Consider the following 55,419-nt stretch of genomic DNA (forward strand, 5'->3'; position numbering starts at 1 on the left):
TGCTTGAACGTCTCGGATGCGAACGCGAAGTGGTTCTTCGACCTGGCGCGGCGGGGGGACGTGGTGGATGTGACCGGGACGGGTCGGGCGATGGAGCTGACGAACGGGTTGGGTGACTGGGTGCTGAGCTGGGAGCAGTGGACCGCACCCCAGACCTGATCCCGCGGGCCTGAGCCGTGCCCGCTCGGCTCGGAGGACCGTCACGCCCACGACGTGCCCACCCACCGTGATCATGGACCTCCGGAACACCTGCGGGCCACCTGCCGACCACCGGCGGTGCTGGTCTTGGCGGTGGGTCGGCGTGTGAGTGTCCACGCGGCGGCGGATCGCCGAGGTCGGCGACCTCCCTGCCGCGAGGTATTCCGCAGGTCTGTGATCACGAAGCGGGTGGCAGCCCTCCTCGGCGCCTTCCCGGCGTGACCGGGCGACCACGCGCAAGGGGCCGGTCCTCCGAGCACCACCACGTCGACACGCTGAGGAGCCGTCCCGCTGCGCGGGCTGCGCCTTCCTCCACGCGCATCGACAGCCCGACGGCCTCCGTCAGGGAGCCGGTCGGGGCCCCGGACGGACGTCGAGCAGGTCACCACGACCTGCGCGACGCGCGCAGTCACCGCACTCCACGAACTTCACCGTGGGGGTCGACCGCGTGTCGACGTGCCGCAGGTGCCGCTGACCAGCGGGGACCGGCAGTCTGCAGCGGGCGCAGGTCAGGGGCACCACGCTGACGCGCACCTGCGTGTGGATGCCTCCGCTCACGGCCCCATCATCGGCCATCCCCGCCTCGCCCCCTCCCGCACTTGCCGCGGAAAAGCGCGCCAAGGAGCCCCTCCTCCTCGCACTTGCCGCGGAAAGTGCGAGGAGGAGGGGGCCTGGAGGCGCACTTGCCGCGGCAAATGCGGGAAGGAGAGGGGGGCGGGGAGCTCGCCGTGCGGTCCGCCCGCACATCAGCAGGATGGGACGGGTGCGTGCCGTCGTCTACGAGCGGGCCGGTGGCCCCGAGGTGCTCCAGCTGGTCGAGCGCGAGGTGCCCGAGCCCGGACCCGGCGAGGTCAGGCTGCGCGTCGCCTTCTCCGGGGTGAACCCCACCGACTGGAAGGTCCGCTCCACCACCGACCCCGCCGCTGGCTGGCAGGTGCCCCACCAGGACGGCTCGGGGATCGTCGAGGCCGTCGGCCAGGGCGTCGACGCCGGGCTGCTCGGACGCCGGGTCTGGGTCTGGGAGGCGGCCTACGGGCGGCCCTGGGGCACCGCGGCCGAGCAGGTGCTCGTCCCCGCCACCCACGTGGTCCCGCTGCCCGACCACGCCTCGTTCGAGCTGGGCGCTGCGCTCGGCATCCCCTTCCTCACGGCGCACCGCTGCCTGACGCTGGGGGAGTCCGCACCCTCCCGTCTGGCCCCGGGCACCTTCGAGGGACGCACCGTGCTGGTGCAGGGCGGCGCCGGCGCCGTGGGCGCTGCCAGCGTCCAGCTGGCCGCCTGGGCCGGCGCCCTGGTGCTCGCCACCGTCTCCGGACCCGAGAAGGCGCAGCTCGCCTCTGCCGCCGGCGCGCACGACGTCATCGACTACCGCCGGGAGGACGTCGCCGCGCGCGTGCGGCAGGTGGCGCCGCGCGGCGTCGACGTCGTCGTCGAGGTGTCCGGGGCCAACGCGGCCCTCGACTCCGCGGTCCTCGCCCCGCACGGCGCCGTCGCCCTCTACGCAGGCACGCCGGGGGAGGAGATCACCATCCCGCTGCGCGACCAGATGGCGCTGAACGGCCAGTGGCACTTCGTGCTGGTCTACACCGCTCCGCGCACCGCGAAGGCCGCTGCGGTGGAGGACGTCCAGGCCGCCGTCGCCGCCGGGGCCGTGCGCACGGGCCGGGACGCGGGGACGCCGCTGACCGTCCTCCCGCTGTCCGAGGCCGCTCGGGCGCACGCCGCCGTGGAGGGCGGTGCGGTGGGCAAGGTCCTCCTCGACGCGACCGCGTGACCGTGGAGCTGGCCGTGGAGCTGGGCGCGGCGCCCGCGGGCGATGACGCGCCCCCGCTGCGCGACCGGGTGGTCGCAGGTGGGTCACGATCCCCCCGACGGGTCGACCAGGCGGTTTCACCGGGCGGACGAGGGGTACTCAGCAGAGGGTCGGAGTCGAGACGAGGCCGAGGCGAGGGGTCGATCAGCGTGCCGGTCAGCATCGAAGTGCCCGCCTGCACCGTGCGGTGCGTCCGCGTGCGCCACGAGCCGGCCGAGGTGTCCTCCGTGCGGCGCGCCCTCCACGACGACCTCCTCCGCGACCCGCGCACGTCGCTCGTCGCCGACGACGTCGCCGTGGTCACCAGCGAGCTGGTGGGCAACGCCGTGCGGCACGGCAGCCCCCTCGACGGCGGGCTGCTGGTGCGCTGGCGCGTCACGGGGGACGAGGTCGCCGTCGAGGTCGTCGACGGCGGAGGCGGGGACGGCCCGCCGCGCGAGCTGTCCGCCCACGACGCCGACCCGATGGACGTCTGCGGGAGGGGCCTGTACATCGTCGAGGAGATCGCCCGCCGGTGGGGCACGACGGTCGACACGGCCGGGCACCGCACGGTGTGGGCCCTGGTGCCCTTCGCCGCCTCCGCCGTCCCGGAGCGCCTGGGCGCCTGAGCAGGGTCGGTACCGTGCGGGGGTGACGTCCCTGCGCCTGGTCTACCTGGGTCCGCCCGGCACCTTCACCGAGGTGGCCGCGGGGCGCGCCCCCGGCACCGCAGGCGCTGAGCGCGTGCCCGTCGCCAGCGTCGACGCGGCCCTCAACGCCGTGCGCGAGGGCGAGGCCGACTTCGCCGTCGTGCCGATCGAGAACTCCGTCGAGGGCGGGGTCACCTCGACCCTCGACGCCCTCGGGGCGGGCCGGCCCCTGTCCATCCGCGCCGAGGTGCTGGTCCCGGTGACCTTCGTGCTGGCCGCGCGCCCGGGCACCGCCCTCGCGGACGTCCGCCGGGTGGGCAGCCACCCGCACGCGCTCGCCCAGTGCCGCGGCTGGGTGGCCGAGCACCTCCCGGCCGCCCTCGCCGTGCCCGCGCTGTCCACCGCCGCCGCCGCCCAGGTGCTCGGCGGCGCCGCAGGGGAGGCCCCCTACGACGCCGCGCTGTGCGCCGAGCCCGCCGCGCTCGCCGCCGGCCTGGAGGTCCTCGCGCGCGACGTGGCCGACAACGCCGGGGCCGTCACCCGCTTCGTCGTCGTCGGTCGTCCTGCGGCCCCGCCGCCGCCCACGGGGTCGGACAAGACCACCGTGGTCGCCTCCCTCGCCGAGGACAGGTCGGGCGCGCTCCTGGAGCTGCTGGAGCAGTTCGCCACGCGGGGCATCAACCTCACCCGCATCGAGTCGCGTCCGCAGGGCACCGAGCTGGGCCGCTACACGTTCTCCATCGACTGCGAGGGGCACGTGGCCGACCCGAGGGTGTCCGAGGCGCTCATGGGCCTGCACCGCGTGTGCCCGCGGGTGCGGTACCTGGGGTCCTACCCCCGCGCCGACGGCCTCGCGCCCGTGCCGCCCCCGGGCACCGCTGACGCCGACTTCACGGCGGCTCGTGCGTGGCTCGCCGACCTCCTCAGCGGGCGCCCAGCGACCTGAAGCGGGCGCGCGCGCTGATCGGTCGGCGCGGGGCGCGGTGGGAGACGCGCACGACGAGGGCCTCCTCGTCCACGCGGATGCGCAGGGCCGCGGCCTCACCGATCGGGTCCCCGTCGATCTGCGCCTCCTGGGGCTGCTCGGCCTCCAGGTCGATCCGCTGGCCGCGCCAGTGCGCCAGGCGCTGGTCGCCCCAGGTGCGGCGGGTGATGACGCGGCCCGCGACGTCGAGCCACCCGACCACGCCGCGCGGGCCGATGGCGAGGACGTCGAGGTAGCCGTCGTCCACCTCGGCGTCCGGCATCAGCGCCAGGCCGCCCTGCACGCGTCCGACGTTGCCGACCACCGTGGTCCGCACGCGGCGGCGGTGCTGCACGCCGTCGACCGTGATGTCCATGCGGACGCGGTCGCCGTTGAACCGCTGGAGCCCTGAGACGAAGTACGCCGCCGGTCCCACCTTGGCCTTCAGGGCCTCCGGTGCGTTGGCCATGATCTCCGCGTCGAAGCCCATCCCGGCCATCACCAGGAAGCACTCCTCGGGCTCGGGCTCGGTGGCGCCCGGGCGCTCCACGGAGATCCAGCCGACGTCGATGCGCCGGTCGATGCCCGAGAGCACCACGCGCATGGCCGCCTCGACGTCGTCGGGGGGGATCTCGGCCGCGCGGGAGGTCACCACGTCGAGGTTGCGGGCCAGCAGGTTGCCCGTGCCCGCGGGCACCAGGCCCAGCGGCGTCCCGGTGCCGGCCAGCACGGAGGCGATGCGCCTGACCGTGCCGTCCCCGCCGAAGGCCACCACGACGTCGGCCCCGGCGGCCAGCGCCCGGCGGGCCTGGCTCGTGCCCGGCTCCTCCACGGTGGTCTCCAGCCACAGCGGCTCGCGCCACTCCAGGTCGCGGCAGGCCCGCTCCAGGGCCGTGCGCACCGGACCGGTGTCGCTGACCTTGCTGGGGTTCACGACGACGGCGGCCAGCGGGCGCCGGTCCGGTGCGGTGCGCTCCAGCGCGGCGGTCCGCTGGGCGATCCGCTCGGCGATGCTGCGCCGCAGCTGCACCGCGACCGTCGTCGCGATCACGGACATCACCAGCGCCGCGACGGCGACGACCAGGGAGATCAGCTCGGTGGTCGTCACGACGCGCACGCTATCGGCGGACGCGTCGCGGCGAGACGTGGAACCAGCGCGACTACTCTTGCGGGGGTGATCGACGTGCGCCTCCTGCGCGATGACCCGGAGTCGGTGCGCGCCAGCCAGCGCGCCCGCGGAGCTGACGAGGGCGTCGTCGACGCCGTGCTGGCGGCCGACACGGCCCGCCGGGCGGCGATGACCACCTCCGAGGGGCTGCGCGCCGAGCAGAAGGCGCTCGGCAAGCAGGTCGCCCAGGCGAAGGGCGAGGAGAAGACCGCGCTGCTCGCCCGGGCGAAGGACCTCGCCGAGCAGGCGAAGGCGGCCGCCGCGGAGGCCGACGCGCAGGGCGCGGAGTTCGACAGGCTCATCCGCAGCCTCGCGAACGTGGTCGAGGGCGCCCCTTCCGGTGGCGAGGACGACTACGTGGTGCTGCGCGAGGTGGGCACCCCGCCGTCGCTGGAGGCCCCGAAGGACCACCTCGAGCTGGGCGAGCTGCTCGGCGCCATCGACGTGGAGCGGGGCGCGAAGGTCTCGGGCTCCCGCTTCTACTTCCTCACCGGGGTGGGCGCCCGCCTCGAGCTGGCGCTGCTCAACCTCGCCGTGGACCGGGCGGTCGCCAACGGCTTCAGCCCGATGATCACCCCGACGCTGGTCAAGCCCGAGGTCATGGCCGGCACCGGCTTCCTCGGCGAGCACGCCGACGAGGTCTACCGCCTCGCCGCCGACGACCTCTACCTCGTCGGCACCTCCGAGGTGGCCCTGGCGGGCTACCACGCCGACGAGATCCTCGACCTGTCGGCCGGGCCGAAGCGGTACGCCGGCTGGTCGGCCTGCTACCGCCGCGAGGCCGGCAGCCACGGCCGCGACACCCGCGGCATCATCCGCGTCCACCAGTTCCACAAGGTGGAGATGTTCAGCTTCTGCAGCCTGGACGACGCCGCCGCCGAGCACGAGCGGCTGCTCGGCTGGGAGGAGGAGGTGCTCCAGGCCGTCGAGGTGCCCTACCGCGTCATCGACGTGGCCGCTGGGGACCTCGGCACGAGCGCGGCCCGCAAGTTCGACTGCGAGGGCTGGGTGCCCTCGCAGGGCCGCTATCGCGAGCTCACCTCGACGTCGAACTGCACGACTTTCCAGGCGCGGCGCCTGTCGGTGCGCGAGCGCACCGACGGTGACGGGGGAGCGACGCGCCCGGTGGCCACGCTGAACGGCACGCTCGCGACGACGCGCTGGCTGGTGGCGATCCTCGAGAACCACCAGCAGCCGGACGGCTCCGTGGTGGTGCCGGCGGCGCTGCGACCGTTCATGGGCGGCCTGGAGGTCCTCGAGCCCGTCCGCTGACCCCAGCTCCTCCACGGTCGAGGGCGCTGCGCACACCCGGTGCGCGCAGCGCCCTGAGCCGTCCCGGTGGGCGGCGGGGGAGCGGCGCAGCGGGGAGCCTGAGTGCCGGTGGGCAGGCTGAGTGCCGCTTCCGGCGCCGGACCCGGCACTGAGCCTGCCCACCGGCAATGAGCCTGCCCGGCCGCTGCGCGCGGGTGGACGGTGGAAGCGCTTCCACATACCGTCGTCGCATGCGTCTCGACGTCGAGCTGCGTGACCGCCGGATCCTCGTGGGCGGCACCCCGCAGGTGCTGCGCGCTGGAGAGGTCCACTACTTCCGCCTGGCCCGCGACGGCTGGCGCCGCCGCCTGGAGCTGCTGCTCGAGGCCGGCGGCGACACCGTGGCGACGTACGTCCCGTGGGGCGTCCACGAGCTGGCCGACGGCACGCTCGACCTCACGGGCCGCACCCGCCCCGAGCTGGACCTCGGGGCGTTCCTCGACCTCGCGGCGGAGCTCGGTCTGCTGGTCTTCGCGCGTCCCGGCCCGTTCCAGATGGCCGAGCTGCGCCACGAGGGCCTGCCCGGCCGGATCGGCCGCGACCACCGCGACCTCGTGCCCGTCGGCTGGGACGCCGCGCCCGCGCCCACGCCCGACCTGGACGTCGCCGCTCCGCGCTTCCTGGACCTGACCCGCCCCTGGTACGCGGCCGTCGGAGAGGTGCTGCGCCCGCGTCTCGCGCCGAACGGCGGCCCGGTCGTGGCGGTGCAGCTGGACAACGAGGTCGGGATGCTCTCGTGGGTCTCCAACACCCCGGTGCTCACCGAGCACGCCGTGGCCGAGCTGCGCGAGCGGGTGGTCGCGGCCCCGGACCGCCGCCCCGCGGCCGCGTACCCGGCGCCGGACGCGCCGCTGGAGGAGTGGCTGGCCGCGGTCCGGTCGCCCTCGCCCGAGCTGGCTCCCGACCTGCGCGTCGACCTCGCCGAGCTGCACCGCGACCGCGCCGCCCGCTACCTCGCGTCCCTGGCCGACCTCGCCCGCGAGCACGGCTTCGGCGACGTGCCGCTGCTCGTCAACGTGCACGGCACCGCCGCCGACAGCGCCGCGCCGCTGCCCATCGGCATCAGCCAGCTGCAGCGCTCGTGGCAGGGGGCGGTAGGGGGCGTCGCGGGGATGACCGCGGGAAGCGACCACTACGTGGGCTCCCTCAGCGCCGCCGGGGCGGCCGAGATGCACCTGGCGCACGCCTTCCTCGCGGCCACGCTGGGCCCCGACCAGCCGCTGACGGTGCTGGAGCACGAGTGCGGCACCGGCGACTACGGCGGAGACCTCGGCGCCCACGTCGACCCGGAGGCCGTGGACCTCAAGACCCGGCTGCTGCTGGCGCAGGGCGCGCGGCTGTTCAACTGGTACCTCTTCGCCGGGGGCGCCAACTGGTCCGACCCGCGCCCGGGCGAAGCCCAGCAGCGCATCGGCATCACGGGTGAGCGCCACGGCGCCGCGGCCCCGGTCACGCCGGAGGGAGAGCGTGGTCCCGCGTTCGCCAGCACCGCGGCCTCGATGCGGGCCGTCGCCGACCTGGAGCGCTGGGCCGCGGTCTGGGAGCCCGAGCACGACGCCCTCGCCGTCGGCTACCTCCCCTCCGCGTTCGCCACCGAGCACGTCCACCCCGCCGACGAGGCCGGACGCGCCCTGCGCGCCGACCTCGAGCAGCACCGCTTCGGAGGCCCGCGCGGGATCCTGCCCCGGGTGCTGCTGGCCGAGGGCTACCGCTTCGGCGCCGTCGACCTGGAAGACCACGACGACGACGAGGACGGGCGCTGGCCGCGCGTCGTCGTCGTCGGAGCGGGTCGCGTGCTGGACGGCGGGGTGCAGGAGCGGCTCGTGGAGCACGTGCGTGCCGGCGGTGGGCTCCTGCTGGTGGGGGACCTGCCCGAGCTCGACCTGCGCGGGCGCCCCTGCACCGCGCTCGCCGACGCGCTGGGCCTGCGGCGCACCGGCGAGGTGCGCTCCGGCCCCCGGATGCCGTGCGACGTGCGCCCCGCCGGCGGGACGACGGGCTGGGCCGAGGTGACGTCGAGCCGGGTCAGCGCCCTCGCGCCCCCGAGCGCACCGGGCGCGGAGGTGCTGGCGGTGGAGGCGACCTCCGGGAAGCCCTGCGCGGTGGCGGTCCCGCTGGGCGAGGGGTCCGCCGTCGTGGTGGCGGCCGACGCCCCGCTGCCCAGCGGCTGGTACCGCTCGCTGGTCGAGCGCCTCGGCGCCGCACCGGGCCTGCACGTCGAGGGCGCGGCTCCCGGTCTGGTGGTGGCGACCACGGCGACCCCTGAGGGCGAGCGGTTCCTGCACCTCATGGCCACCTCAGGGCACCCGCAGCGGGTGCGCGTCAGCGAGCGCGACGCCTCTGGCGCGCTCATGCCGCTGCTGGGCGGACGCCCCGTGGAGCTGGCCGGCCGCAGCGGGACCATTCTCCGTCTTGAGCCGGTTCAACCCGATTACGGTACCGGCCACAGGCACCAAACTCTTAGGGGCAATGAATGAGCGCTCTTCAAGATGCTTCGGCCGCCGGAGAGGGCGCAGTTGAAAGCGTCGAGAACCCGGAGGTCATCCTCGCGGAGCACGGCCAACGTGCGCGCAAGAGTTATGAGACCCTTCGTGGGAACTATGTCGATTTCGCGAATGTCATGCACTCAATCTTGCAACACGCCATCAGTGGGCGAGGTGTCTACGTTCACTCGGTTACGGGAAGGGCTAAGGACCTCGACAGTTTTGCAGCCAAGGCCTCGCGGCCCCATGTAGAGGATCCGAGGCGACCAAAGTACACGAATCCCCTGAAAGACATCACCGATCTTGCAGGAGTTCGTGTCACAACCTACTTTCTGGATGACGTTAGATTTATTGAGGAGTTGGTTGCCTCGGAATTTGAAGTGGTGGAGCGAAGTGAGAGGCGTGGCTCCAATCCTACAGTGGTCGGTTATCAAAGTCTTCACTTCCTGCTAAAACTGCGCGATAGTCGGGCGAGTTTGACTGAGTATTCAAGGTTCACTGGACTAGTATGCGAGCTTCAGGTTCGAACAATTCTGCAGCACGCTTGGGCGGAGATTGAGCACGACATCAACTACAAGGCTGTCGGCGTCGTTCCGGATGCAATTAGGCGTAGGTTCAATGCACTCGCCGGCGTGATCGAAATCGCCGACCGGGAGTTCCAGGCCATCAAAGTTGCCCACGATGAGGTTCAGGCGAGGGCACGCGAACGGGTCGGCCTGGGAGACCTGGCGTCTGTAGAGATCACGGCAGATTCGCTCAAGGCATATCTTGATCGCGAGTATGGCAGTGACGGCCGCGTTTCCCAATGGTCGTACCAGTTCACGGCAAGAATTCTTGTCAATGCAGGTTTCAAGAACCTCGCCGAAGTGGAGGAGTGTATTGAAGGTTACGATGCCGACCTAGTAAGTCGGACATTGTGGGGTACGCGCCAGGGGCAGCTCAGTCGATTCGACGACGTATTAATCGCCTCCATGGGACTTGCGTGGGCTAAGGTGCACCCCTGGTCGCTCCGCGAGGACTGGTATGAGACTTCATGCGCGAGGCGTCTACAGGCCCTCAGGAATATAGGAGTGGTTCCTAGTAACTTCAAGCCCTCGGGTTACAAGGCGGCGCAACGACGCTTCGAGATGGAGCGCGAGGGGGAAGATTCCTGAGAATCGGGGATGGGTGGCGGGTAATATCTTCGCTCAGCCTCGATCCGCCGACGATCACACTGCGACCTTCGTCGGCTAGTCCCTTTCGTACCCCTGGCTTTCTGGAACAGTCGGAGGTGAAGTCGGTATCGATCCGCACCGTTGGGTGGGAATCGCTACCGCAGACCTCACGGAGTAGCAATGCATTTCAAGGCCATGATTAGTCGAGAGTGGTCCGCTTAGCAGTCTTGATCAACGGTGGATCCAGGATCAGGCGGAGCGGGCTCCGGTGGGGTCGGCGACGGCGGCCAGCAGCGTCTTCGTGTAGGCGTGCTGGGGCCTGGTGATCACCTGCAGCGCCGGTCCCCGCTCCACCACCTCGCCCTTGTTGAGCACGAGCACCTCGTCGGCGAGCAGGCGAGCGCTCAGCAGGTCGTGGGTGATGTAGAGGATGCCGACGCCGCGCTCGCGCACGAGGGAGTCGAGCAGCTCGAGCACCTCCGCGCGGATCGAGACGTCCAGGCTCGCGATCGGCTCGTCCGCCACCAGCAGGCGCGGGTCGGGCGCCAGCGACCGCGCGATGACCACGCGCTGGCGCTGTCCGCCGGACAGCTGGTGCGGGTACCTGTCGGCGAAGTCGCCCGGCAGCCCGACCTGCTCCAGCAGCTCGCGCGACCGCTCGCGCAGCGCCCGCCCCCTCAGCCGCTCGAAGCTGCGCAGCGGCACCTCGAGCGACTGCCCGATGGTGTGCGCCGGGTTGAGGGCGGCGTACGGGTCCTGGAAGACGTACTGGACGTCGCGGCGGAACGCCTTGGCCGTGGCCCCGCGCAGCGAGGCCAGGTCGGCCGGTGCGCCCTCCTGCGGGTGGTAGGTCAGGGATCCGGACGTCGGTGCCAGGCCGCCGGACACCATCCGCGCCAGCGTGCTCTTGCCGCTGCCGCTCTCACCGACCAGCGCCGTCACCGCACCGCGCCGGAGCACGAACGAAGCGTCCTTGACCGCCGTCAGCGCGGTGCGGCGCCGCCCGTCGCGGCGCACGAAGGTGCGCGTCACACCGCTCACCTCCACCACGGGCTCAGCGGGCTCGCCCTCGCGCGTGCTGCTCGCGGCGCCGGCCTTGGTGAACGCCGGTCCGGCGAACCCGTCGGGCCGCTGCCCGACCGCACCCGCCAGCGGCCCCTGCCCGTGGGCACCGGAGGCGACCAGGCACGCCGCCAGTGACGCGCCCACCGGCTCCAGCGGCGGGTCGAGCTCGCGGCAGGCGCTCACCGCCTCGGGGCACCGCGAGGCGAAGGCGCACCCGGCGGGCCGCTCGGCGAGGTCCGGTGGCCGTCCCGGCAGGTAGGTCACCGACACCTCCTGGGCGCGGGGGTCGCCGTAGGAGCCCAGCAGCGCCCGGCTGTAGGGGTGCTCGGGCCGGCGCACCAGGTCGGCGCTGGGTGCCACCTCCACGAGCCGCCCGGCGTACATGACCGCCACGCGGTCGGAGGTCTCCAGCACCGTGCCCATGTCGTGGCTGATGAACAGCACCGTGAACCTCTGCTCGGCCTGCAGCCGCCGCACGCCGTCGAGGATGGTGCGCTGGACGACGACGTCGAGGCCCGTGGTCGGCTCGTCCAGAAGCACGAAGCGCGGCTTCAGCGCCAGGGCGAGCGCCAGGTTGACGCGCTGGCGCATGCCGCCGGACAGCTCGTGGGCGTACCCGTCGAGCACCTTCGGGTCGACCGCCACCATCTCGGCCAGCTCGCGCGCCCGTGCCAGGGCCTCGTCGCGGGAGGCCCCCGTGTGGGTGCGGATGGCGTCGACGAAGGCGGTGCGCACCTTGAGCACCGGGTTCAGGCAGTTCATCGAGCTCTGGAAGACCGTGGAGACGTCGCGCCAGCGCTTCACGCGCAGGTCGTCGTCGTCCATGGCCAGCAGGTCCTCGCCGTCGAGCCGCACCGAGCCCGACAGCACCTGCGCGGGTGGCTGCAGGAGCTGCAGCAGGGCCGTGCCGAGCGTCGACTTGCCGCTGCCGGACTCCCCGACCAGTCCCACGAACTCGCCCTCGCGCAGCGTGAGGGAGACGTGGTCGACGGCGGTCAGCGGCGCGCCGAGCTTGGGCGCGTACCGGACGGTGAGGTCCTCGACCTCGAGCAGCGGGGGCGGCGTCGAGCCGGGCCTCGACGTCGTCGTCGCGGTGGCGGTCATCTCAGTCCTCCCTCAGGTGCGGGTTGCTCAGCAGGTCCACCCCGAAGTTCACGAACGCCAGCGCGGTGATGAGCACCGCCAGCGCCAGGCCGGGCACGAGCAGCCACACCCACAGGCCCTGCACCAGGGCGCCGTTGGCGTTCGCCTGCTCGAGCATCTGGCCCCAGCTGATCTGCGTGGGGTCGGAGAAGCCGAGGAAGCTCAGGCCCGCCTCGGCGACGATGGCGCCGGTGGCGGCGGCGATGAACCCCGCCGCGATGAGCGAGGTCATGTTGGGCATGATCTCACGGAAGACGATCTTCAGCGGTGAGGCACCGGAGAAGCGCGCCGCGGTGACGAAGTCGCGGCTGCGCAGCGAGATGATCTGCGCCCGCTTGGTGCGCGCAGCCCCCGCCCAGCTGGTGATCCCGATGACGAAGACCAGCAGCCACAGCCCGCGCGTCTCGCTGTAGGCGACGATGACGAGCATCAGCGGCAGCACGGGCACCACCAGCGCCAGGTTGGTGACGAACGACAGCACGTGGTCGACCGCGGTGCCCTCGAAGTACCCCGACACCAGACCGATCGCCACGGCGATGGCGCTGGCGAACAGCCCGCCGAACAGGCCGACGAGCAGCGACAGCCGGGTGCCGTAGACGAACTGGCTGAACACGTCGAAGCCCTGCGGGGTGGTCCCCAGCGGGTGCGACCAGCTCACGGGCAGCGTCGGGTCGAAGGCCGAGTCGTACGGGTCGTACGGCGCGATGAGCGGCGCGAACACCGCCACGAGCACGAAGAAGCCCAGGACGACGATGCCGAAGCGCGCCTTGCCGCTGCTCCACAGCACGGAGTACCAGCGGGCGGGACCGCTGCGGCGGCCCGCCCTGCCGCGGGCGCTGGCCCCCTGGCGACCGGCGGTGGCGGGCACGGGCGCCTGGGCGGCGCCGGGCACCCCGGGCAGCGGTGCGGAGGACAGGGGCTGTGACGCGGCCACGTCAGGCCTCCTTCCTGGCGCGCGGGTCGAGCACGCCGTAGAGCAGGTCAGCGATGAGGTTGGCCACCAGCACGGCGAGGATCGAGATGAGCAGCACGCCCTGCATGAGCGGGTAGTCGCGGTTGGCGGTGGCCTCGGCCATGACGCGGCCCAGGCCCGGGTAGTCGAAGAGGGTCTCCACCAGCACCGAGCCGCCGAACAGCGCGCCGAGGGAGAGCGCGAAGCTCGTGATGCTCGGCAGCAGCGCGGTGCGGGCGGCGTAGCCCAGCGCCACGCGGCGCTCCTGCAGGCCCATGGCGGTGGCCAGGCGGATGTGGTCCTCACCGAGGGTCTGCACCATCGTGTTGCGCATCCCGAGGATGAAGCCGATCGGCGCGGTGATGAGCAGCGTCACCGCCGGCAGCACGGCGTGGGAGGCGATGTCGGCCAGGTGGATCCAGGTCCACCCCGGGTCGGTGTACTCGTAGCCGCCGGACGCCGGGAACCACCCCAGGGTGTACGCGAAGAGGAACAGGACCAGCAGCCCGATCCAGAACGACTGCAAGTTGCCGATGAACGTCGAGCCCACCGAGACGACGGAGTCGAAGGCGGAGCCGCGGCGCCAGGCGGCCCAGGCCCCCAGCAGGGTGCCGAGCAGGAAGGCGAGCACCTGCGTGACGCCGAGCAGCCCCACCGTCCACGGCACGGCCTGGCCCATCACCTCGGTGACCTGCGCCGGGTAGTAGGTGAAGGACTGCCCGAAGTCGCCCCGGACCAGCGCCGCCAGGTAGTCGAGGTACTGTCGGAACAGGCTCGTGTCCGGCTGCCCCAGCATCGCCTGGATCGCGGCGACCTGGTTGGGGTCCACCTGGCCGCCGGCTCCGGCCGCCCCCGACAGCTTGCGGACGATCGCCGTCGCCGGGTCTCCGGGCTGCAGCCGCGGGATGAGGAAGTTCAGGGTGACCGCCGCCCAGACCGTGAGCAGGAAGTACCCGACCTTGGTGAGGTAGTAGCGCACGCCTCAGCCCTCCGTCCCGTCGTGGGGTCGCAGCTCGGTCATGAGCCGCAGGAGGCTGTCCGTGGGGTAGCGGTTGCTGTCGCTGGGCCAGCCCGAGGCCGCGTCCTTGCTCCAGATCAGGCGCTGCGGGGCGTAGGTCAGCGCGATGAGCGGCACCTGCTGCACGTAGACGTCGGTGATCTTCGACAGGCCCTCGGCCTGCTCGGCGGGGGTGCTCGCGGCGGCGTACTGGTCGACCAGCTGGTCGACGGCCGGGTCGGAGAAGCGCTCGGTGTTCAGGAGCAGCACGGGGTCGTCGGCGGAGGGGACCTGCGCGCTGTCGAGGCGCGAGCCCAGCTCCTTGGCGCGGGTGCAGCCGCCGCCCACGTAGTCGAGCACCAGGTCGAAGTCGCCGGTCTTCTTGGCGGCGTCGGTGGCGGCGGGGTCGGTCACCACCTGCTTGACGTCGAGGCCGACCCTTCGCAGGTCGGCGGTGATCTGCTGGGCCATGGCCAGGTAGTCGATGTAGCCGGCCTGCACCGTGAACGCCAGGGAGATGCGCTGCCCGTCGGGCGTGGTGCGGAAGCCGTCCGTGCCCTTCCGGTAGCCGGCGGCGTCGAGCGCGGCCTCGGCGGCGGCCGGGTCGTGGGGGATGTAGCCGCCGTCGCTGTACTGCGGGGGCAGCTGGTCGGCCTGGACCGGCAGCTTGAGCATCGTCTGGCTGGCCGCGGCCATCACGCCGAACGTCGACTTGCGGGCCACGGCGTCCTTGTCGATGGCCAGGGCCATCGCCTCCCGGAAGGCGGCGTCACCCAGGGGCCCGCGCTCGGTGTTGGGCGCGAGCACCGTGGTGCCCGCGGGGGAGTAGTCGAAGTCGGTGGTGCCCGCGTCGCGCACGGAGCGGACCGGGTTGGGGATGTCGCCCTGGTAGATGTCGAGCGCCCCGCTGCGCAGCTTCAGCGCCGCCGAGTTCGGGTCGTACTGGCCCTCGAGCGACAGCTGCTGCACCTTGATCGCGTCGGCCTGCCAGTAGTCGGGGTTCTTCACCAGCGTGAGGCGGCGGCCGTTGTACGCGCCCACCACGAAGGGCCCCGTGCCGACGGGGTCGGTGTCGACGTACTGGGTGATGTCCCCGACCGACCCGTACCGGTGGCGCGGCAGCAGCAGCGTGGTGGTGAGGACGTCCTGCAGCTTGGTCGCGAACGGCGCGTCGAAGGTCACCACCACGTCGCTGCCCTGCGCCGTGATCGACGTCGGCACGCCGCCGAACGTCGGCGACCAGAGACCGCCCTTGTCGATGCCCGGGTAGGTCTTGGCGGCCTCCATGGTGAAGACGACGTCGTCCGCCGTCATGGGCGTGCCGTCGCTCCACCGCACGCCGTCGCGGACGTGCATCACGAGCGTGGTGGGGTCCGGGACGTCGAAGCCGGTGACCAGCCACGGCACGTACTCGCACGTGTAGGCGTCCCGCAGCATCAGGGGCTCGTACAGCCAGGTGCGCGTCAGCGGTGAGACGGCGTAGGGGTTGTAGTTCTCGATGCCCTGCACGGCGCCGTCGGACTCGGCGGGCAGCACCAGCTCCCGGATGGTGCCGGGCGGCGCCTCGGGAGCGGGGGTGCGGCCGACGTCGGCGCAGCCGGCGGCCAGCAGCACGAGGGCCAGGGCGCCCGCCAGTGCTCCGGAGGGCCGGCGGGGTGCACGGGTTCTGCGGTTCACGAGGACTCCGTCGTCCGGTGGGTCGGGTGGGTCTGGGTGGAGCGTGCGTACGGGCGGTCAGGGGGACGGTCCCGCGGCGCAGCCGCAGGAGGCCCGGATCATGACGCCGGTGGGCAGGGTCCGCACGACGGGAGCCCCCCGGTCGCGCGCCGGGGCGGCGCGTCCCGGCTCCCCCCCGGCGAGCCGCGCGTCCAGCAGGCGAGCCGCCTCGGCACCCAGCTCCCGCACGGGCTGGCTGACGGTGGTCAGAGCGGGGCGCACCCAGCGCGCGGCGGGGACGTCGTCCCAGCCGGTGAGGGAGGTGTCCCGCCCGACGACGACGCCGGCGTCGTGCAGCGCCGCACCCAGGCCCAGGGCCACCTCGTCGTTGACGCAGACCAGGGCGTCGGGCAGCTCTCCGGCGCCCAGCAGCTCGGCCGCCGCCCGCTCGCCGGCCGCGTCGGTCTGGTCGCAGCGCAGCGGGTCCCCAGGGTCTAGGCCGGCGGCGGCGCACCCGGCCAGGTAGCCGCGGTGGCGCTCGGCGGCGTCCCAGGACGTGCCCGGGTCCCCCACGAACCGGGGGCGCCGGCGCCCGTGGGAGGCCAGGTGCTCCACCAGCGCCACGGCGCTGGGGGCGCTGTCGCTGACCACGGCGTCGCACTGCGGGTGCGGCTCCCGCCCCAGCAGCACCACCGGAGTGCTGCGCGCCAGCGCCGCCAGCGCCTCCGCCGGCAGGGCCGAGGGGGCCACGGCCAGGCCGTCCACGCGCGGCAGCAGCCTGCGCACGACGCCGGCCGGGTCGTCGTCGTCGACCACCGACAGCACCACCCCGCAGCCGGAGGCTGCCGCGGCCGCCTGGAAGCCCAGGGCCAGCAGCGGGTGGTAGGGCCCGGTGGAGTCACCGATCACCAGCCCGTAGGCGGCTTCGCGACGGACCGCCAGGCTGCGGGCGGCGCTCCGCGGGACGTAGTGGAGCTCCGCGGCGGCCGCGATGACGCGCTCGCGGGCGGCGGGCGAGGCCTTCGGGCTCCCGGAGAGCACGCGCGAGACGGTGGCGATGGAGACCCCGGCGCGCTCGGCGACGGCGTAGATCGTCGCTCCAGCGCCGGCGGTCGCACCCGCCTCCGAAGTCGGTCCTCCACGGATGCCCATCAGCCCCACCTCCTCGTGTAAGCGCTTCCACGGTAAGACGGGTCCCCCGCGGCGTCCAGTCGGGCAGGTCAGGGCGGTGCTGGCTAGCCTGCGAGGGGTGGACCGCACGCCGCTCGACGCCGACTCCGCACGGGCCGCCCTGGACCGCCTCCCGGACTGGCGGGCCCGCCTCGGGGCGCTGCGCACGGCGTTCCGCGCGCCGTCGTCAGCGGTCGCCCTGCAGCTCGTGGCGGCGGTCGGGGAGCTGTCCGAGGAGCTCGACCACCACCCCAGCCTCGACTGGCGCTACGACCTAGTGTTCGTCAGCTGGACCACGCACAGCGCCGGCTGGCGCGTGACGGCCTTCGACGTGGCCGCCGCCGAGCGCACCTCCGCGCTCGCGGCCGCGCTGGGGGCCGCCGCCGAGCCGGCGCTGCCCCGCTCCCTCGAGCTGGCGCTCGACACCGCCGACCCGGCGCCGCTGCGCGGCGTGTGGGCGGCGGCGCTGGGCTACGTCCAGCGCCCCGGCGACGAGGACTCCCTGCACGACCCGCACGACCGCGGGCCGTCGGTGTGGTTCCAGCGCACGGACACCCCCGCGCCCAGCCGCTGGCACCTCGACGTCAGCGTCGCCGCGGAGGTCGCCGGCGCCGTCGTCGAGGCCGCAGTCTCCGCGGGTGCCGCGGTGGACGCCTCGGAGGCACCCGCGTTCACGGTGCTGACCGACCCCTGCGGAGACCGGGTGTGCATCTGCACCCCCCTCGGGCGGGCCGACCCCACCTCCTGATCACCGTGAGGGCCGCCAGGTAGCGTCGTCGCCGTGTTCGGCCCAGGAGACCGTGGAGACGACGTCGCCCCCATCAGCCACCGCACCCGCACCTGGGTGAGGCAGGAGCACCTCAACGCCAACGGCACCACCTCCGCCGGCAGCATCGTGCGCTGGGTGGACGAGGAGGCGGCGATCTACGCGATCCTCCAGCTGGGCAGCCACCGCGTGGTCACCAAGCTCATCTCCTCCGCCGTCTTCGAGGCGCCGGCGGAGCTGGGCGACCTGGTGGAGCTGGGCCTGCGGGTGGTCCGCTTCGGGCGCACCTCCATCACCATGCGCGCCGAGGTCCGCAACATGATCACGCGGGAGCCGATCGTCACGATCGACGAGATCGTGTTCGTCAACCTCGGCGAGGATGGGCGCCCGGCCCCCCACGGGTACACCGAGGTCACGTACGCGCGCGACAGGGTGCCGCGGCACCGGATGCCCGCAGCCGGCTTCCCGCGGCCCGACGAGACGCCCTGACGGCCCGCGGTGGCCGGGGACCGTCCACCGGTGGAGCTTCATGACAGAGACGCAAGAACTGCGGAACTTGACGCTCTGAAGGCCTGTCGGCGCCGTTCGTCTTCGTCCCATCCTCGGAGTCCCTTCCCTCCGGACCCGAGGAGACCGCGTGACCGTCCTCGCGCAGCGCCACAGCCCCAGCACCGAGGCCCGTCGGGCCGCCGCGCCCCGCGACCTGCCCGCCTGGGAGGCGCGCGTCCGGCGCATCCTGCGCCCGGCGGCGGTGGAGCTGGTCGACGGCTCGAGGGAGCAGCGGCAGCGGCTGGTCGCCGCGGGCGTGCGCCAGGGGACGCTCCGAGGACCCGCCGAGGCGGCGGCGGACCTGTCGTCCCTCCCGCTCGACGACCTGCTCGTCCCGGAGCTGCGCGACCTGCGCGACTTCGACGCCGCCGCCGGCCCCGGCACCCCCGAGCCGGCGGACGAGGAGCAGCGCGAGGCTGAGGCGCTGCGGCTGCTGAGCGGCGCCGCGCGCGGACGCACCGCCTGGGTGGTGCCCTTCGCCGTCGAGCCCCTCGGCGCCGCCGGGGCGTCCGGTCCTGCGCTGGGAGTCCTCTTCACCGACTCCCGGGTGGCCGTGCTGGCCGTCCAGGACGAGGCGCGCGTGGGAGCGGAGGCCCTGGCGCGCATCGAGGCGGGGGAGCCGTGGACGGCGCTCGTGCACTCGCTGGGCGTTCCCCTGGACGACGAGCACGGCCACGCGCTGCGCGAGGACGAGGCGTGGCCGACCGGCACCCGGCTGCGGGTCCGGCTGCGCGGCGGCACGGAGGTCTGGAGCTGCGGGTCCCCCGTCGCGTGGAGCTGACGGGCGCGGGGCCCGTCGGACCCGCGGCACCCGGCGCGGTGCCGGTGCGGCGCGCGGCGTTCTTCGTCTCGGACAGCACCGGCATCACCGCGCAGACCCTCGGCAGCGCCCTGCTCGCCAACTTCCCCGGCGTGCTGTTCGTCCGCCGCACGCTCCCCTTCGTCGTCGGTGAGCAGGGGGCGGCGCAGGTGGTGCGGGCGCTGGAGCGGGCGCAGGCCGCGGGCCTCGCGCCGGTCGTGTTCACCACGGTCAAGGACCCGGTGGTCCGCGCCGCCCTGGCCAGCGCGCCGGGCGCGCGGATCGACCTGCTCGGCGGGCACCTCACCGAGCTGGAGGAGGTGCTCGGCACCACGGCCTCGGAGCAGCTGGGGCAGTTCCACACCCTCGGCGACACCACGGCGTACTTCGCGCGGATGCGCGCCGTGGAGTTCGCCATCGAGCACGACGACGGGCAGAGCACCCGGGCCCTGGACCAGGCAGAAGTGATCATCATCGCCCCGAGCCGCTGCGGCAAGACGCCCACCACGATGTACCTCGCGCTGCAGCACGGGGTGCTCGTGGCCAACTACCCCCTCACCGACGAGGACTTCCCCACCGACGGGCTGCCACCGCTGGTCGCCCCGTACGCCAGCCGCTGCTTCGGGGTGACCACCACGCCGCTGCGGCTCAGCCAGGTGCGGCACGAGCGCCGCCCGCAGTCCCGCTACGCCAGCCTCGCCCAGTGCACGCTCGAGCTGCGCCGCGCCGAGCAGCTCTACCAGCGCAACCGGGTCCCCTTCGTGAACTCCTCCACCAAGAGCGTGGAGGAGATGTCCGCCGTGATCCTCCAGTCCCTCGAGCTGCGCCGCGAGCGCCTGTCCGGAGATGAGCCGTCATGACCGACGTCCTGTGGTTCGAGCAGATCACCATGACCGACCTGCCCCGGGTGGGCGGGAAGAACGCGTCGCTGGGGGAGATGGTCAGCCACCTGGCCTCCCTCGGCGTGAGGGTGCCCGGCGGCTTCGCCACCACCTCCGACGCCTACCGGCGCTTCCTGGCGCACGAGGGTCTGGACGCCCGCATCGCGGAGGCGGTCGGCGCGGTGGACGTCGAGGACGTCACCCAGCTGGCGCGGGTCGGGGCGCAGGTCCGCGGCTGGGTGGAGGCGCAGCCGTTCCCCGCCGACCTGGAGGCGGAGGTCCGCAGCGCGTACGCCGTCCTCCTGGAGCGCGAGGCGGACCCGGAGTCCGTGACCTGGGCCGTGCGCTCCTCGGCCACCGCCGAGGACCTCCCCGACGCCTCCTTCGCCGGCCAGCAGGAGACCTTCCTCAACGTGGGCGGCGTGGAGAACGTGCTCGCCGCCGTCCGCAGCGTGTACGCCTCCCTCTACAACGACCGCGCCATCGCCTACCGCGCCCACCACGGCTTCGACCACGACGTCGCGCTGTCGGCCGGCGTGCAGCGCATGGTGCGCTCGGACGTGGGCGCCTCCGGGGTGCTCTTCACGGTGGACACCGAGTCGGGCTTCGACGAGGTGGTCTTCGTGACCAGCTCCTACGGGCTCGGGGAGGCCGTGGTGCAGGGGGCGGTGAACCCGGACGAGTTCTACGTCTCCAAGCGGGCCCTGCGCGCCGGGCGGCCCGCGGTGCTGAGCCGCTCGGTGGGGGAGAAGGCCGTCGCGATGCGGTACACCGACTCCCGCGCGGCCGGGGCCAGCACCGCCTTCGAGGACGTCCCGGCGGACCTGCGCCGCAGCTTCTCGCTGACCGATGCCGAGGTCGAGCAGCTCGCCCGCCACGCCCTCGTCATCGAGGAGCACTACGGACGCCCGATGGACGTCGAGTGGGCCAAGGACGGCGTGGACGGCCAGCTCTACGTGCTGCAGGCGCGCCCGGAGACCGTGGTCTCGCGGGCGGACCACGGCGCCCTGCGCCGCTTCGAGCTGCAGGGCAGTGGTGACGTGCTGGTCTCCGGGCGGGCCATCGGCCAGCGCATCGGTGCCGGGGCCGTGCGGGTGCTGCGCAGCGTGGAGCAGATGCACGAGTTCCGCGCGGGCGACGTGCTCGTGGCCGACATGACCGACCCCGACTGGGAGCCGGTCATGAAGCGCGCCAGCGCCATCGTCACCGACCGCGGCGGGCGCACCTGCCACGCCGCGATCATCGCCCGCGAGCTGGGCATCCCCGCCGTCGTCGGCACCGGAGACGCCACCCGCCTGCTCGCCGAGGGCGCCGAGGTGACCGTCTCGTGCGCCGAGGGCGACACCGGGCTGGTCTACGACGGGCTGCTGCCCTTCGAGGAGGTCGTCACCCACCTCGACGCCATGCCCGAGCCTCCGGTCAAGGTCATGATGAACGTCGGGACGCCGGACCAGGCCTTCGCCTTCTCCCGGCTGCCGCACGCCGGCGTGGGCCTGGCGCGCTTGGAGTTCATCATCAACCGGCAGATCGGGGTGCACCCCCGCGCGCTGCTCGAGGTGGACTCCCTGCCCGACGACGTCGCTGCGCAGGTGGAGCGGCGCACCGCCGCGCACCCCTCCCCGCGGGAGTACTTCGTGCGCCGGGTGGCCGAGGGGGTCTCCACCATCGCGGCGGCGTTCTGGCCCGAGCCCGTCATCGTGCGCCTGAGCGACTTCAAGTCCAACGAGTACGCCAACCTGCTGGCCGGAGACCTCTACGAGCCGCACGAGGAGAACCCGATGCTGGGCTACCGCGGTGCCTCGCGGTACCTCTCGCCGGACTTCGCCGCGTGCTTCCAGATGGAGTGCGAGGCGCTGCTCCACGTGCGCGACGCCATGGGCTTCACCAACGTCAAGGTGATGGTGCCGTTCGTGCGCACCCTCGCCGAGGGCGAGGCCGTGGTCGAGCTGCTCGCGCAGAACGGCCTCGTGCGCGGCGAGAACGGCCTCGAGGTGGTGATGATGTGCGAGCTGCCCTCCAACGCGCTGCTGGCGGAGCAGTTCCTCGAGCACTTCGACGGCTTCTCCATCGGCTCCAACGACATGACGCAGCTGACCCTCGGGCTCGACAGGGACAGCGCCCTGGTGGCCGCGGGCTTCGACGAGCGCGACCCCGCCGTCCTCACGCTGCTGTCGATGGCGATCAGCGCCGCGCGCGAGCGCGGCAAGTACGTCGGCATCTGCGGGCAGGGCCCGAGCGACCACCCCGACCTCGCGGAGTGGCTGGTCGACCAGGGGATCTCGTCGGTCTCCCTCAACCCCGACACGGTGGTGGCCACCTGGCTGCGCCTCGCCGAGCGCGCCGCCACCGCGCCTGCGGCGGCGGGGGACGATGACGCGCCCCTGCTCCTCGACCTGGCGCCGGAGAGCGCCGGAGTCCGCTGAGGCCCTGGGCCCGGGACGCGCGAAGCGTCCCGGGCCCGGGGTCAGCGGGTGGCGGCGGCCACGGCGTCGAGGGCGCGCAGCGTGGCCAGCGACTGCGCGAGGGGTCGCAGCGGGGTCTCGGTGAGGCCGGCGGCCACGCAGCGCGCCACCTCGGCCGCCTGCCAGAACAGACCGGCGTGCCCGGTCTCGGGCTCGCGGCGAACGACCGGGTCGGGACGCGCTCCCGACCCGCCCGCAGGGACGACCACGACGTCGCCGGAGGCGTAGAAAGGACCGGGCAGCCGCAGCGTGGCGCGGTCGCCGACCACGTGGGCGGTGGTCGGGGTGTCGCCCAGGAGCGTCGTGTGCACCGCGGACAGCGCCGGACCACCCCCCTCGCGGCCGGTGTGCTGCAGCACCGCGCCGACCTGCCCCAGCACGCCGCTGGGGTGGGGGACGCCGACGGCGGAGGCCGCGGTCACCTCGCCGAGCACCCAGGTGGCCAGCGCCAGGGGGTAGGTGGCGAGGTCGAGCAGGGGCCCGCCGTGCTGCGCCGGGTCGAAGACGCGGTGGTGCGGGTCGAAGTGCTCCCCGAGGTCGGCGTCGACGGCGGAGACGCGCCCGAGGACGCCGTCGTCCAGGAGCTGGCGGACCACGTCCCAGCGCGGCAGGTACGCGCTCCAGAAGGCTTCGGCGCAGAACACGCCCGCGGCGCGGGCAGCGTCGGCGACCCGCTGGCCCTGCGCGGCGTCGAGGGCGAGCGGCTTCTCCACCAGCACGGGCTTGCCCGCCTCGATCGCGGCCAGCGCGCCGGCGAGGTGGTCGGCGTGGCCGGTGGCCACGTAGACGACGTCGACGCCGGGGTCGGCCACCAGATCCGCCCAGCTGCCGTGCGCCCTCTCGACACCCAGGCGCTGCGCGGCGTCGCGGGCGCGGTCGCCGCTGCGGGACCCGAGGGCGCTGACGTCCTGGCGGGTGCCGGCGCGCAGAGCCCCGACGAACCGCTCCACGATCCAGCCGGTACCCATGACGCCCCAGCGCAGCACCGGCGCGTCCCTCGGGTCGGGGGTGCGGGGCTCGGGCAGCGCGCTGGGCAGCGCCGGCCGGCTCACGACGGCACCTCCACGGAGGTCCACGGGCCCGCACCGTCGACGGCGGCGCGCATCGAGCGGACCGCGGCGTCGCACACGGCCGCTGCCACGAGACCGTCCCGCGCGGTGGCGAGGGCGGGTGCCTCCAGGCCGCGCACGCCGTCCACCCACGCCTGCAGCTCGCGCCGGTAGGCCTCGGCGAACCGCGGCCGCCAGTCGGCCGCGAAGGCGCTGGTCCGGGACAGGTCCGAGGTGCGCGTGGTCAGCGAGGTGGTCTGGACGGCCTCCGACAGCGCCAGCGCACCGCTCCGGCCGACCACCTCGCAGCGGATGTCGTAGCCGTAGCGGGCGTTCAGCAGCACCTCGACGGTCGTGAGCACGCCGTCGGCCGTGCGCAGGAGCAGCAGCTGGGGGTCCTGCAGGTCGCTGGTCCCCGTCGTCCGCCCGGGCGCCTGCCAGCACACCGCGGTGACGGGCGAGCCGAGCAGCCACGGCACGGAGTCGGCCTCGTGGACGAAGGAGCCGGTGATGAGGCTCTCGGACGTGGCTCCCGGGCCGGCGGTCACCCCGCGGCTCGTGCCGTGGACGAGCAGGGGCTCTCCGACGGCGCCGCGGTGCAGCGCCTCGCGCAGCTCGACGTGCGCCGGGTCGACCCGGCGCATGAACCCCAGGGCCACCAGGTGGGCGGTGCCGTCAGCGTCCAGGGCGCGCACCACGCGGGCCGCCTCCTCCAGCGACGGCGCCAGCGGCTTCTCGCACAGCACCGGCTTGCCCGCCGCTGCCGCGGCGAGCACCAGCGCGGCGTGGGTGGCGTCGGCCGAGGCGACGACCACGGCGTCGACGTCGTCCTCGGCGACGAGCGCCGGACCGTCCGGGCTGGTCAGCGCCCCCAGCTCCTCGGCGAGCGCGGTCGCCCGGCCGGGGTCGAGGTCGGTGAGGCGGGTCAGCTCCGCGCCCGACACCTGGCGCGCCAGCAGGCGTGCGTGGTCGGTGCCCATGACCCCGCAGCCGACCACCCCGACCCGCAGGGCCGACCTCGTGGTGGCGCTCACGCGACCGGCTCCCAGCTGCCGCTGGTCACCGAGCGGCCCATGGCGTCGAGCGCCCGGGCGCTGGCGACGGCGTCGTCGAGGGTGGCGGGGCCCTGCTCGGGGGGTGACGACGGATCGGCGGCGGTGCGCAGGAAGCGGGCGGCCTCCACCACCTTGAGGTCGTCGTAGCCCATGGCGATGGCGGCACCGGGCTGGAAGGCCGCGTAGTCGCCGTGACCGGGACCGACGAAGAGCGTCTGCGTGGGCGCGTCCTGGTAGAGCACCGACCCGTCGCCGCCGCGGCCCCCGCTGACGCTCAGCTCGCCCGTGCGGCGGAAGTCCCACCGCAGCACGCCGCGGGTGCCCGCCACCTCGAAGCCGTAGGTGTTCTGCTCGCCCACCGCCACGCGGCTGGCCTCCAGGACGCCGCGCGCTCCGGAGGCGAAGCGCAGCAGCGCCGTCACGGCGTCCTCGTTCTCGACGTCGCCCATCGCGGTGCCCTCGCCCAGCGCGACGCGCTGGTGGCCGGCGGTCGCCCCGGACGGCACGGCCCGCTGCGGGATGAAGACGGCGGTGTCGGCGACCACGGCGCTGATGTCGCCCACCAGGTACCGGGCCAGGTCGACCCCGTGGGAGGCCAGGTCCCCCAGCACCCCGGCCCCGCCGCGCTCGCGGGAGTACCGCCAGCTGAGGGCTCCTGTCGGGTCGGCGGCGTAGTCGGACAGCAGCCGCACCCTCACGCTCTCGACGTCACCGACCTCGCCGGCGGCGACCCTCCGGCGCGCCTCCTGCACGGCGGGCGCCCAGCGGTAGTTGAAGCCGACGGCCGCGCGCACGCCGGCGGAGGCCACGGCGTCGCGCACCGCAGCGGCGTCGTCGGCGGACAGGCCCACCGGCTTCTCGATCCAGAGGTGCTTCCCGGCCTCCGCCACCGCCGTGCCGATCTCGCGGTGCAGGAAGTTCGGCGCGGTGACGCTGACCGCCTCCACGCGCGGGTCGGTGAGCACCTCGCGCCAGTCGCGGACCGCCGAGGCGAAGCCGTACTGGGCCGCGGCGGCCTCGGCGCGCCCGGGGACCTCATCGGCCACGGCCACCAGCTCGGGCCGCACGCCCAGCTCGGGGAAGTGGTGGGGCACCCTCGCGTAGGACTGGGCGTGCACCCGCCCCATCCACCCGAAGCCCACCACGGCCACACCCAGCGGGCGCTGCGCTGCGCTCGTCACATCGACTCCTCGGCTCTGTGCTCATTCTCTCTTGGACCGGTCCAAGAAAGATGCCGATCGTGCCTGAGCCCGAGCCGCGGAGTCAACGGCGCGAGGCCAGCGGTGGGGTGTCAGGAGTGCGGCGGCGGGGACGCCGTCGTCCGCCGTACCACCAGCGCCACCGGGGCCAGCACCGTGCGGCGCTCGCGGGAGCGGTCTGCGGTGCGCTCCAGCAGCAGGTCGACGGCGCCTGCGCCCACCGCGGCGCTGCTGGCGTCGACGGTCGTCAGCGCCGTGCCGTCGAGCCGCGCCGGTGCGACGTCGTCGAAGCCGACCACGGACACGTCCTCGGGCACGCGCAGCCCGAGCTGCGCCGCCGCGCGCAGCACGCCCAGCGCGGCCACGTCGGCAGCGGCGAACACCGCGGTCGGGCGCTCGTCCGCCGGCCGTGCCAGGAGCTCCAGCGCGGCCGCGTGGCCGGACTCCTCCGTCATCTCGACGCGCAGCACCTCGCCGGCAGCGCCCACCGCGGCCACCGCCCGGGTGAAGCTCTCCTGGCGCAGGCGCATGACCGCTCCGGCGGCACCGGCGAGGTGCGCCAGCCGTCGGTGGCCCAGCGCCAGCAGGTGCTCCGTGGCGAGGCGGGCACCGGCGGCGTCGTCCTGCACGCTGACGTCGACGTCGGGCAGGTCGACGTCGAGCGCCCCGGCGACCACGGTCGGCAGGCGGCGAGCCGCCTCCAGCACCGCGGGGGTGGGCTCCAGCGAGCCGACCAGCACCAGCCCGTCCAGGCGCAGGTCCACGAAGGTGTGCAGCACGCGCTCGTCGGCGGCGGCGTCCAGACGGGCGTCACCGAGCAGCATCGTGGCCCCGGCGGTGTGCAGCCGGGCGTGGACGGCCTCCAGGGCCTCGGCGTACCAGGGGTTGCGCAGGTCGTGCACGAGCACGCCGACCGCTCCGGTGCGCCGCGAGCTCAGGTGCCGGGCGGTGGCGCTGGGGCGGAAGCCCAGCTCCTCCACGGCCGCCAGCACCGCGGCGCGCTTCTCCTCGCGCACCATCGGTGACCCGTTGATGACCAGCGACACCAGCGACTTCGACACGCCCGCGCGCGCTGCGACGTCGCGGATCGTCGGTGGCCTCGGCACGAGCGCCGAGTGTGCCCGACGCTGCACCGCGGTGGCGCGGCCGGTCGGCGGGGGACCCGGCCGGGCCCCCCGCCGGCTGCTCAGGAGCGGCTGCTCTGGACGGTGTCCTTCGCGTCCGCGGCGCGCTGCTGCGTGGACCGGGCGGCCTCGGCGCCTTCGTCCTTGACCGTCGCCGCGGCGTCGGTGGCGGTCTCCTTGACCGCCTGCGCCGCCTGCGCCGCCGGCTCGCGGAGGTTGTCCGCCGCCTCCTTCGCGGCGTGGACGAGCGGCTCGGTGACCGTGCTCGCGTGCTCCTTCACCGCGGCGGCCGCCTGGGCCTCCTTGGAGCTGGCGGGCAGCAGCGACCCGATGAGCCAGCCCGCGCCCAGGGCGATGAGGCCGGCGGCCAGCGGGTTGCCGCGGGTCTTCTGCGCCGCGGCGGCGGGGGCGCCGTGGACGGCGTCCCCGACGCTGGATGCCGCACCGGAGACAGCTCCGCCGGTGGTGCTGGCCGTGTGCTGCGCGGACCCCATGACGCGGTCCCTCACACCACCGACGGCGCTGCTGACCGCACCCTTGACCTTGTCGGCCTGGCGCTGCGCGACGTTGGACGGGGCGGCGTAGTCGGTGAGGGCGTTGACGTCCTCGCTCATGCGGGCGCGCGTCGCGTCGATCTGCGCCCGGATGACGGCGGGGTCGTCGGAGGACGTGACGCCCGCGGCCGGGGCGATGTCCGGGACGGTGTGCGTGCTGGCGTACGGGTCGCTGGACGGGGTGCTCATCGGTGGTTCTCCTCCTCGTGGCCCTTCAGGGCGCTGGGCACCTTCTGCAGGGTGCTGGTGGTGTCAGGAAGGCCGCGCACGGCGCGCAGCTCGGAGCGGCCGCGCACCGCCAGGACGGCCGCGACGACGGCCCAGACGGCCGCCACGACGAGCGCGGACCAGCCGCGCCCGATGACCTCGCCCAGCCCCCACCACGCCGCGACGGAGAGGAACAGCAGGACGAAGTGGCCGGAGACGCCGGCGCCGGCGAGCAGGCCCGCGCCCTTGCCGGCGCGCTTGCCCGACTGCGTGGCCTCGGCCTTGGCCAGGGCGATCTCCTGGCGGACCAGGGTGGACAGGTCCTCGGTGACGGACGAGAACAGCTCGCCGAGGCCCTCGCGCTGACCGGCGCCGGCGCCAGGAGCGGCTGACGACCCGAGGTCGGGGGCGTGGCTCATCGCAGGGGCTCGTCCCAGCCGGGCACGGCGCCCTGGGGGGTGGCGCCGGTGCGGCCACCGGTGGCGCGGCCGGCGCTGCCGGGGCCGCCGATGAGCGGCTCCTCGGTGACGTCGAAGGTGTCCGTGGCGAGCGCCGGGGCGGGCCTCACCGGGGTGGCGGCCGGCACGGGGGCGGCGTTGGTGGACGCGTAGGTGGTGCCTGCTGCCGGGAGGGTCGTCCCGGTGCTCTGCGAGCCGGTGGCCTGGTCGTGCGCGGCGGCACCGAGGCCACGGGTGAGGCGTCCGGCCACCAGCCCGACGCCCGCCGCGATGGCGAGGAACGCCACCGGGCGGCGGCGGGCGAAGCCCTGCACCTCCCGCAGCACGTCGGAGGGCTCGCGCTCCTCCAGCCACGAGCCGACCGCGCCGACCCGCTGGGAGGCCTGGTGCACGAGGTCGGTGGCCACGCCGCTGCCGGCGCGCCCCTCGGCCAAGCCCTTGAGCTCCTCGGCGAGCGCACCGAGGCCGGAGGCGGCCTGCCGCTGGCCGGCCGAGGTCTGCTCGGTGAGCTGGCTGCGGGTCTGGTGCAGCAGGTCCTTGGCCTGGCGACCGGCCTCGGAGGCCACCTGCGAGGCCTGCTCTCCGGCGGTGCCCGCCACGTGCTTGCCCTGCTGAGCGGCCTCGGAGGCCACACCGGCGGCCTCGGACTTCGCCGCACCGGTGGTGCTGGACCCCCCGCCGGTGGGCGAGCCACCCTCGGACGGGCCGTCGACGGCGACGGCTCCGGTGCGGGTGCCGGTGTAGGTGATGGGACCGGTGGTGAGCGGATCGCGCAGCTCGTCGGCGCGAGGGCGGTCGGCGGGAACGGACACGGGGGACCTCCTGTGGTGATCAGCGGATGGGAACGACGACGCATCGGAGCGCCCCGGTGCGTCGACAGGGCCGGCGCGCCGGGACGGCGGAAGGCGAGGACGAGCAGCGGTGGCCGCCGACGCGGCACCGCGGGGTGGCGGTGCGCCGGCGGTGCGGCTCGTCGAGCGGTGGAGCGGGTGGGCCGCTACGCCGCGGCTGGGGCCGGTGGACCGTGCGGCACGGGGCAGCGGAGCGGTCCGGTGCGGAGCGCGTACGACACGGGGCCTCCCGGCGGGGCCGTCCCCCGGGCCGCCGGCGCTCAGAACTGAACGCGGCCGGTGTGACGGCGGTCACGACGTTGCCACGTCCGCGCAGGTGGCGCCACACGAGCGCCGGGGGACCTCGACGACCGCGGGCCAGGTCTGCCCGCGGCGGGCGCCCCTGGCAGGGTTGCCGGATGATCGCGAGCACGCCGCCGCGCGGCTGGAACAGCTGGGACTGCTTCGGCACCACCGTCACCGAGGACGAGGTGCTCGCCAACGCGGAGGTCCTCGCCCGCGAGCTCGCGCCGGCCGGGTGGGACACCGTCGTCGTCGACATCCAGTGGTACGAGCCGGTGGTGCAGGCCGGTGGCTACCGGTCGGTCTCGGAGCCGGTGCTGGACGCGTGGGGGCGGCAGCTGCCCGCCCCGAACCGCTTCCCGTCCGCCGCCGACGGCGCGGGGTTCGCGCCGCTGGCCGAGCGCGTGCACGCCCTCGGCCTGCGCTTCGGGGTGCACCTCATGCGCGGCGTCCCGCGCCGGGCGGTGGAGCTCGACCTGCCCGTGGTCGGCGCGGACGGGCCGACGGGCAGCACCGCCCGCGACATCGCCGTCCCCGAGGACGCCTGCGCGTGGAACCCCGACAACGTCGGCGTCGACCTCGACCACCCGGCGGGTCAGGCCTGGTACGACGGGGTGGTCGGCCAGCTCGCCGCCTGGGGCGTCGACTACCTCAAGGTCGACGACCTGCTCTTCCCCTTCCACGAGCGCGACCTCGCGGCCGTGGCGCTCGCCATCCGGCGGTCGGGCCGCGACATCGCCCTGTCGACCTCACCGGGCACCCGCGTCTCCCTGGCCCGGCTGCCCGTCCTGCGCGAGCACGCCACCGCCTGGCGGGTCAGCGACGACCTCTGGGACCGCTGGGAGGACGTCCACGAGCAGTTCCAGCGCGCCGCCCGCTGGGCACCGCACCAGCAGCCCGGCAGCTGGGCGGACCTCGACATGCTCCCGCTGGGCCGCATCGGCATCCGCGCGGAGCGAGGGGAGGACCGCCAGAGCCGCCTCACCCCCGACGAGCAGCGCACGCTGGTGGCGCTGTGGTGCTTCGCCCGGTCACCGCTCGTGCTGGGCGGTCACCTGCCCGACACCCCCGCCGACGTCCTCGAGCTGCTGCGCCACCCCGCGCTCCTGGCCGTCCACGCGCGCGGCGACGGCCGCGAGCTGGTGCGCGACGACGACCTCGTCGTCTGGGCCGCCGACGTGGCCCCCGAGGACGCCGACGGCCCCGACGACGCCGACGCGCAGGGGTGGCGCGCCGTGGCCGTGTTCTGGCTCGGCGCGGAGCCGTCGGGCCCGCTGCGGCTGCTGCTCGCCGACCTCGGCACCTCGGGCGCGACGGCCGTCTCGGACGCCGGGGACGGACGCCCCGTCGCCGTCGACCAGGGGCAGGGCGGCCCCGCCGTGGTGGTGGAGGTCCCCGCCCACGGCGTGGTGCTGCTGCGCCTCGACCCCGACCTCGACGGCGGCGCCGGTCAGGCCAGCTCGGCGGCCAGCTGACGCAGGTGGTCGGCGCTCGCGGAGGCGTCGGCCACCGGTCCCTCGCCGTCCTCGGGGAGCAGCTGCAGCACGGTGTCCTGCTCGAGCACGAACCAGCCGTCGTACCCGGCGGCCAGGAGGGAGCGCAGCAGGGAGCGCACGTCGACGTCGCCCTGGCCGAGCGGGCGGTACAGGCCCTCCTGCACGGCCTGGTAGTAGGTCAGCTCGCCCCTCCGGACGCGCTGCGCGGTGGCGGCGTCGACGTCCTTGAGGTGCACGTGGCGGATCCGCTCGGGATGGGCCTGGGCCAGCGCGACCGGGTCGGTGCCGCCGATGAGCAGGTGGCCCGAGTCGAGGCAGAGCCCGACGTCGCAGCCGGCGAGGACGCGCTCGACGTCGTCCTCCGACTCCACCAGCGTGCCGACGTGCGGGTGCAGCACGGCCAGCACGCCCACGGCCGCGGCGGCGTCGCGCAGCCGCACGAGGTTGGTGAGCAGCGTGGTCCACCCGAGCTCGTCGAGCTCGACGCGCTCGTCGTACCCGGTCAGACCCGAGTCGGCGGACAGGACGACGACGCCGGCGCCGGCGGCCGTGAACGCCTCCAGCTCGGACTGGAGCGCGGGCAGCGGGTCGCGCTGGGGGTCGTGCAGCACGACGGGCACGAAGCCACCCACGGCCGCCAGCCCGTTCTCGCGCAGCACCGCGGCGCGGTCAGCGGGGTCGACGGGGAGGAACCCCTCGGGGCCGAACTCGGTGGCCGTCAGGCCGAGCTGGCGCATCTCGCGCAGCACGCGCTCCACGGGCAGCTGCGCGCCCCAGCCGGGCACCTCGCACACGCCCCACGTGATGGGGGCTCCAGCGATCTTCAGGGCGATCGGGTCGGTCACGAGGAGGCCTCCGCGGGCTGGGAGTCGGGCAGCGGGTCGGTCAGCGGGTCGGTCGGCGGGGAGAGCAGGACGGCGAGGGCGGCGTCGCGGGCGCGCACCAGCGCGTCGTCGAGGGAGAGGGCGCGGTGCTCGGCCGAGAGCGCCTCCACGCCCCACGGGCCCTCGAAGCCGGCGGCGCGGAGCACGCGCACGAAGCCGTGCAGGTCGAAGGAGCCCTCGCCGCAGTAGCGGCGGTGGTCGCGGGTGTCCTCGAAGAGGGTGCCGACGACGTCGGCGTCGGCGTCGTCGAGCTCCACCCCGACGACGACCGACCGCGGAGCCGGCGCCAGCGCGGCGGCGAGGTCGTCCATCGAGGTCCCTGCGCGGAAGACGTGCCACGCGTCCACCACCAGGCCGAAGGCGGGGTGGTCCACGGCGCGTGCCAGGTCAGCACCCGCGGGGATGCTGTCCACCGCCGACCAGGGCAGCGGCTCCAGGGCCAGGCGCGTGCCCGCGGCGGCTGCCTCCCCGGCGAGGGAGCGCAGGCGCGGCACGAGGTCGCCGGGGTGCCCAGCCGGAGGCGGGGTCGCCTTGACGAACGCCGCCCCCAGCGCACGGGCGGCGGCGAGCAGCAGGCCCCAGCGGGGCCGCCAGGCGCTGTCGTCGTCCCACCAACCGTCGAGCAGCTCCACCTCCACGTGGGCGAGCCCCTCGGAGCGCACCAGGTCGGCCAGGTCGGCCAGCCCCTCCGCGCTGAGGCCGTCGAGGTCGGCGTGGAGCAGGCCCAGGCCCACCCAGCCGGTGTCGGCGATGGCGCGGACCCGCTCCGCCAGGGGCAGGGGGCTGCGCTCGCGGTCACCAGCCGGCAGCGCGTCGCCCGCGGACGTCCAGCAGCTGGCGACGAGCGCCGGCGCGACCACCGCCGTCAGGCGGACAGGTCGACGCGGACGGTGCGGCCCTCGCGGGCCGAGACCCCGGCGGCGTCGGCGAGCACGAGGGCGGCGCGGCCGTCCTCGAAGCCGGGGCCGCTCAGCTCCCCTCCGCGCACCGCGGCCAGGAACGCCTCCAGCTCGGCGGCGTACGCCTGGGCGTAGCGCTCCAGGAAGAACGTCTGGAACGGGGCGCCGGAGTCTCCGGAGGTGCCGGTGGAGGAGCGGACGAGGGTGTCGGTGACGTTGCCGACGCTGAGGGTGCCCAGCGGGCCGGTGGCCTCCAGGCGCTGGTCGTAGCCGGCGGCGCAGTGGCGGGAGTTGGTGATGGTCACCGACTGCCCGCTCGCCCCGACCAGGGTGACGACCGCGCCGTCGTAGTCGTCGTGCTTCGCGATGACCTCGGAGAACTGCCGCAGTCCCACCGCGGTGACCGCGACGACGTCGGGGACGAACCAGCGCGCGGTGTCGAAGTCGTGGATGGTCATGTCGCGGAAGATGCCTCCGGAGACCGCGATGTAGTCCTCCGGGGCGGGCGCGGGATCGCGGCTGGTGATGGTCAGCTGCTCCAGCGGGCCGATCTCGCCTGCGGCCACGCGGCGGTGCAGCTCGGCGAAGTGCGGGTCGAAGCGGCGGTTGAACCCCAGGGCCACGGGAACCGACGAGGCGGCCGCGCGCTCGCGCAGGCCGTCGACGCGGGCGATGTCCAGGTCGATCGGCTTCTCGCACAGCACCGGCCTGCCGGCGTCCAGGCAGGCGGCGATGAGGTCGACGTGCGTGGAGGTGGGCGAGGCGACGACCACGGCGTCGACGTCGGCGGCGGTGATGGCCTCCACGGCGTCGGTGGTGGCCCTGGTCGACGGGCCCCCGAAGCGCTCGACCACGGACTGCGCGCCGGCGACGAACGGGTCGGCCACCACCTGCAGCACCGCGCCCTCGGAGCGGTGGATGCTCGCGGCGTGCACCTGGCCGATGCGGCCGCTGCCCACGAGGGCGATGCGCACGGGCGTGGCGGGGCTGGTCACCGGAGGGGCTCCTCGTCGTCGAGTTCGTGCGGGGCGCCCGCGGCGCTCGGGGCCGATGCTAGCCAGTTGTCATGTCATACCGTCAACCCCCACTGACCGTGATCATGGACGTTGCGAACACCCGCTGCACGCAGCGCCCATGATCACGGACGTCGGGGTGGGTCAGACGGCGGAGCGCCGGCGCGCGGCCTGCGCGTCGAGCGCCTCGGCCAGGCGGGCGGGCTCCCACCCCTCGCTCAGCGCCTGCCAGACCAGCTCGGCCTGCGTCTGGGGCGCCAGGCCGCCGATCGGCTGGTCCCGGTCGAGGTTGGTGGGGAAGGCGTACCCCTCGGCGGATGCGGCCACCGCGTTGCGCAGCGAGCGCTCGTCCGCACCCGCCGCCTTGCGGGCGAGCAGCACGGGGAACAGCGCCTTGGAGGCCGCCGTCCTGTCGACGTCCTCCATCGCCCGCCCGAAGCCCGACGAGACCTGCAGCAGGTTGGCCATCCGGCGCACGTCGGCGCTGCGGTTGGTGCCCGCCCCGTGGAAGAGCGCCGGGTTGAAGAAGGCCGCGTCGCCCTTCGCGAGCGGCAGCTGCACGGAGTTCTCGAGGAAGTACCCGGTGAACTCGCTCCGGTGGAAGGCGACGTAGCCGGCGGGGAACTTCTGCGAGTGCGGCAGGTACAGGGTCGGCCCGGTCTCCACGGGCATGTCCACGTGGGCCACCGCCCCCTGCAGCGTGAGCACCGGGGAGAGCGCGTGCACCTGCGCCGGGTAGGCGAGCGCCTGCGCCTGGTCCATGAAGCCCAGGTGGTAGTCGCGGTGGGCGGTCTGCGCCTGGCCGCCGGGGTTCACCACGTTGACCTGCGACGTCACCTGGTACCCGTGGCCCAGCCACGCCTCCGACACCAGCGCGAGCACGTCGTTGGCGTAGTACGCGGCGAAGACCTCGGGGGCGCGCACGGCCAGCTTGTCCAGGGCGCCCCACACCCTGTCGTTGGCCCCCGGCGCGGCGAAGTGGTCACCGGAGGCCGTGCCCGCGGCCTTCTGCTCCTCGACCATCGCGCTGAACGCGTCCGTCGCCGCGTCGACGACGGCGTGCTCGAAGGCCCCCTTGACGACGACGATCCCCGGGCCGTCCGCGAGGGCGCGCGCCAGCTCGGCCTGCACCTCCCGGCGGCCCCGCTCGGTGCCGGTGTGCTCGCCGAGCCCGGAGCCGTACACGAGGACGCCCTGCTCGAGGGCGTCGGCGTGCGGGTACTGGTCGAGGGCGGTCTCGGCCAGGCCGCCCTCGACCACCGCGCGGAAGTCGTCCAGCGAGCAGTCGGCGGGGGAGTACCAGCCCGTGGCGACGGTGGTGCGCGCCGGGGTGGTGGGGCGGAGCGGAGCAGTGGTCACGGGGGTGCCTCTCGTCGTCGAGGGTGCGGCGGCGCGGTGGTGGGGCAGGGAGGTGGGGCCGCCGGTGCCACGACGCTAGGTCGTCCGGCGCACCAGCGGACCGTCCGGATCCCTCAGGAAGACCTCAGCGGCGTGGTGTGCTGGGAGGGTGCGCCACCCGTTCCGCGTGCGTGAGATCGCCGCCCAGGCCGGCCTGTCCGAGGCCACCGTCGACAGGGCCCTGCACGGCCGCCCCGGCGTCCGCCCGTCCACGGCCCGGCAGGTGGAGCGCGCCATCGCCGACCTGCAGCGCCAGGCCGACCAGCTGCAGCTGGGCGGGCGGACCTGGGTGCTCGACGTGGTGGTCCAGGCCCCGCTGCGCTTCTCCGTGGAGGTGCGGGCAGCGCTGGAGGCGGAGCTGCCCGGTCTGCGGCCCGCGGTGGTCAGGGCCCGTTTCCACCTGCTCGACGGGTCGGACCCCGACCCCGTGGTGGCGGCCCTGCGCACGGTGGCGAGCGCCCGGTCCGACGGCGTGGTGCTGAAGGCCCCGCAGCATCCCGACGTGGTCGCCGCCGTCGCAGCGCTCGCGGAGGCGGGCGTTCCCGTGGTCACCCTCGTCACTGACCTGCCCGGGTCGGCGCGCACGGCCTACGTGGGTCTGGACAACCGCGGCGCCGGCCGCACGGCGGCGCACCTCGTGGACCAGTGGCTCGGCGCCGACCGCCCCGAGGGGGGCGACGTGCTCGTGGTGCGCAGCGGCAGCGCTGACCTCGGCGAGGACGAGCGCGCCGCCGGCTTCGCGGAGGTGCTGGCCGAGCGGCGGGTGCTCGAGGTCCGTGACGACGAGGTCGACCCGCGATCGGTGGTCGACGACCTCCGGGCCGCGCTGCAGAGGGACGACGACGGCGCGCCGGCGCCCGTGGTCGCCGCCGTCTACGCCATGTACGCCGGGGCGGGTGGCGCCACCGCCGTGCTCGATGCGCTGGCGCAGCACGGGCGTGCGCCGCGCGTCGTCGTCGTGCACGACCTCGCCGCGGAGCACCTGGGGCTGCTGCGCGCCGGACGCGTCTCGGCGGTGCTCCACCACGACCTGCGCCCCCACCTGCGCCGCGCCGCGCGGGTGCTCCTGCAGTCCCGTGGGGGCCTGCCGGGCCCGGTGCGCTCGTGGGCGTCCCCGGTGCAGGTGGTGACGCGCTTCAACGTGCCCCGCACCGGCGAGGGGTGAGGCGCGCCCTGCGTGTCTCCCCAACGGCAGATGGCGCCCTCCCCCGGAGGGATCAAGAACGGGCCCGTGGATCCCGATCACTGGGAGGAGTCGTCTGTCCGCGCCGCATGCAGGCCCTGCGCGCCCCGTCCCCGACCAGGAGGTCCCCGTGCTCCGTCGTCTCGCCGACCTCAGGATCGCCGTCAAGCTCGGCCTCGGCTTCGGGGTGGTGTGCCTGCTGCTGGTGGCGGTCAGCGCCATCGGCGTGGTCCGCCTCGGCCAGGCGCAGGCGCAGCTCGACTACCTGTCGACGAGCGGCTTGGAGTCCGTGGACGCCGCGGACAAGACGCAGAGCTCGTTCACGCAGGCCCGGCTCGACCTGGCCAACGCTGCGCTGACTCCGGACGCCGCCGGCACGGAGAAGGCGCTCGCCGAGCTGGACGCGGAGCAGGCGAAGCTGGACGAGCGGTGGAAGGCGTACCTGGCCAGCCAGCCGAGCACCACCCAGGCCCAGCAGGACGCCTTCACCACCGACCTCGCCACCTGGCGCGCCGCGGTCCAGCAGCTCGTGCCGCTCGCCAAGGCCAACGACCTGGCGGCGTTCGTCGCGCTGCGCGACTCCGACGCCACGCCGCCGGCCAGGTCCGCCGCCAAGGCGCTGGACGAGATCACGACCGTGGAGAAGGCGGCGGCGGTCGGGGTCGCGGACACGGCGAAGGCCGCCTACCACGCGGCGGTCGCGCTGCTGGTGGGCTGCTCGGTGCTGGCCGTCGCCCTGGCCGCAGGCATCGCCGTGGTGGTCTCCCGCTCGGTGACGCGCCCGCTGGGGAAGGTGGTGGAGGTCATGGCCGGCGTGGCCACCGGCCGCCTCGACGTGCGCGTGGGCCTCGACCGCAAGGACGAGGTCGGCCAGCTGGCCACCTCCACCGACACCTCCCTGGACGCCCTGGCCTCCGCCATGCGCGACATCACCGGCGAGGCCGCCGCCCTGGCGACCACCTCGACGTCCCTGGCGAGCGTGTCCGCCCAGATGGCCTCCGGCGCGCAGGAGGCCGCAGCCCAGTCCCAGGTGGTCGCCGCCGCCTCCGAGGAGGTCTCGGTCTCCATCTCCACCGTCGCCGCCGCTGGCGAGGAGATGACCGCCGCTATCGCCCAGATCGCCTCTGCCACCTCCGAGGCCTCCGCGATGGCGTCGAACGCCGTGGCCGCCGCCTCCTCCGCCGGCTCCGCCATCGAGCGGCTCGGCACCTCCAGCCAGGAGATCGGCGACGTCGTCAAGCTCATCACCTCCATCGCCGAGCAGACCAACCTCCTGGCCCTGAACGCCACCATCGAAGCCGCCCGCGCCGGGGAGATGGGCAAGGGCTTCGCGGTGGTCGCCGGGGAGGTCAAGGAGCTGGCCCGCCAGACCGCGGCGGCCACCGAGGAGATCGTGGCCAAGGTCAGCGCCACCCAGGGCGACGCCTCCGCCGCCGGGGCGGCGGTCCTGCAGATCGGTGAGGTGATCGCCCGCATCGACGAGGTGCAGTCCACGATCGCGGCGGCGGTGGAGGAGCAGTCGGCCACGACCTCCGAGATGGTCAGGAACGTCACCGAGGTCTCCACCGGGTCGGCGCAGATCTCGGAGAACATCGCCGGGATCGCCGCCGGCACCGAGCAGAACCGGGGCAGCGCGGCTCACACGGCCGGCACCGCAGCCGACCTGACCTCGGCTGCCTCGCGCCTGGCCGAGCTCACGGGGCGCTTCACCGTCTGAGGTGGTGGAACGGCGCCTCAGGCGGTGGCGGTGGTGCGGGCGGTCCGCAGCGCGACCACCACGAGCACCACTCCCAGCACCGTCAGCCCCGCGCACACGAGGAACGCGGCGCCGTACCCCCAGGCCGTCGCCCCGCCCAGCCCGATGACCGGGCCGCTCACCACACCGCCGAGGCGCCTCGTGTTGGCGTACAGCCCGGACGCGAGCCCGGGCCGGGTGATGATCCGCTGGAACAGCCCCAGCCCGGTGCCGGCGATCACCGCGAAGGTCCACGCGTTGAGCAGCTGCACCGCCACGAGTCCCGCGGGCCCGCTCACCACGGTCATGAGCGCGAAGTAGACGACGCCCACCGCGCTGCCCGAGACCACGAGCGCGAGGTCGGAGACGCGGCTGCCCAGCCGCCCCAGCAGGAGCAGCGCCGGGATCTCCGCGGCGGCCGCCACGCCGAGGGCGACACCCGACCAGACCACGTCGAGCCCGAGGCCGCGGGTCGTGAACAGCGCCATCACGGACACCACCGTGGCGTTGGCGGCCTGCAGCAGCACGAAGCCGAGCGTCACGAGGGCCACCCCGGAGCGGGAGACGGGGATCGCGTCGTCCGGGGCGCTGGTCGCCGGGAGGCCCTCAGCGGTGCGGCGCCGCCGGTGCCGCACCATCGCGGCCGTCGTCGCCCCGTTGAGGACGGCGAGGACGGCGAGCGCCGGCAGCAGGGCCCGCTCGCCCGCGGTGGCGATGAGGAAGGTCGCCAGCGGGGGCCCCGCGATCCACGCGAACGAGACCACGGCGCGCACCCGCGTCACCTGCGCCGTGCCCGCTCCCTCGTGGCGCAGGTGGGCGAAGAGCAGCGACACGCCCACCCCCGCGGGCGCCCCGAGCACGACGAGCGCGACCACCGCCCCGGGCAGTCCGGTGACCCACCACAGCGCCACCGCGAGCAGGAGCGTGAGGGCGGAGCAGCCGAGCATCGGCACGAGGTAGTCGCCGCGGCGGTCGGCCCAGGCCGGGACGACGAGGGCCGCGACGAACCCGGCTCCGTTGTAGACGCCGAGCACCCAGCCGACCTGGGAGGGCGTCGCGTCGTACAGGGCGACCAGCAGCAGCGCGAGGGAGGGGACGAGCACGGCGAACTGCAGGCCCCACAGCAGCGCGCTGCCCGGCACGAGCAGGCGACGCCCGAGCGTTCCGCTCACGGCGTGCGCACCGCGTCGGCCCCCGTGCTCGACCCCGCACCGGCGGCCCAGCTGGCCAGCAGCCGCAGCGCGTCGGCCGACGGCGAGCCCGGGGCTGCGGTGTAGACCGCCAGCGTCAGCCCGGGGTCGGCCGGGAGGTCCATGACCTCGAAGGCGAGCACCAGGTCACCGACCACCGGGTGGTGCAGGTGCTTGGTCCCGCTGCGGTGGTGGCGCACGTCGTGGGCGGCCCAGCGGGTGCGGAACTCCTCGCTGCGGGTGGCCAGCTCCCCCACGAGGTCCGTCAGGGCGCGGTCGAAGGGGTGGCGCCCGGCCTCTCCGCGCAGCGCGGCGACGGCGTCGTCGGCGGTGCGCTCCCAGTCGCTGAAGTAGGTGCGCGCACGCGGGTCGAGGAAGGCGAACCGGACGCTGTTGGGCAGTGCGTGGCCCGACAGCGCGGCGCTCTCGTACAGCGGGGAGTACAGCGCCCGCCCGAGGGCGTTGGCCGCGAGCACGTCGCGGCTGCCCGTGCGCACGAAGGCCGGCGCGTCGGTGGTGGCGTCCAGCACCTGCTGCAGCGGTGCGCGCAGCACGGGGCGGCGTGCGGGAGCGGCCCGCCGCCGCATCCGTGAGCCCGCGGCGGCGGCCCGGGCGAGGTCGAAGAGGTGCTCGCGCTCGGCCTCGTCCAGCTGCAGGGCCCGTGCGAGGGCCTCGAGCACCTCCTCGGAGGCTCCGGCGAGGTCACCGCGTTCCATCCGGGAGTAGTAGTCCGTGCTCACCCCGGCCAGCTGCGCGACCTCCTCGCGCCGCAGCCCCGCCACGCGGCGCCGGCCGTGCGAGACCACGCCGGCGCGCTCGGGCGTGAGGCGCTGGCGGCGGCTGGTGAGGAAGGTGCTGACCTCGGAGGAGCGGACCGTCACGGCGTCGACGCTAGGCGGGTGCGCCGGCGCGGACCAGGACCTGCCAGTCCACCCTCACACCCCCACCGTCAGGCGGCGGGGGACGGCGACCGGCGGTGCTGGAGCAGCCGCTGGACCTGCGAGACGCCCAGCCCGAGGGCGACGGCGCAGACCACGGCCACCCCGATCCCCAGGAGGGGGTGCCCGGAGACGCGCCCTCCCAGGGCGCCGAGCGCCACGTAGATGCCGGCCCACGCCCCGCAGGCGAGGGCGTCCGCTGCCATGAAGCGCCCCACGGGGTAGCGGGCGATGCCCAGCGCGATGATCACCGGGGCCCGGCCACCGGGCACGAGGCGCCCGGTGAGCACGGCCTGCGGGGCGTGGGAGGCGATGCGCGCCCGCGCGCGGCCCACCGCGGGCGCCAGCCGCCTCGCCCCGAGCCAGGCCCGCTGGGCGGGGGTCACCAGGCGCGAGACCACCCCAGCCCCGAGCAGCAGCGTGCTGTCACCGAGCACCGAGGCCACGAGGACGACGGCGAAGACGACCACCAGGTCGAGCCACGAGCCCGACGCGAGGGTCGCCGCGGCGCTCACCACCTCGCCGGTGGGGACGAACGGGACGGCGGAGCCGACCAGCACGCCCAGTCCGAGCAGTGCCGTCCGGCCGATCCCCACGCTGGCGCAACGCCGCCGCGTCCGTGCTGCTTCCCCGCCGCCGTCGTCGTCCTCCGGTCGCCGGTCAGACCCCCGCTGCCGCGCGGGCCCGCGCCAGGGTGTCGGCGGCCACCCGCAGGCCCTCGATGCGGCCGAGCGCGGTGTCCTCGTGCTCGATGTTGACCTTCATGTCCGGGTCGACCTCGTGCAGCGCGCGCAGGAACTCCGCCCAGAAGTCGACGTCGTGGCCGTTGCCCACCGCGACGAAGTCCCAGGCGGAGTCCTCCGGCCACTCGTTGACGTAGTGCTCGCCGTCGGTGCCCGGGCCGGTGCCGAGGCCCACCCGGTCCTCGTCGGGGCGCAGGCGGCGGAACCTGTCGTCGAGCACGCCGTGGATGGCCGCTGCCGGGTTGATCCGCACGTCCTTGGCCGCGGCGTGACGCACCAGCGGCCCGAGGTGGCGGATCGCCGCGACCGGGTCGATCTGCTGCCAGAACAGGTGCGACGGGTCCATCTCGGCGCCCACGTGCGTGGCGCCGGTCTGCTCGACCAGCCGCTCCAGCGTGGAGGGGTTGAACACCAGGTTCTGCGGGTGCATCTCGATGCAGAGGTGGACGTCGGCGTCGGCGGCGCGGCGGTCGAGCTCGCGCCAGTACGGCACGGCGAGCGACCACTGGTGCTCCAGGGCGTCCAGCCAGGACGAGTCCCAGGGGTTGACGATCCACGTGGGGGCGACGGCACCGGGGGCGCCCTCCGGCAGGCCCGACATGCAGACGACGCTGTGCTGTCCGAGGCGCTCGGCGAGCGCGATCGAGCGGACCAGGTCGCCGGAGTGCTTGGCGCGCACGGCGGGGTTCACGTGGAGCGCGTTGCCGTTGACGTTGAGGCCGTTGAGGTGGACGCCGGCCTCCTCGAACAGTCCCAGGTACTCGTCGCGGGCGTCGTCGGAGGCGAGCACGGCGTCGACCGGCAGGTGGGGCGTCCCGATGAAGCCGCCGGCGTTGACCTCGACCCCCTCCAGGCCGAGCTCCTTGGCGGTGGCCAGTGCGGAGCGCAGGTCGCGGTCGTGCAGGACAGCGGTGTAGACGCCGATCTCCATGGGTCTGGTCCTCTCAGTCGTCGTGATCTGGTGGGCTGTCAGGCGTCGACGTCGACGTCGACTCCTGGCAGTGAGGCAGCGCGGGTGACGGCGTCGAGCACCCGCAGGTTGTGCAGGCCGTGGCTCAGCGGCAGCAGGGGCGGCGTGCCACCCGTCCCGGCGATCTGCTCCAGGAACGCGCGGCACTGGAAGGTGAAGAAGTCGTTCTGGCCGTGGCCGACGGAGGGGAAGTCCATCGCCAGCCCACCGGCGACGTAGGGGTGGTCGGGGCCGACGAGCACCTGGCGGTAGCCGCCGAGGCCGGCGGGGGCGGAGTCGTCGGAGACCAGCAGCTCGGCGGGCCGCTCGAGGTCGAAGACCGCGGCACCGCGGTCGCAGAACACCGAGAAGCCGAGCCCGTTGGCGTGCCCGTGGGAGATGCGCGAGGCGGTGAGGGTGGCGATGGCTCCCGAGGCGAGCGTGGCGGTGAAGCTGACGAGGTCCTCGTTCTCCACCGGCTCGCGCTCGTCGGAGACGGCGCTCTTCGCGTGCCCGACGACGACGCCGACGGGCTTCGGGCGCGTGGTGGTCACCGTGGTGAACGTCGTCCCGCGCACCGAGGTGACGGGTCCGCCGAGGAACTCGGCGAGGTCGACGAGGTGGCTGCCGATGTCGGCGAGCGCCCCGGACCCCGCCCCGCCCCGGTAGCGCCAGCTCATGGGGGCGTCGGGGTCGACCGCGTAGTCGCACCAGTAGCGGCCGTCGACGTGCCGCAGCGCGCCGATGGAGCCGTCGGCGACCAGCCGCTGGACCGCCGCGACGGCGGGGGAGCGGCGGAAGGTGAAGCCGACGCCGGAGACGGAGCCGTGCTCGGCGGCGGCGCGCTCGCCCGCGGCGACCATCGCCTCGGCGTCGGCGATCGACGGGGCGAGCGGCTTCTCGCACAGCACGTGCTTGCCCGCCGCGAGCAGCCCCTCGACGACCTCGCGGTGCAGGGAGTTGGCGACGACCACGCTGACGGCGTCGACCTGCGGGTCCTCCGCCACCTCCTGCCAGCTGGTGACGGCCTTCGCGTAGCCCCACCGGCGGGCGGCGGACTCGGCGAAGGGCGCGTGGGCGTCCGCGACCGCGACGAGGCGCACCTCGGGCAGGCCGCCGCCGTAGAGCGAGCCGGCGGCGCGGTAGCCGGCCACGTGGGCGCGGCCGGCCATGCCGGCGCCGATGACGGCGACGCCGATCGACGAGGGGGACGTGCTCATGGGGGAGTGCCTCTCTGCACTGGGACGACAGCGCTTTAAAGCGCTTTAAGCCTCCGCTAGCATCGCCACCGTCGTCGTCGTCCGTCAAGGGGGTCCTCATGTCCGGCGCGTCGAGCCGCCCCGGGGGCCGCCCGACGCTCGCCGACGTCGCCGAGCGGGCCGGTGTCTCCCCGGGCACCGCGTCCCTGGCGCTGCGCGGCGCCGCCGGGCCCAGCGCCGCCTCCGTCGAGCGCGTCCGCGCCGCCGCGAGCGCCCTCGGCTACCGGGCGGACCGCACCGCCAGCCGCCTCGCCGCCCGCCGCACCCGGCTCCTCGGCGTGACGCTGACGATCCGCAACACCTTCCACGCCGAGCTCGCCGAGGCCCTCCAGGACGCCGCCGAGGACGCCGGGTACCAGGTGCTCCTGCACCCGGTCACCGCCCGCCGCGGCGAGGCGGGAGCCGTCGAAGTCCTGCTCGACTCCCGGTGCGAGGCGCTGCTGCTGCTCGGCAGCGAGCTGCCGTCGTCGCAGCTCGCAGCCCTGGACGCCCACGACCCGGTGGTGCTGGTCGGGCGCCGGGCACCAGGGCTCGACGTCGTCAGGGCCGACGAGGCCGCGGGCACGGCCCTGGTGGTCGAGCACCTCGCGGAGCTCGGTCACACCCGCCTCGCCCACGTCAGCGGCGGCGGCAGCGAGGTCGCCCACGAGCGCCGCGACGGCTTCCTCGCCGCAGCGCGGTCGCGGGGCCTGGACCCGCTCGTGGTGGAGGGGTCGTTCAGCGAGGACGCCGGAGCCGCGGCGGTCGCCGAGGTCCTCGCCGCCGGAGCGACCGGGGTGTTCGCCGCCAACGACCGCGTGGCCGTCGGGCTCCTCGACGCCGTCCGGGGTGCGGGGCCGCGGGAAGGCGCGGCGCTCTCGGTGGTCGGCTACGACGACAGCCCCCTGGCCCGCCTCGGGCACGTCCGCCTGACCTCCGTCAGCCAGGACCCCGCGGCGCTCGCCGCGGCCGCGGTGCGCACCGCCGTCGAGAGGCTGGACGGCGGCCGGGAGGATCCCGTCGACGTCGTCCTCGCCCCGCACCTGGTGGTGCGAGGCTCGACGGGACGGCCGTGATCACGAGGGAGTGGTGGCGATGAGGCTCGCGGTGTGCGCGGAGATGGTGCTGCTCGACCTGCCGTTCGAGCAGCGCGTGCGGCGCCTGACCGAGCTCGGCTACGGCGTCGTGCTCTGGGACTGGCGCACCAAGGACGTCGCCGCACTAGCTGCTCTGCGCGCGGGCGGCACCTGGTACTCCTCGATGACCGGCTACGCCGAGGGGACCCTCGCCGACGAGGTCGGCGCCGAGCGCCTGCTCGCCACCGCGCGCGACGCCCTGGCCGTGGCCGAGCGCCTCGGGGTGGAGCGGCTCAACGTCCACGGCACAGGCCTGGACGGCCAGGGGCTGCCCGTCGTCGCCGTGGACGGTGCCGGGGCCACGCCGGCGATGTGGCTGCGCGCCGCCAGGACCCTCGAGGCGCTGGCAGCGCTGGGGGAGGCCCACGAGCAGGTGTTCGTGCTGGAGAACCTCAACACCGCCGTCGACCACCCTGGGGTGCCCTTCGCCCGGGCCGCCGACACGATCGCGCTGGTCGAGGCCGTCGGGTCGCCGTGGCTGAAGCTCAACCTCGACCTGTACCACGCCCAGATCGGCGAGGGGAACCTCGTGGAGCTGGTGGAGCGGGCGCTCCCGTGGGTCGGGGAGGTCCAGGTCGCGGACGTGCCGGGCCGCTGCCAGCCGGGCACCGGCGAGGTCCACTACCCGGCGGTGGCCGCGGCGCTGCGGCGTCTCGGCTACGACGGCGTGGTGGCGCTGGAGGCGTTCGCCCGCGGCGACGACGAAGCGGCGCTCGACGACTTCCGCCGCGCCTTCACCGCCTGACACCCCTCGACGGACGGAGCACTCCCGTGCAGCTCTCACCCCTGGGAACCACCGGCCTGCAGGTCTCGCAGGTGGCGCTCGGCACCGCGCCGCTCGGCGGCGGCCTCTTCGGCGACTGCGACGAGCAGCAGGCCGAGCGCGTGGTCCACGAGGCCCTCGACCTCGGCATCACGCTCGTCGACACCTCGCCGTACTACGGCGACGCCGAGGAGCGGCTCGGCCGTGCGCTGCGCGGCGGCCGCCGCGACCGGGTGGTGCTGGCGACCAAGGCCGGTCGCTACGGCAGCGACGACTTCGACGTCTCCGCCGCCCGCATCCGGTCGAGCCTCCAGCGCAGCCTCGACCTGCTGCGGACCGACCACGTCGACGTCTTCCAGCTGCACGACGTCGAGTTCGTGCCCCTCGAGCAGATCCGCGAGGTCGCCGTACCGGCTCTCCTCGCGCTGCGCGAGGAGGGCCTGGTCCGCGCCGTCGGCGTGACCGGGTACCCCGTCGAGACCATCTGCGCCCTGGTGGAGGAGTTCGACCTCGACGTCGTGCTGACGTACGCGCACGCCACGCTGCTCGACGACTCCCTGATGACGCGGGTGCTGCCCGTGGCGGAGGCGAACGGCACCGCCGTGATGAACGCCGCCGCCGTCTCGCTCGGGCTGCTCACACCGTCCGGCGGCTCGATGGCCGCCGACCACCCCGCGAGCCCGGTGATCCGGGAGGCGGCCGCCGCGGTGGTGGCCCTGTGCCAGCGGGAGGGGGTCGACGTCGCCCAGCTCGCCAACCAGTACTCCATCCAGCGCAGCGGTGCGGCGACCACCGTCATCGGCACCCGGAAGCCCGCGAACGTCCGTGCCGCCGTGGAGGCGGCGGGCGAGCCGATCGACGAGGAGCTGCTCGCCGAGGTGCTGGCGCTGCGACCCCCGGCCGACCAGCGCACCTGGCCCGCGGGCGGCTGGCGGGGCTGACCCCGCCGGCCGGCCGGTGCCGGACCGGCCCCCTCAGCGGCCGACGGCGGGCACGCCCCCAGCGGGGGTGCGCAGGTGCTCCTCGAGCGACTCGAGGGTGTGCCCCTTCGTCTCCGGGGCGCACCGGAGGACGAAGAAGAGCGAGGCCACGTTGACGGCCGCGAAGAGCAGGAACGTCGTGGTGGTCCCCAGTGCTTCCGTGGTGGGCTCGAAGGCGAAGGAGATCGCCCCGTTGACGACCCACAGCACGAACACCGAAAGGCCCATCGCGAAGCCGCGGATGGCCAGCGGGAAGATCTCCGACAGCATCAGCCAGATGCCCGTGCCGATGAAGCACTGCACGAAGGCGACGAAGACGAGCATCGCCGCGAGGATGGTGAAGCTGCGCCCGGTGGACTGGGGGAGCAGGAACACCAGAGCGAGGACGACCTGCGACCCGACCACGCCGGCGAACCCGGTGAGCAGCATCCGCCGACGGCTCACGAAGCCCAGCAGCCAGATGCCGAGCAGCGTCATCGTCACCGACGTGACGCCGATCGCGATGGTGGACACGAGCGCCACCTGGTCGCCGAGGCCGGTGTCGGCCAGGATCTGCGTGCCGTAGTAGTTCACCGTGTTGATGCCGGTGGCCTGCTGGACCGCGGCCAGCCCGACGCCGATCCACACCAGGCGGCGCATCCACGGGTTCTGGCGCAGCACCGAGCGGATCGAGGTGCGGGCGGCGGCGCGGTCCTCGGTGGCGAGGTGGGAGATCTCGCCGAGCTCGCGGTCCGCCTCGGCGGCGCTGCGGCTGCGCAGGAGCACCGCGCGTGCCTCCTCGGTGCGCCCGCGCAGGGCCAGCCAGCGCGGCGACTCCGGGAGCACGACCATGCCCAGGAGGAGGCCGACGGCGGGGACGGCGGCGACTCCCAGCATGACGCGCCAGTTGCCCGGGTGGTCGACGAGCGCGCCGATGACCGCGTTGATGGCGAAGGCGAGGAGCTGGCCTGAGACGATCATGAGCTCGTTGATGGTGACGATGCGGGCGCGCTTCTCCGCGGGCGCCATCTCGGCCAGGTAGACCGGGCAGATCACCGCCGCCGCTCCCACGCCCAGGCCGAGCACGAAGCGCGAGGCGACCAGCACCCCGAAGCCGGGTGCCAGGGCGCACCCGAGCGCCCCCACCAGGAAGACGACCCCGCAGATCAGCAGGGTGGTGCGCCGCCCGATCCGGTCTGCGATCCGGCCGGCGAACAGCGCGCCCAGCGCGGCGCCCGGCAGGAGCAGGACGGTGACCACCGTCGCCGTCTGCACCGTCGTGAGGCCCAGGTCGTCGGGCATGGTGAGGAGCGCGCCGGCGATGACGCCGGTGTCGTAGCCGAAGAGCAGGCCACCCAGGGTGGCGATGACGGTCAGGCGCACCAGGAAGGCGCCGTGGCTCGTCGTGGGCCCCTTCGAGGCCCCTCGGGCGGACGTCGTCGTCATGGCGCTCCCTCGCGCATCGGCTCGGGCGCCCTGCGGGCGCCCCGGCGCCGCCGAGCCCGGGCCCGGCGGCTGGAGCGACCGTACGTCGACCTATTTGTCAGGTCAACCCATCAAATGCCCGAAGGCATCAGGCGTTTTCGGGCTCGGCCTTCACCACGACCACCGGGCAGGTCGCGTGGAGCAGCACCTGCTGGGCGGTGCTGCCCAGCAGCAGCTTCGAGACCATCGAGCGGGGGCGCAGACCGATGACGATGCACCGCGCCCCCACCTGCGCTGCGACGTCGAGGAGGGCCTCCGCCGGCTCCTGGCGCGGCTCCTGGCGCACCTCGGCGCGCACGCCCGACTCGTCCAGCGTGCGGCGCAGGACCTCCAGGTGGGTGTCCTCCACCAGGGCCGGGCCGTCGGTGGCGCCGGCGCCGCGCCCGCTGTCGGTGTTCACCACCACGAGCGGGGCGTCGAAGGCCCTGGCGTGCTCGATGCCGGCCTGGACCGCGGCGCGGCCGCTGCTGCTGGGGACGTATCCGACGACGACGGTCACGGGGTGCTCCTCGGTGGGGTGGTCGGCCTCAGCGGTCGACGAGGGTGGTCTCGAAGGCGTAGCGGGACGCGCGGTAGACGTGGTCGCCCACCTCGATCACGGAGCCCGCATCGTCGTAGGCGGTGCGGTGCATCGTCACGAGCGCCGCGCGAGGTCGTTCGTGCAGGAGGCGGGCCTCGGTCGCTGACGCCAGGCGGGCCCCGACGCTCTGGCGCGCCACCCGGAACTGCACGCCGCGGGCCCGCATCACCTCGTAGAGGCCCTCGGCCTCGAGCTGCTCGCGGTTCGGCGCCGTCGCGGCGGGGATGTGGTTGGTGAGGATGGCGAGCGGCTCGCCGTCGGCCGAGCGCAGCCGCCGCACCGTCACGACGTCCGTCCCGGGGGCGACGCCCAGGGCCTCGGCCAGCTCGTGCGGCGCCGGGGCGACGTCGTAGTCGAGCACCTCGGTGGTGGGGGTGCGCCCGCTGCGGGCGAGGTCGTCGTGGAGGCTCGTCAGCGCCATCGAGCGGTTGACGTGCGGGTGCACCACCTGGGTGCCGACACCGCGGCGCCTCACCAGCAGGCCCTTGTCCACCAGCTCCTGCAGCGCCTGCCGCATGGTCGGACGGGACAGGCCCAGCCTCTCGGCCAGGGCCACCTCGTTCTCCAGGCGCGAGCCGGGGGGCAGCGTGCCGTCGGAGATGGCTCCGCGGAGGAGCTCCGCGAGCTGGTGGTAGAGCGGTACGGGGCTCGACCTGTCGATCCCGCGCGCCAGCATCGCGGCGAGGTCGGGAGCGGCGGCGGTGCTCATCGCCGAATCATCGCAGGCGAGCGGCCCGCGGACCAGCATCCCGGGAGCTTTGCGCTCCGAAGGACTAGAGGACCGTATGTCAGGACAACACTTGACAGGCGGTGGCCATCGGGAGCAGTGTCGTCACCGGCGGTGCTGCCGCCCCCGGACGCCGGGGGCCGTCCTGCGCGGCGCCCCCCGCACCCCCGCACCACCACCCAGCCGCACGACGACGTGGAGGTCTTGCGTGAACACGCCCGCCGCCGCCCCCGAGGTGCTGGTCGTCGGACGCTGCGGCGTCGACGTCTACCCCCTCCAGACCGGGGTCGGCCTCGAGGACGTCGAGACGTTCGGCAAGTTCCTCGGCGGCAGCGCCGCCAACGTGGCGGTCGCCGCGGCCCGCCTCGGCCGTCGCCCCGCGCTCCTCTCGGGCGTCGGCGACGACCCCTTCGGCCGCTTCGTGCGCCGGGCGCTGCGCGAGCTGGGCGTCGACGACGCCCTCGTCGCCACCGACGCCGCGCACCTCACCCCGGTGACGTTCTGCGAGATCTTCCCGCCGGACCACTTCCCGATCTGGTTCTACCGCCGCCCCACCGCTCCCGACCTGCAGCTCGAGGAGTCGGACCTCGACCTCGACGCCGTGACCGGAGCCGACCTCCTCTGGGTGACGCTGACCGGCCTGTCCGAGGAGCCCAGCCGCTCTGCGCACCACGCGGCGCTGGAGGCGCGCTCCGCCGCCTCGTCAGCTGTCGGCGGTGCCCGCACCGTGCTCGACCTCGACTACCGCCCCGACTTCTGGCTCGGCGCCGGCGGTGTCGACGCCGCCCGCGAGCAGGCCCAGCGCGCCCTCTCGCACGTCACGGTCGCCGTGGGCAACCGCGAGGAGTGCTGGGTGGCGACGGGCGAGGACGACGCCGACGCGGCCGCCGACGCCCTCCTCGAGCTCGGGGTCCAGCTGGCCGTCGTGAAGCAGGGCCCGCGCGGCGTGCTCGGCGCCACCCGCGACGAGCGCGTCGTCGTCCCCGCCACCCCGGTCGAGGTCGTCAACGGCCTGGGAGCCGGTGACGCCTTCGGCGGGTCGCTCATCCACGGGCTCCTCGCGGACCTGCCGCTGAACGACCTGCTGGCCCGCTGCAACGCCGCGGGGGCCATCGTCGCCTCCCGCCTGGAGTGCTCGACGGCCATGCCCACGGCGGCCGAGATCGCCGCCCACGTCTCCGCCCACCGCACCGACCACGCCGAGGAGTCCTCCCGTGCCTGACACCCGGACCCCCACCACGGTGCTCCCGGCGCCCCGGGCGCGGACCTACGCGGAGGTCACCGAGCTGCGCGCGCGCCACCCCGAGGCCGTCGCCGCGGCGCTCGCCGACCGCGTGCGCCGGCCCTCCTTCGTGCCGGAGGACGGCCGGCTCATGGTGGTCGCCGCGGACCACCCCGCCCGTGGCGCCCTCTCGGCGCGCGGCCGTGCCGACGCCATGGCCAGCCGCACGGAGCTCCTCGACCGGCTGCGCACCGCCCTCGCGCGTCCCGGCGTCGACGGGCTGCTGGCCACCGCCGACATCGCCGAGGACCTCCTGCTGCTCGGTGCCCTGGAGGACAAGGTCGTCATCGCCTCCATGAACCGCGGCGGCCTCGCCGGCTCGGTCTTCGAGATGGACGACCGCATGACCGCCTACGACGTGCCCGGCATCGTCGAGTCCGGCTTCGACGCCGGCAAGATGCTGCTGCGCATCGACCGGGACGACCCCAGCACCGTGGCGACGATGGAGACCTGCGCCAGGGCGGTCACCGACCTCAACCGCGCCGGCAAGGTCGCCATGGTCGAGCCGTTCGTCAGCTTCCGCGACGGCCGCAAGGTGGTGAACGACCTCTCGCCCGAGGGCGTCATCACCTCCATCCACGTCGGCCAGGGCATCGGCGCCTCCTCGGCCCGCACCTGGATGAAGCTGCCCGTGGTCGACGACATGGAGCGCGTCATGGAGGCCACCACCCTGCCCACCCTCATCCTGGGCGGCGACCCGGTCGCGGCCCCCGACGCCACCTACGAGACCTGGCGCCGCGCCCTGGCGCTGCCGGCGGTGCGCGGCCTCGTCGTCGGCCGCGCCCTGCTGTTCCCCCCCGACGACGACGTCGCCGCAGCCGTCGACACCGCCGTCTCCCTCGTCCGCTGACCCTTCCCAGGAGGACCGTCCCGTGACCACCACCGCACCGAACCCCGCTCCGGCCCCCGCCCCCGCGGGCCAGACCGCTGCGAGCGCCAACCCGCTGCCCAGCCTCGACCCGTCGCAGGCGCACCTGCCCACCGCGGTCGCCGCGGCCACCACGCCCACCGCGCTGTGGAACGACTCCGCCGAGATCGGCGAGCTGACCAGGTCCATCGCCTGGGGCGCCGTCGGCGCCACGTGCAACCCGGTCATCGCCCTGGCGGCCATCAACGCCGACAAGCCGCGCTGGACCGCCCGCCTGCGCGAGCTCGCCGCCGAGAACCCGACCGCCGGGGAGTCCGCGCTGGGCTGGATGGTCGTCGAAGAGCTCTCGGTCGAGGCCGCCAAGCTGCTCGAGCCGGCGTTCGAGGCCTCCGGCGGCCGCAACGGCCGCCTGTCGATGCAGACGGACCCGCGCTTCCACCGCGACGCCGCCGCCCTGGCCGACCAGGCCGAGCGCTTCTCGAAGCTCGCGAAGAACATCATCGTGAAGATCCCCGCCACGAGGACCGGCATCGAGGCCATGGAGGAGGCCGCCTACCGCGGCGTCTCCCTCAACGCCACCGTCTCGTTCACCGTGCCGCAGGCGATCGCCGTGGCAGAGGCCATCGAGCGCGGCATGCAGCGGCGCGAGGCCGAGGGACTGCCCGTGCCCGAGTTCGGCCACGTCTGCACGATCATGGGCGGCCGCCTCGACGACTGGCTGAAGGCGTACGTCGCCGAGGAGCGCATCCTCGTCGACCCGGGTCACCTCGAGTGGGCCGGCGTCGCCGCGCTGAAGAAGGCCCACCACCTCTTCGTCGAGCGGGGCTACCGGGTGCGCATCCTCTCGGCGGCCTTCCGCAACTCCATGCAGTGGAGCGAGCTGCAGGGCGGTGACCTCGTGGTCTCCCCGCCGTTCGACTGGCAGGCGCGCTTCAACGAGAACGACCTCCCGGTGGACCCCCACGCCATCGACCAGCCGGTCGCGGAGGAGCACCTCGCGGCGCTGCGCACCATCTCGGAGTTCACCAAGGCCTACGAGGTGGACGGGATGACCGTGGAGGAGTTCGAGGAGTACGGCGCCACCCGCAAGACGCTGCGCCAGTTCCTCGAGGCCGACGCCCAGCTCGACGCCATCGTGCGGGACGTGCTGGTAGCCCCGTGACGTCGTCGACGGCGTCGAACGCCGACCTGCACCTGCCCGCCGGCGCCGCCGCCGACGGCGTCTGGGACGTCAGGGTCACCCCCGAGGTCGCCGGGTGGGGGTGGACGTCGCTGCGCGCCGCCGACCTGGCCCCCGGCCAGGAGGTCCACCTGGACACCGGCGACGACGAGGTGGTGCTCGTCCCGCTGCGCGGAGGCCTGACCGTGGTCGTCGAGGGCGCCGCGGGGCAGGACGACCGGTACGAGCTCACCGGACGCGCCTCCGTCTTCGCGGGGCCGACGGACGTGCTCTACCTGCCCGCTGGCTCGAAGGCCGTGCTCAGCGCCTCGCCGGACGGCGACGGCGCCCGCGTCGGGGTGCCCGGCGCCAAGACCGGTGTGCTGCCCGACGGCGTCCGCAAGCCCGTCCGCCACATCGGCGTCGACGAGGTGGCCGTGGAGCTCCGCGGGGCCGGCACCTGCACCCGCGAGGTGCGCAACTTCGCCTCCGCCGACGTCGACGTGGCCAGCAAGCTCGTCGCCGTCGAGGTCGTCACCCCGGGCGGCAACTGGTCGAGCTACCCGCCGCACAAGCACGACGAGACCACCGAGCACGAGAGCGAGCTCGAGGAGGTCTACTACTTCGAGGTGGCTCCCGGGCCGTCCGGAGAGCCGGGCGTCGGCTACCACCGGACCTACTCCACGTCGGACCGCGAGGACCGCCAGATCGACGTGCTGGCGGAGGTCCGCGACCGCGACACCGTGCTGGTGCCCCACGGCTGGCACGGCCCCTGCATGGCCGCTCCGGGCAACCACCTCTACTACCTCAACGCGATGGCCGGCCCCGCCGACGACCGCGCCTGGCGGATCGTCGACGATCCCGACCACGCCTGGGTGCGCTCCACCTGGGCCGACCAGCCCACCGACCCCCGGCTGCCCCTCGGAGACGCCCGATGACCACTGCTCGACCGACGACTCGCCTGACGGTCGCCCAGGCCACCGTCAGGTTCCTCGCCAACCAGCACGTCGAGCGCGACGGCGTGCGCACCAAGCTCTTCGCCGGCGCGCTCGGCATCTTCGGCCACGGCAACGTCGCCGGTCTCGGCCAGGCGCTGCTGCAGGACGAGCTCGAGGCCCTCGAGGCCGGTCGTGAGCCAGGTCTGCCCTACGTCCTCGGTCGGAACGAGCAGGCGATGGTGCACACCGCCGTCGCCTACGCCCGCGCCAAGGACCGCCTGCAGACGTGGGCCGTCACCGCCTCGGTGGGGCCGGGCTCCACCAACATGCTCACCGGCGCGGCGCTGGCCACCATCAACCGCCTCCCGGTGCTGCTGCTGCCGGCCGACACCTTCGCCACCCGCTCCGCCGGGCCGCTGCTGCAGGAGCTGGAGCGCCCTGAGTCCGGTGACGTCACCGTCAACGACGCCTTCCGCCCCCTGTCGCGCTACTTCGACAGGGTCTGGCGCCCCGAGCAGCTGCCCGGCGCGCTGCTGGGCGCGATGCGCGTCCTCACCGACCCGGCCGAGACCGGCGCCGTCACGGTCTGCTTCCCGCAGGACGTGCAGGCCGAGGCCCACGACTGGGACGACGACCTCTTCGCCGAGCGCACCTGGCACGTCGGGCGTCCGCTGCCCGAGCGCGCTGCGTTGGCCCGGGCCGCCGACATGATCCGGTCGGCGCAGAACCCGCTGCTGATCGCGGGTGGCGGCGTCCACTACTCGGGTGCCCAGGCGGCCCTCGCGGCCCTCGCGGAGGCCACGGGCATCCCCGTCGGCCAGAGCCAGGCCGGCAAGGGCGCGCTCCCCTTCGACCACCCCCAGTCCGTCGGTGCCATCGGCTCGACCGGGACGACCGCGGCCAACGCCCTGGCGCGCGAGGCCGACGTGGTCATCGGTGTCGGCACGCGCTTCCAGGACTTCACCACCGCCTCGCGCACGGCGTTCCAGAACCCCGGTGTGCGGTTCGTGACCCTGAACGTCGCCTCCCTCGACGCCGCCAAGCACTCCGCGGTGTCCGTGGTGGCCGACGCCAGGGAGGGCCTGGAGGCCCTGGCCTCGGCGCTCGACGGGTACGACGTCGGTGACGACCACCGCGCCCGCACCGCGGAGCTCAAGGCCGCGTGGGACGCGACCGTCGCGTCGGTCTACGCGCGGGACTCCGGAGACCTGGACGTCCAGCCCGACCAGAACCAGGTGCTCGGCGCCGTCAACGAGCTGTCCGACCCGCGCGACGTCGTCGTGTGTGCCGCCGGCTCCATGCCCGGTGACCTGCACAAGCTCTGGCAGGTGCGCGACGCGAAGGGCTACCACGTCGAGTACGGGTACTCCTGCATGGGCTACGAGGTGGCCGGCGGCATCGGCGTCGCCATGGCGGCCGAGGACGATGCGCGCCGTGGCGCCGCGCCCCGCGACGTCTTCGTCATGGTCGGTGACGGCTCCTACCTGATGATGGCCACCGAGCTGGTGACGGCCGTCCAGGAGGGCGTCAAGGTCATCATCGTCCTGGTGCAGAACCACGGGTACGCCTCCATCGGCTCCCTGTCCGAGCAGCTGGGCAGCCAGCGGTTCGGCACCCGCTACCGGGCGCGCACCTCCTCCGGTCGGCTCGACGGTGACTTCCTCCCCGTCGACCTCGCTGCCAACGCCGCCAGCCTCGGCATGCACGTGGTCCGCACCAGCACCCGCAAGGAGCTGGAGGCCGCGATCCTCGACGCCAAGGCGTCCACCGAGTCGACGGTCATCCACGTCGACACCGACCCGTTCGTCGACGCGCCGTCCAGCGACAGCTGGTGGGACGTCCCGGTCAGCGAGGTCTCCGCGCTCGAGAGCACCCAGCGCGCCCGCGGGGTCTACGAGCAGCACAAGGCGCGTCAGCGCCAGTTCCTGAAGCCCTCCGAGAGCAACTGAGGAGCACGACCATGAGCGAGACCGTCCAGCACTGGATCGACGGGGCCGCCACGAGCGGTTCCTCCACCCGCACCGCTGATGTGTTCGACCCCGCCACCGGTGAGGTGGCCCGCCAGGTGGTGCTGGCTGAGCCTGCCGACGTCGCGGCCGCGGTCGCCTCGGCCAAGAAGGCGTTCCCCGCCTGGCGCGACACCTCCCTGGCCAAGCGCACCCAGGTGCTGTTCGCCTTCCGGGAGCTGCTCAACGCCCGCGCCCCGCAGCTGGCGGAGATCATCACCGCCGAGCACGGCAAGGTCGTCTCCGACGCCGCCGGGGAGGTCGCCCGCGGCCAGGAGGTGGTGGAGTTCGCCTGCGGCATCCCCCACCTGCTCAAGGGCGGCTTCACCGAGAACGCCTCCACCAACGTCGACGTCCACTCGGTGCGCCAGCCCCTGGGCGTGACCGCGGTCATCAGCCCGTTCAACTTCCCCGCGATGGTCCCGATGTGGTTCTTCCCCGTCGCCATCGCCACCGGCAACACCGTGGTCCTCAAGCCCAGTGAGAAGGACCCCTCCGCGGCGCTGTTCATCGCCGCGCTGTGGAAGGAGGCCGGTCTGCCCGACGGGGTCTTCACCGTGCTGCAGGGCGACAAGGTCGCCGTGGACGGGCTGCTGGACCACCCCGACGTGGCCTCGGTCTCCTTCGTGGGCTCCACCCCGATCGCCAAGTACGTCTACGAGCGCGGCACCGCGAACGGCAAGCGCGTGCAGGCCCTGGGGGGTGCGAAGAACCACATGGTGGTGCTGCCCGACGCCGACCTCGACCTCGCCGCTGACGCCGCCGTCAACGCAGGGTTCGGCTCCGCGGGTGAGCGGTGCATGGCGATCTCGGCGCTGGTGGCGGTCGGGGGGATCGCCGATGAGCTCGTCGGCAAGATCGCCGACCGGGCGGGGAAGATCCGCACCGGTGACGGGCGCCGCTCCTGCGAC

48 protein-coding genes are annotated in these 55,419 nt (G+C 74.4%); 23 read left to right on the plus strand and 25 right to left on the minus strand.

The window, feature by feature from the left end:
* Positions 1 to 961: 961 nt before the first annotated feature.
* The 3 genes from FMM08_RS21970 to pheA all read left to right on the plus strand — a co-directional run bounded on the left by FMM08_RS21970 (position 962) and on the right by pheA (position 3,586).
* Positions 962 to 1,972: an NADPH:quinone reductase gene (locus tag FMM08_RS21970; protein WP_147928495.1), complete on the plus strand. Its 1,011-nt coding sequence runs from the start codon at positions 962 to 964 to the stop codon at positions 1,970 to 1,972.
* A gap of 236 nt (positions 1,973 to 2,208) precedes the next feature.
* Positions 2,209 to 2,619: an ATP-binding protein gene (locus FMM08_RS23240; RefSeq protein WP_187279930.1), complete on the plus strand. Its 411-nt coding sequence runs from the start codon at positions 2,209 to 2,211 to the stop codon at positions 2,617 to 2,619.
* Positions 2,620 to 2,641: 22 nt separating this feature from the next.
* A complete protein-coding gene (gene pheA, locus FMM08_RS21980; RefSeq protein ID WP_222711079.1) occupies positions 2,642 to 3,586 on the plus strand; it encodes a prephenate dehydratase in 945 nt (314 codons plus the stop codon).
* Here pheA and FMM08_RS21985 read toward each other — a convergent pair.
* Positions 3,564 to 4,712: a diacylglycerol/lipid kinase family protein gene (locus FMM08_RS21985; RefSeq protein ID WP_222711080.1), complete on the minus strand. Its 1,149-nt coding sequence runs from the start codon at positions 4,710 to 4,712 to the stop codon at positions 3,564 to 3,566. The two genes, pheA and FMM08_RS21985, sit on opposite strands and share 23 nt — an antisense overlap.
* Before the next feature lie 66 nt (positions 4,713 to 4,778).
* Between FMM08_RS21985 and serS the strand changes: the two genes are divergently transcribed.
* From serS to FMM08_RS22000, 3 genes are all read left to right on the plus strand, one after another.
* The gene (serS, locus tag FMM08_RS21990; protein WP_147928497.1) at positions 4,779 to 6,044 is read left to right on the plus strand and encodes a serine--tRNA ligase; all 1,266 of its coding nucleotides are present in this window, start codon (positions 4,779 to 4,781) and stop codon (positions 6,042 to 6,044) included.
* A gap of 230 nt (positions 6,045 to 6,274) precedes the next feature.
* Positions 6,275 to 8,560 carry a beta-galactosidase gene (locus FMM08_RS21995; protein ID WP_187279931.1) on the plus strand — a complete coding sequence of 762 codons (2,286 nt, stop codon included), beginning with the start codon at positions 6,275 to 6,277 and terminating at the stop codon, positions 8,558 to 8,560.
* Positions 8,557 to 9,720 (plus strand): GTP pyrophosphokinase, encoded by a 1,164-nt coding sequence (locus FMM08_RS22000; protein ID WP_147928499.1) that lies wholly within the window; start codon positions 8,557 to 8,559, stop codon positions 9,718 to 9,720. Before FMM08_RS21995 ends, FMM08_RS22000 begins: the two co-directional genes overlap by 4 nt.
* A 249-nt stretch (positions 9,721 to 9,969) precedes the next feature.
* Here FMM08_RS22000 and FMM08_RS22005 read toward each other — a convergent pair whose 3' ends face one another.
* The 5 genes from FMM08_RS22005 to FMM08_RS22025 are packed head-to-tail and all read right to left on the minus strand — an operon-like array spanning position 9,970 to position 16,685.
* Positions 9,970 to 11,889: an ABC transporter ATP-binding protein gene (locus FMM08_RS22005; protein ID WP_147928500.1), complete on the minus strand. Its 1,920-nt coding sequence runs from the start codon at positions 11,887 to 11,889 to the stop codon at positions 9,970 to 9,972.
* Between the two features lies 1 nt (position 11,890).
* Positions 11,891 to 12,862 (minus strand): ABC transporter permease, encoded by a 972-nt coding sequence (locus FMM08_RS22010; protein ID WP_222711081.1) that lies wholly within the window; start codon positions 12,860 to 12,862, stop codon positions 11,891 to 11,893.
* A gap of 1 nt (position 12,863) precedes the next feature.
* On the minus strand, positions 12,864 to 13,859 hold the full coding sequence (locus FMM08_RS22015) for an ABC transporter permease (RefSeq protein ID WP_147928501.1): 996 nt from the start codon (positions 13,857 to 13,859) through the stop codon (positions 12,864 to 12,866).
* A 3-nt stretch (positions 13,860 to 13,862) separates the two neighbouring features.
* Complete coding sequence (locus FMM08_RS22020; RefSeq protein WP_147928502.1) at positions 13,863 to 15,554, minus strand: ABC transporter substrate-binding protein; 1,692 nt, start codon at positions 15,552 to 15,554, stop codon at positions 13,863 to 13,865.
* Positions 15,555 to 15,611: 57 nt separating this feature from the next.
* Entirely contained in the window at positions 15,612 to 16,685 is a 1,074-nt protein-coding gene (locus FMM08_RS22025; RefSeq protein ID WP_147928503.1) for a LacI family DNA-binding transcriptional regulator, read from the minus strand.
* Between the two features lie 97 nt (positions 16,686 to 16,782).
* Here FMM08_RS22025 and FMM08_RS22030 point away from each other — a divergent pair, with 97 nt between their 5' ends.
* From FMM08_RS22030 to ppsA, 5 genes are all read left to right on the plus strand, one after another.
* Positions 16,783 to 17,451 (plus strand): VOC family protein, encoded by a 669-nt coding sequence (locus FMM08_RS22030; RefSeq protein WP_187279932.1) that lies wholly within the window; start codon positions 16,783 to 16,785, stop codon positions 17,449 to 17,451.
* A gap of 33 nt (positions 17,452 to 17,484) precedes the next feature.
* A complete protein-coding gene (locus FMM08_RS22035) occupies positions 17,485 to 17,958 on the plus strand; it encodes an acyl-CoA thioesterase (RefSeq protein ID WP_147928505.1) in 474 nt (157 codons plus the stop codon).
* A 148-nt stretch (positions 17,959 to 18,106) separates the two neighbouring features.
* Positions 18,107 to 18,799 (plus strand): phosphoenolpyruvate carboxykinase (ATP), encoded by a 693-nt coding sequence (locus tag FMM08_RS22040; RefSeq protein WP_187279933.1) that lies wholly within the window; start codon positions 18,107 to 18,109, stop codon positions 18,797 to 18,799.
* On the plus strand, positions 18,790 to 19,677 hold the full coding sequence (locus FMM08_RS22045) for a pyruvate, water dikinase regulatory protein (protein WP_222711082.1): 888 nt from the start codon (positions 18,790 to 18,792) through the stop codon (positions 19,675 to 19,677). The genes FMM08_RS22040 and FMM08_RS22045 overlap by 10 nt, the downstream gene beginning before the upstream one ends.
* On the plus strand, positions 19,674 to 22,121 hold the full coding sequence (gene ppsA / locus FMM08_RS22050) for a phosphoenolpyruvate synthase (RefSeq protein WP_147928507.1): 2,448 nt from the start codon (positions 19,674 to 19,676) through the stop codon (positions 22,119 to 22,121). The genes FMM08_RS22045 and ppsA overlap by 4 nt, the downstream gene beginning before the upstream one ends.
* A 41-nt stretch (positions 22,122 to 22,162) precedes the next feature.
* On the opposite strand, the gene FMM08_RS22055 is transcribed toward ppsA, so the two are convergent.
* The 7 genes from FMM08_RS22055 to FMM08_RS22085 all read right to left on the minus strand — a co-directional run bounded on the left by FMM08_RS22055 (position 22,163) and on the right by FMM08_RS22085 (position 28,618).
* A complete protein-coding gene (locus tag FMM08_RS22055; RefSeq protein ID WP_222711083.1) occupies positions 22,163 to 23,212 on the minus strand; it encodes a Gfo/Idh/MocA family protein in 1,050 nt (349 codons plus the stop codon).
* Positions 23,209 to 24,243: a Gfo/Idh/MocA family oxidoreductase gene (locus tag FMM08_RS22060; RefSeq protein WP_222711084.1), complete on the minus strand. Its 1,035-nt coding sequence runs from the start codon at positions 24,241 to 24,243 to the stop codon at positions 23,209 to 23,211. Before FMM08_RS22060 ends, FMM08_RS22055 begins: the two co-directional genes overlap by 4 nt.
* On the minus strand, positions 24,240 to 25,445 hold the full coding sequence (locus FMM08_RS22065) for a Gfo/Idh/MocA family protein (RefSeq protein WP_222711085.1): 1,206 nt from the start codon (positions 25,443 to 25,445) through the stop codon (positions 24,240 to 24,242). The genes FMM08_RS22060 and FMM08_RS22065 overlap by 4 nt, the downstream gene beginning before the upstream one ends.
* 110 nt (positions 25,446 to 25,555) lie before the next feature.
* The gene (locus FMM08_RS22070) at positions 25,556 to 26,569 is read right to left on the minus strand and encodes a LacI family DNA-binding transcriptional regulator (RefSeq protein ID WP_222711086.1); all 1,014 of its coding nucleotides are present in this window, start codon (positions 26,567 to 26,569) and stop codon (positions 25,556 to 25,558) included.
* Positions 26,570 to 26,649: 80 nt separating this feature from the next.
* Positions 26,650 to 27,330, minus strand: coding sequence for a DUF3618 domain-containing protein (locus FMM08_RS22075; RefSeq protein ID WP_147928508.1), 681 nt, complete (start codon positions 27,328 to 27,330; stop codon positions 26,650 to 26,652).
* Complete coding sequence (locus FMM08_RS22080; RefSeq protein ID WP_147928509.1) at positions 27,327 to 27,767, minus strand: phage holin family protein; 441 nt, start codon at positions 27,765 to 27,767, stop codon at positions 27,327 to 27,329. Before FMM08_RS22080 ends, FMM08_RS22075 begins: the two co-directional genes overlap by 4 nt.
* Entirely contained in the window at positions 27,764 to 28,618 is an 855-nt protein-coding gene (locus FMM08_RS22085; RefSeq protein WP_147928510.1) for a hypothetical protein, read from the minus strand. Before FMM08_RS22085 ends, FMM08_RS22080 begins: the two co-directional genes overlap by 4 nt.
* A gap of 437 nt (positions 28,619 to 29,055) precedes the next feature.
* On the opposite strand from FMM08_RS22085, the gene FMM08_RS22090 reads away from it, so the two are divergent.
* The gene (locus tag FMM08_RS22090; protein ID WP_147928511.1) at positions 29,056 to 30,414 is read left to right on the plus strand and encodes an alpha-galactosidase; all 1,359 of its coding nucleotides are present in this window, start codon (positions 29,056 to 29,058) and stop codon (positions 30,412 to 30,414) included.
* Here the strand turns inward: FMM08_RS22090 and FMM08_RS22095 are convergent.
* The 4 genes from FMM08_RS22095 to FMM08_RS22110 form a co-directional block, all read right to left on the minus strand.
* Positions 30,390 to 31,280 (minus strand): sugar phosphate isomerase/epimerase family protein, encoded by an 891-nt coding sequence (locus tag FMM08_RS22095; protein ID WP_255472689.1) that lies wholly within the window; start codon positions 31,278 to 31,280, stop codon positions 30,390 to 30,392. The two genes, FMM08_RS22090 and FMM08_RS22095, sit on opposite strands and share 25 nt — an antisense overlap.
* Positions 31,277 to 32,179: a sugar phosphate isomerase/epimerase family protein gene (locus tag FMM08_RS22100; RefSeq protein WP_222711087.1), complete on the minus strand. Its 903-nt coding sequence runs from the start codon at positions 32,177 to 32,179 to the stop codon at positions 31,277 to 31,279. The genes FMM08_RS22095 and FMM08_RS22100 overlap by 4 nt, the downstream gene beginning before the upstream one ends.
* 5 nt (positions 32,180 to 32,184) lie before the next feature.
* On the minus strand, positions 32,185 to 33,213 hold the full coding sequence (locus tag FMM08_RS22105; RefSeq protein WP_147928512.1) for a Gfo/Idh/MocA family protein: 1,029 nt from the start codon (positions 33,211 to 33,213) through the stop codon (positions 32,185 to 32,187).
* 162 nt (positions 33,214 to 33,375) lie between these two features.
* Entirely contained in the window at positions 33,376 to 34,590 is a 1,215-nt protein-coding gene (locus tag FMM08_RS22110) for a phytanoyl-CoA dioxygenase family protein (protein ID WP_187279934.1), read from the minus strand.
* A gap of 148 nt (positions 34,591 to 34,738) precedes the next feature.
* Between FMM08_RS22110 and FMM08_RS22115 the strand changes: the two genes are divergently transcribed.
* Positions 34,739 to 35,794: a LacI family DNA-binding transcriptional regulator gene (locus tag FMM08_RS22115; protein ID WP_147928513.1), complete on the plus strand. Its 1,056-nt coding sequence runs from the start codon at positions 34,739 to 34,741 to the stop codon at positions 35,792 to 35,794.
* Between the two features lie 148 nt (positions 35,795 to 35,942).
* A complete protein-coding gene (locus FMM08_RS22120) occupies positions 35,943 to 37,529 on the plus strand; it encodes a methyl-accepting chemotaxis protein (protein ID WP_147928514.1) in 1,587 nt (528 codons plus the stop codon).
* A gap of 17 nt (positions 37,530 to 37,546) precedes the next feature.
* Here the strand turns inward: FMM08_RS22120 and FMM08_RS22125 are convergent, their stop codons facing one another.
* The 5 genes from FMM08_RS22125 to FMM08_RS22145 form a co-directional block, all read right to left on the minus strand.
* Positions 37,547 to 38,719, minus strand: a complete 1,173-nt coding sequence (locus tag FMM08_RS22125; protein WP_147928515.1) for an MFS transporter — start codon at positions 38,717 to 38,719, stop codon at positions 37,547 to 37,549.
* Positions 38,716 to 39,618 carry a helix-turn-helix transcriptional regulator gene (locus FMM08_RS22130; protein WP_147928516.1) on the minus strand — a complete coding sequence of 301 codons (903 nt, stop codon included), beginning with the start codon at positions 39,616 to 39,618 and terminating at the stop codon, positions 38,716 to 38,718. Before FMM08_RS22130 ends, FMM08_RS22125 begins: the two co-directional genes overlap by 4 nt.
* Before the next feature lie 68 nt (positions 39,619 to 39,686).
* Entirely contained in the window at positions 39,687 to 40,271 is a 585-nt protein-coding gene (locus FMM08_RS22135) for a DedA family protein (RefSeq protein ID WP_147928517.1), read from the minus strand.
* Positions 40,272 to 40,335: 64 nt separating this feature from the next.
* On the minus strand, positions 40,336 to 41,349 hold the full coding sequence (locus FMM08_RS22140; protein ID WP_147928518.1) for a sugar phosphate isomerase/epimerase family protein: 1,014 nt from the start codon (positions 41,347 to 41,349) through the stop codon (positions 40,336 to 40,338).
* 38 nt (positions 41,350 to 41,387) lie between these two features.
* The gene (locus FMM08_RS22145) at positions 41,388 to 42,587 is read right to left on the minus strand and encodes a Gfo/Idh/MocA family protein (RefSeq protein ID WP_147928519.1); all 1,200 of its coding nucleotides are present in this window, start codon (positions 42,585 to 42,587) and stop codon (positions 41,388 to 41,390) included.
* A gap of 98 nt (positions 42,588 to 42,685) precedes the next feature.
* On the opposite strand from FMM08_RS22145, the gene FMM08_RS22150 reads away from it, so the two are divergent.
* The 3 genes from FMM08_RS22150 to FMM08_RS22160 are packed head-to-tail and all read left to right on the plus strand — an operon-like array spanning position 42,686 to position 45,445.
* Positions 42,686 to 43,681 carry a LacI family DNA-binding transcriptional regulator gene (locus tag FMM08_RS22150; protein WP_147928520.1) on the plus strand — a complete coding sequence of 332 codons (996 nt, stop codon included), beginning with the start codon at positions 42,686 to 42,688 and terminating at the stop codon, positions 43,679 to 43,681.
* 10 nt (positions 43,682 to 43,691) lie between these two features.
* Entirely contained in the window at positions 43,692 to 44,486 is a 795-nt protein-coding gene (locus tag FMM08_RS22155) for a TIM barrel protein (RefSeq protein ID WP_439653580.1), read from the plus strand.
* Positions 44,487 to 44,512: 26 nt separating this feature from the next.
* Positions 44,513 to 45,445: an aldo/keto reductase gene (locus FMM08_RS22160; RefSeq protein ID WP_147928521.1), complete on the plus strand. Its 933-nt coding sequence runs from the start codon at positions 44,513 to 44,515 to the stop codon at positions 45,443 to 45,445.
* Positions 45,446 to 45,478: 33 nt separating this feature from the next.
* On the opposite strand, the gene FMM08_RS22165 is transcribed toward FMM08_RS22160, so the two are convergent.
* From FMM08_RS22165 to FMM08_RS22175, 3 genes are all read right to left on the minus strand, one after another.
* Positions 45,479 to 46,909 carry a sugar porter family MFS transporter gene (locus FMM08_RS22165; RefSeq protein WP_147928522.1) on the minus strand — a complete coding sequence of 477 codons (1,431 nt, stop codon included), beginning with the start codon at positions 46,907 to 46,909 and terminating at the stop codon, positions 45,479 to 45,481.
* A gap of 127 nt (positions 46,910 to 47,036) precedes the next feature.
* Positions 47,037 to 47,447, minus strand: coding sequence for a universal stress protein (locus FMM08_RS22170; protein WP_147928523.1), 411 nt, complete (start codon positions 47,445 to 47,447; stop codon positions 47,037 to 47,039).
* A gap of 28 nt (positions 47,448 to 47,475) precedes the next feature.
* The gene (locus tag FMM08_RS22175) at positions 47,476 to 48,237 is read right to left on the minus strand and encodes a GntR family transcriptional regulator (protein WP_255472691.1); all 762 of its coding nucleotides are present in this window, start codon (positions 48,235 to 48,237) and stop codon (positions 47,476 to 47,478) included.
* Positions 48,238 to 48,463: 226 nt separating this feature from the next.
* Here FMM08_RS22175 and iolC point away from each other — a divergent pair, with 226 nt between their 5' ends.
* The 6 genes from iolC to FMM08_RS22205 form a co-directional block, all read left to right on the plus strand.
* Positions 48,464 to 49,477 (plus strand): 5-dehydro-2-deoxygluconokinase, encoded by a 1,014-nt coding sequence (iolC, locus tag FMM08_RS22180; protein ID WP_255472692.1) that lies wholly within the window; start codon positions 48,464 to 48,466, stop codon positions 49,475 to 49,477.
* 19 nt (positions 49,478 to 49,496) lie between these two features.
* Positions 49,497 to 50,387, plus strand: coding sequence for a Cgl0159 family (beta/alpha)8-fold protein (locus FMM08_RS22185; protein WP_147928540.1), 891 nt, complete (start codon positions 49,497 to 49,499; stop codon positions 50,385 to 50,387).
* Between the two features lie 124 nt (positions 50,388 to 50,511).
* A complete protein-coding gene (locus FMM08_RS22190) occupies positions 50,512 to 51,567 on the plus strand; it encodes a transaldolase family protein (RefSeq protein ID WP_147928541.1) in 1,056 nt (351 codons plus the stop codon).
* Entirely contained in the window at positions 51,564 to 52,502 is a 939-nt protein-coding gene (gene iolB, locus FMM08_RS22195; protein WP_147928525.1) for a 5-deoxy-glucuronate isomerase, read from the plus strand. Before FMM08_RS22190 ends, iolB begins: the two co-directional genes overlap by 4 nt.
* Positions 52,499 to 54,451, plus strand: a complete 1,953-nt coding sequence (gene iolD, locus FMM08_RS22200) for a 3D-(3,5/4)-trihydroxycyclohexane-1,2-dione acylhydrolase (decyclizing) (protein WP_147928526.1) — start codon at positions 52,499 to 52,501, stop codon at positions 54,449 to 54,451. Before iolB ends, iolD begins: the two co-directional genes overlap by 4 nt.
* 11 nt (positions 54,452 to 54,462) lie before the next feature.
* Positions 54,463 to 55,419: aldehyde dehydrogenase family protein (locus tag FMM08_RS22205; RefSeq protein WP_147928527.1), on the plus strand; the 957-nt coding region annotated here is incomplete at its 3' end.

The sequence above is a fragment of the Quadrisphaera setariae genome (assembly GCF_008041935.1).
Lineage (GTDB): Bacteria > Actinomycetota > Actinomycetes > Actinomycetales > Quadrisphaeraceae > Quadrisphaera > Quadrisphaera setariae.

Coding starts and splice junctions, on each gene's coding strand:
- FMM08_RS21995 (WP_187279931.1), top strand. CDS start 6,275: ATGCGTCTCGACGTCGAGCTGCGTGACCGCCGGATCCTCGTGGGCGGC.
- FMM08_RS22000 (WP_147928499.1), top strand. CDS start 8,557: ATGAGCGCTCTTCAAGATGCTTCGGCCGCCGGAGAGGGCGCAGTTGAA.
- FMM08_RS22005 (WP_147928500.1), bottom strand. CDS start 11,889: ATGACCGCCACCGCGACGACGACGTCGAGGCCCGGCTCGACGCCGCCC.
- FMM08_RS22025 (WP_147928503.1), bottom strand. CDS start 16,685: ATGGGCATCCGTGGAGGACCGACTTCGGAGGCGGGTGCGACCGCCGGC.
- ppsA (WP_147928507.1), top strand. CDS start 19,674: ATGACCGACGTCCTGTGGTTCGAGCAGATCACCATGACCGACCTGCCC.
- FMM08_RS22075 (WP_147928508.1), bottom strand. CDS start 27,330: ATGAGCACCCCGTCCAGCGACCCGTACGCCAGCACGCACACCGTCCCG.
- FMM08_RS22080 (WP_147928509.1), bottom strand. CDS start 27,767: ATGAGCCACGCCCCCGACCTCGGGTCGTCAGCCGCTCCTGGCGCCGGC.
- FMM08_RS22090 (WP_147928511.1), top strand. CDS start 29,056: ATGATCGCGAGCACGCCGCCGCGCGGCTGGAACAGCTGGGACTGCTTC.
- FMM08_RS22140 (WP_147928518.1), bottom strand. CDS start 41,349: ATGGAGATCGGCGTCTACACCGCTGTCCTGCACGACCGCGACCTGCGC.
- FMM08_RS22145 (WP_147928519.1), bottom strand. CDS start 42,587: ATGAGCACGTCCCCCTCGTCGATCGGCGTCGCCGTCATCGGCGCCGGC.
- FMM08_RS22150 (WP_147928520.1), top strand. CDS start 42,686: ATGTCCGGCGCGTCGAGCCGCCCCGGGGGCCGCCCGACGCTCGCCGAC.
- FMM08_RS22165 (WP_147928522.1), bottom strand. CDS start 46,909: ATGACGACGACGTCCGCCCGAGGGGCCTCGAAGGGGCCCACGACGAGC.
- FMM08_RS22175 (WP_255472691.1), bottom strand. CDS start 48,237: ATGAGCACCGCCGCCGCTCCCGACCTCGCCGCGATGCTGGCGCGCGGG.
- iolD (WP_147928526.1), top strand. CDS start 52,499: ATGACCACTGCTCGACCGACGACTCGCCTGACGGTCGCCCAGGCCACC.